Annotated in this window: 57 protein-coding genes and 1 pseudogene (1 of these 58 cut by a window edge); 29 read left to right on the top strand and 29 right to left on the bottom strand. The window is 60.8% G+C overall.

Annotation, left to right across the window (positions count from 1 at the left end; all coding sequences use genetic code 11):
• The 3 genes and pseudogenes from BLW01_RS00005 to BLW01_RS00015 all read right to left on the bottom strand — a co-directional run.
• Window positions 1-386: pseudogene (locus BLW01_RS00005) on the bottom strand (transposase); the annotation flags it as partial.
• Between the two features lie 257 nt (window positions 387-643).
• Window positions 644-1,291, bottom strand: coding sequence for a DUF2268 domain-containing putative Zn-dependent protease (locus BLW01_RS00010; protein WP_092567429.1), 648 nt, complete (start codon window positions 1,289-1,291; stop codon window positions 644-646).
• A 76-nt stretch (window positions 1,292-1,367) separates the two neighbouring features.
• Window positions 1,368-2,030 (bottom strand): TetR/AcrR family transcriptional regulator, encoded by a 663-nt coding sequence (locus tag BLW01_RS00015; protein ID WP_092567430.1) that lies wholly within the window; start codon window positions 2,028-2,030, stop codon window positions 1,368-1,370.
• An 89-nt stretch (window positions 2,031-2,119) separates the two neighbouring features.
• Here BLW01_RS00015 and fabF point away from each other — a divergent pair, with 89 nt between their 5' ends.
• Complete coding sequence (fabF, locus tag BLW01_RS00020) at window positions 2,120-3,385, top strand: beta-ketoacyl-ACP synthase II (protein WP_092567431.1); 1,266 nt, start codon at window positions 2,120-2,122, stop codon at window positions 3,383-3,385.
• A 206-nt stretch (window positions 3,386-3,591) separates the two neighbouring features.
• Here the strand turns inward: fabF and BLW01_RS00025 are convergent, their stop codons facing one another.
• The 6 genes from BLW01_RS00025 to BLW01_RS00050 form a co-directional block, all read right to left on the bottom strand.
• A complete protein-coding gene (locus tag BLW01_RS00025) occupies window positions 3,592-3,936 on the bottom strand; it encodes a VOC family protein (RefSeq protein ID WP_092567433.1) in 345 nt (114 codons plus the stop codon).
• 98 nt (window positions 3,937-4,034) lie between these two features.
• Window positions 4,035-4,718, bottom strand: coding sequence for a DNA-3-methyladenine glycosylase I (locus BLW01_RS00030; protein ID WP_092567434.1), 684 nt, complete (start codon window positions 4,716-4,718; stop codon window positions 4,035-4,037).
• 58 nt (window positions 4,719-4,776) lie between these two features.
• Window positions 4,777-5,253: a LabA-like NYN domain-containing protein gene (locus BLW01_RS00035; protein WP_092567436.1), complete on the bottom strand. Its 477-nt coding sequence runs from the start codon at window positions 5,251-5,253 to the stop codon at window positions 4,777-4,779.
• Between the two features lie 156 nt (window positions 5,254-5,409).
• Complete coding sequence (locus tag BLW01_RS00040; protein WP_092567438.1) at window positions 5,410-7,602, bottom strand: OsmC domain/YcaO domain-containing protein; 2,193 nt, start codon at window positions 7,600-7,602, stop codon at window positions 5,410-5,412.
• Window positions 7,603-7,735: 133 nt separating this feature from the next.
• Window positions 7,736-8,236 carry a hypothetical protein gene (locus BLW01_RS00045; protein WP_092567440.1) on the bottom strand — a complete coding sequence of 167 codons (501 nt, stop codon included), beginning with the start codon at window positions 8,234-8,236 and terminating at the stop codon, window positions 7,736-7,738.
• A gap of 234 nt (window positions 8,237-8,470) precedes the next feature.
• The gene (locus BLW01_RS00050; RefSeq protein WP_092567441.1) at window positions 8,471-9,448 is read right to left on the bottom strand and encodes an AraC family transcriptional regulator; all 978 of its coding nucleotides are present in this window, start codon (window positions 9,446-9,448) and stop codon (window positions 8,471-8,473) included.
• 101 nt (window positions 9,449-9,549) lie between these two features.
• Between BLW01_RS00050 and BLW01_RS00055 the strand changes: the two genes are divergently transcribed.
• Together BLW01_RS00055 and BLW01_RS00060 are read left to right on the top strand one after the other, a co-directional pair.
• The gene (locus BLW01_RS00055) at window positions 9,550-10,782 is read left to right on the top strand and encodes an MFS transporter (RefSeq protein WP_092567442.1); all 1,233 of its coding nucleotides are present in this window, start codon (window positions 9,550-9,552) and stop codon (window positions 10,780-10,782) included.
• 46 nt (window positions 10,783-10,828) lie between these two features.
• Complete coding sequence (locus tag BLW01_RS00060; RefSeq protein ID WP_229806348.1) at window positions 10,829-11,809, top strand: quinone oxidoreductase family protein; 981 nt, start codon at window positions 10,829-10,831, stop codon at window positions 11,807-11,809.
• 38 nt (window positions 11,810-11,847) lie between these two features.
• On the opposite strand, the gene BLW01_RS00065 is transcribed toward BLW01_RS00060, so the two are convergent.
• Together BLW01_RS00065 and BLW01_RS00070 are read right to left on the bottom strand one after the other, a co-directional pair.
• Window positions 11,848-12,573 carry a lipoyl protein ligase domain-containing protein gene (locus tag BLW01_RS00065; RefSeq protein WP_092567443.1) on the bottom strand — a complete coding sequence of 242 codons (726 nt, stop codon included), beginning with the start codon at window positions 12,571-12,573 and terminating at the stop codon, window positions 11,848-11,850.
• A 65-nt stretch (window positions 12,574-12,638) separates the two neighbouring features.
• Entirely contained in the window at window positions 12,639-13,658 is a 1,020-nt protein-coding gene (locus BLW01_RS00070; protein WP_092567444.1) for a GlxA family transcriptional regulator, read from the bottom strand.
• Between the two features lie 177 nt (window positions 13,659-13,835).
• Between BLW01_RS00070 and BLW01_RS00075 the strand changes: the two genes are divergently transcribed.
• Entirely contained in the window at window positions 13,836-14,270 is a 435-nt protein-coding gene (locus BLW01_RS00075; protein WP_092567445.1) for a GFA family protein, read from the top strand.
• A gap of 180 nt (window positions 14,271-14,450) precedes the next feature.
• Here BLW01_RS00075 and BLW01_RS00080 read toward each other — a convergent pair whose 3' ends face one another.
• The 4 genes from BLW01_RS00080 to BLW01_RS00095 all read right to left on the bottom strand — a co-directional run bounded on the left by BLW01_RS00080 (window position 14,451) and on the right by BLW01_RS00095 (window position 16,983).
• Window positions 14,451-14,921, bottom strand: a complete 471-nt coding sequence (locus BLW01_RS00080) for a GFA family protein (RefSeq protein ID WP_092567446.1) — start codon at window positions 14,919-14,921, stop codon at window positions 14,451-14,453.
• Window positions 14,922-14,982: 61 nt separating this feature from the next.
• On the bottom strand, window positions 14,983-15,471 hold the full coding sequence (locus BLW01_RS00085; RefSeq protein ID WP_092567447.1) for a VOC family protein: 489 nt from the start codon (window positions 15,469-15,471) through the stop codon (window positions 14,983-14,985).
• 23 nt (window positions 15,472-15,494) lie between these two features.
• Complete coding sequence (locus BLW01_RS00090) at window positions 15,495-15,848, bottom strand: DUF1428 domain-containing protein (RefSeq protein WP_092567449.1); 354 nt, start codon at window positions 15,846-15,848, stop codon at window positions 15,495-15,497.
• A gap of 100 nt (window positions 15,849-15,948) precedes the next feature.
• On the bottom strand, window positions 15,949-16,983 hold the full coding sequence (locus BLW01_RS00095; RefSeq protein ID WP_092567450.1) for a GlxA family transcriptional regulator: 1,035 nt from the start codon (window positions 16,981-16,983) through the stop codon (window positions 15,949-15,951).
• A 108-nt stretch (window positions 16,984-17,091) separates the two neighbouring features.
• On the opposite strand from BLW01_RS00095, the gene BLW01_RS00100 reads away from it, so the two are divergent.
• Complete coding sequence (locus BLW01_RS00100; protein ID WP_092567451.1) at window positions 17,092-18,171, top strand: class I SAM-dependent methyltransferase; 1,080 nt, start codon at window positions 17,092-17,094, stop codon at window positions 18,169-18,171.
• A gap of 4 nt (window positions 18,172-18,175) precedes the next feature.
• Here the strand turns inward: BLW01_RS00100 and BLW01_RS00105 are convergent, their stop codons facing one another.
• A complete protein-coding gene (locus tag BLW01_RS00105; protein ID WP_092567452.1) occupies window positions 18,176-19,462 on the bottom strand; it encodes a nucleotide disphospho-sugar-binding domain-containing protein in 1,287 nt (428 codons plus the stop codon).
• The gene (locus BLW01_RS00110) at window positions 19,459-20,391 is read right to left on the bottom strand and encodes a GntR family transcriptional regulator (protein WP_092567453.1); all 933 of its coding nucleotides are present in this window, start codon (window positions 20,389-20,391) and stop codon (window positions 19,459-19,461) included. Before BLW01_RS00110 ends, BLW01_RS00105 begins: the two co-directional genes overlap by 4 nt.
• A gap of 193 nt (window positions 20,392-20,584) precedes the next feature.
• Here BLW01_RS00110 and BLW01_RS00115 point away from each other — a divergent pair, with 193 nt between their 5' ends.
• The 11 genes from BLW01_RS00115 (at window position 20,585) to BLW01_RS00165 (ending at window position 32,456) form a co-directional block, all read left to right on the top strand.
• Window positions 20,585-21,634 carry a polyamine ABC transporter substrate-binding protein gene (locus BLW01_RS00115; RefSeq protein WP_092567454.1) on the top strand — a complete coding sequence of 350 codons (1,050 nt, stop codon included), beginning with the start codon at window positions 20,585-20,587 and terminating at the stop codon, window positions 21,632-21,634.
• Window positions 21,635-21,734: 100 nt separating this feature from the next.
• Window positions 21,735-22,598: an ABC transporter permease gene (locus BLW01_RS00120; RefSeq protein WP_217635467.1), complete on the top strand. Its 864-nt coding sequence runs from the start codon at window positions 21,735-21,737 to the stop codon at window positions 22,596-22,598.
• A complete protein-coding gene (locus tag BLW01_RS00125; protein ID WP_092567455.1) occupies window positions 22,591-23,382 on the top strand; it encodes an ABC transporter permease in 792 nt (263 codons plus the stop codon). The genes BLW01_RS00120 and BLW01_RS00125 overlap by 8 nt, the downstream gene beginning before the upstream one ends.
• Window positions 23,379-24,443, top strand: a complete 1,065-nt coding sequence (locus BLW01_RS00130) for an ABC transporter ATP-binding protein (RefSeq protein ID WP_092567456.1) — start codon at window positions 23,379-23,381, stop codon at window positions 24,441-24,443. The genes BLW01_RS00125 and BLW01_RS00130 overlap by 4 nt, the downstream gene beginning before the upstream one ends.
• An 87-nt stretch (window positions 24,444-24,530) precedes the next feature.
• Window positions 24,531-25,817: a nucleotide disphospho-sugar-binding domain-containing protein gene (locus tag BLW01_RS00135; RefSeq protein ID WP_092567457.1), complete on the top strand. Its 1,287-nt coding sequence runs from the start codon at window positions 24,531-24,533 to the stop codon at window positions 25,815-25,817.
• Between the two features lie 86 nt (window positions 25,818-25,903).
• Complete coding sequence (locus tag BLW01_RS00140; RefSeq protein ID WP_092567458.1) at window positions 25,904-26,248, top strand: cupin domain-containing protein; 345 nt, start codon at window positions 25,904-25,906, stop codon at window positions 26,246-26,248.
• Entirely contained in the window at window positions 26,203-27,300 is a 1,098-nt protein-coding gene (locus tag BLW01_RS00145; protein WP_217635468.1) for an aminoglycoside phosphotransferase family protein, read from the top strand. Before BLW01_RS00140 ends, BLW01_RS00145 begins: the two co-directional genes overlap by 46 nt.
• Window positions 27,293-28,798, top strand: coding sequence for an aldehyde dehydrogenase family protein (locus BLW01_RS00150; RefSeq protein ID WP_092567460.1), 1,506 nt, complete (start codon window positions 27,293-27,295; stop codon window positions 28,796-28,798). The genes BLW01_RS00145 and BLW01_RS00150 overlap by 8 nt, the downstream gene beginning before the upstream one ends.
• A 27-nt stretch (window positions 28,799-28,825) precedes the next feature.
• Entirely contained in the window at window positions 28,826-30,316 is a 1,491-nt protein-coding gene (locus BLW01_RS00155) for an aldehyde dehydrogenase family protein (RefSeq protein WP_092567461.1), read from the top strand.
• The gene (locus tag BLW01_RS00160; protein ID WP_092567462.1) at window positions 30,313-31,056 is read left to right on the top strand and encodes an NTP transferase domain-containing protein; all 744 of its coding nucleotides are present in this window, start codon (window positions 30,313-30,315) and stop codon (window positions 31,054-31,056) included. The genes BLW01_RS00155 and BLW01_RS00160 overlap by 4 nt, the downstream gene beginning before the upstream one ends.
• Before the next feature lie 11 nt (window positions 31,057-31,067).
• A complete protein-coding gene (locus BLW01_RS00165) occupies window positions 31,068-32,456 on the top strand; it encodes an NAD(P)/FAD-dependent oxidoreductase (protein ID WP_092567463.1) in 1,389 nt (462 codons plus the stop codon).
• Between the two features lie 19 nt (window positions 32,457-32,475).
• Here the strand turns inward: BLW01_RS00165 and BLW01_RS00170 are convergent, their stop codons facing one another.
• Window positions 32,476-32,793, bottom strand: a complete 318-nt coding sequence (locus tag BLW01_RS00170; protein WP_092567464.1) for an antibiotic biosynthesis monooxygenase — start codon at window positions 32,791-32,793, stop codon at window positions 32,476-32,478.
• The gene (locus BLW01_RS00175; RefSeq protein ID WP_092567465.1) at window positions 32,790-33,713 is read right to left on the bottom strand and encodes a helix-turn-helix domain-containing protein; all 924 of its coding nucleotides are present in this window, start codon (window positions 33,711-33,713) and stop codon (window positions 32,790-32,792) included. Before BLW01_RS00175 ends, BLW01_RS00170 begins: the two co-directional genes overlap by 4 nt.
• Before the next feature lie 100 nt (window positions 33,714-33,813).
• On the opposite strand from BLW01_RS00175, the gene BLW01_RS00180 reads away from it, so the two are divergent.
• Window positions 33,814-34,443 carry a glutathione S-transferase family protein gene (locus tag BLW01_RS00180; RefSeq protein ID WP_092568055.1) on the top strand — a complete coding sequence of 210 codons (630 nt, stop codon included), beginning with the start codon at window positions 33,814-33,816 and terminating at the stop codon, window positions 34,441-34,443.
• Window positions 34,444-34,582: 139 nt separating this feature from the next.
• Here the strand turns inward: BLW01_RS00180 and BLW01_RS00185 are convergent, their stop codons facing one another.
• Window positions 34,583-35,185: a helix-turn-helix domain-containing protein gene (locus BLW01_RS00185; protein WP_092567467.1), complete on the bottom strand. Its 603-nt coding sequence runs from the start codon at window positions 35,183-35,185 to the stop codon at window positions 34,583-34,585.
• A 300-nt stretch (window positions 35,186-35,485) separates the two neighbouring features.
• On the opposite strand from BLW01_RS00185, the gene BLW01_RS00190 reads away from it, so the two are divergent.
• From BLW01_RS00190 to BLW01_RS00200, 3 genes are all read left to right on the top strand, one after another.
• The gene (locus BLW01_RS00190) at window positions 35,486-36,106 is read left to right on the top strand and encodes a LysE family translocator (RefSeq protein WP_092567468.1); all 621 of its coding nucleotides are present in this window, start codon (window positions 35,486-35,488) and stop codon (window positions 36,104-36,106) included.
• Window positions 36,107-36,174: 68 nt separating this feature from the next.
• Window positions 36,175-37,068 (top strand): dihydrodipicolinate synthase family protein, encoded by an 894-nt coding sequence (locus BLW01_RS00195; RefSeq protein ID WP_092567469.1) that lies wholly within the window; start codon window positions 36,175-36,177, stop codon window positions 37,066-37,068.
• Between the two features lie 18 nt (window positions 37,069-37,086).
• The gene (locus BLW01_RS00200) at window positions 37,087-37,614 is read left to right on the top strand and encodes a YgjV family protein (RefSeq protein ID WP_092567470.1); all 528 of its coding nucleotides are present in this window, start codon (window positions 37,087-37,089) and stop codon (window positions 37,612-37,614) included.
• A gap of 199 nt (window positions 37,615-37,813) precedes the next feature.
• Here BLW01_RS00200 and BLW01_RS00205 read toward each other — a convergent pair whose 3' ends face one another.
• From BLW01_RS00205 to BLW01_RS00215, 3 genes are read right to left on the bottom strand one after another with little or no spacing between them, the layout of a single operon-like run.
• The gene (locus BLW01_RS00205) at window positions 37,814-38,095 is read right to left on the bottom strand and encodes a DUF503 domain-containing protein (RefSeq protein ID WP_092567471.1); all 282 of its coding nucleotides are present in this window, start codon (window positions 38,093-38,095) and stop codon (window positions 37,814-37,816) included.
• A 13-nt stretch (window positions 38,096-38,108) separates the two neighbouring features.
• Window positions 38,109-38,837: an aspartate racemase/maleate isomerase family protein gene (locus BLW01_RS00210; protein WP_092567472.1), complete on the bottom strand. Its 729-nt coding sequence runs from the start codon at window positions 38,835-38,837 to the stop codon at window positions 38,109-38,111.
• A gap of 1 nt (window position 38,838) precedes the next feature.
• On the bottom strand, window positions 38,839-39,585 hold the full coding sequence (locus tag BLW01_RS00215; protein ID WP_092567473.1) for an SDR family oxidoreductase: 747 nt from the start codon (window positions 39,583-39,585) through the stop codon (window positions 38,839-38,841).
• 123 nt (window positions 39,586-39,708) lie between these two features.
• Here BLW01_RS00215 and BLW01_RS00220 point away from each other — a divergent pair, with 123 nt between their 5' ends.
• On the top strand, window positions 39,709-40,614 hold the full coding sequence (locus tag BLW01_RS00220) for a cation diffusion facilitator family transporter (RefSeq protein ID WP_092567474.1): 906 nt from the start codon (window positions 39,709-39,711) through the stop codon (window positions 40,612-40,614).
• Between the two features lie 12 nt (window positions 40,615-40,626).
• Here BLW01_RS00220 and BLW01_RS00225 read toward each other — a convergent pair whose 3' ends face one another.
• The 4 genes from BLW01_RS00225 to BLW01_RS00240 are packed head-to-tail and all read right to left on the bottom strand — an operon-like array spanning window position 40,627 to window position 44,996.
• On the bottom strand, window positions 40,627-41,220 hold the full coding sequence (locus BLW01_RS00225; RefSeq protein ID WP_175529727.1) for a nucleotidyltransferase family protein: 594 nt from the start codon (window positions 41,218-41,220) through the stop codon (window positions 40,627-40,629).
• Complete coding sequence (locus BLW01_RS00230) at window positions 41,210-42,187, bottom strand: XdhC family protein (protein ID WP_092567475.1); 978 nt, start codon at window positions 42,185-42,187, stop codon at window positions 41,210-41,212. Before BLW01_RS00230 ends, BLW01_RS00225 begins: the two co-directional genes overlap by 11 nt.
• A gap of 2 nt (window positions 42,188-42,189) precedes the next feature.
• A complete protein-coding gene (locus BLW01_RS00235; RefSeq protein ID WP_092567476.1) occupies window positions 42,190-44,532 on the bottom strand; it encodes a xanthine dehydrogenase family protein molybdopterin-binding subunit in 2,343 nt (780 codons plus the stop codon).
• Window positions 44,529-44,996, bottom strand: a complete 468-nt coding sequence (locus tag BLW01_RS00240; protein WP_092567481.1) for a (2Fe-2S)-binding protein — start codon at window positions 44,994-44,996, stop codon at window positions 44,529-44,531. The genes BLW01_RS00235 and BLW01_RS00240 overlap by 4 nt, the downstream gene beginning before the upstream one ends.
• A gap of 203 nt (window positions 44,997-45,199) precedes the next feature.
• Here BLW01_RS00240 and BLW01_RS00245 point away from each other — a divergent pair, with 203 nt between their 5' ends.
• On the top strand, window positions 45,200-45,973 hold the full coding sequence (locus tag BLW01_RS00245; RefSeq protein ID WP_092567482.1) for an HpcH/HpaI aldolase family protein: 774 nt from the start codon (window positions 45,200-45,202) through the stop codon (window positions 45,971-45,973).
• Window positions 45,974-46,050: 77 nt separating this feature from the next.
• Here the strand turns inward: BLW01_RS00245 and BLW01_RS00250 are convergent, their stop codons facing one another.
• A complete protein-coding gene (locus tag BLW01_RS00250; protein WP_092567483.1) occupies window positions 46,051-47,604 on the bottom strand; it encodes an alkaline phosphatase D family protein in 1,554 nt (517 codons plus the stop codon).
• 207 nt (window positions 47,605-47,811) lie between these two features.
• Between BLW01_RS00250 and BLW01_RS00255 the strand changes: the two genes are divergently transcribed.
• From BLW01_RS00255 to BLW01_RS00265, 3 genes are all read left to right on the top strand, one after another.
• The gene (locus BLW01_RS00255) at window positions 47,812-48,609 is read left to right on the top strand and encodes a GGDEF domain-containing protein (protein ID WP_092567484.1); all 798 of its coding nucleotides are present in this window, start codon (window positions 47,812-47,814) and stop codon (window positions 48,607-48,609) included.
• A 132-nt stretch (window positions 48,610-48,741) separates the two neighbouring features.
• Window positions 48,742-49,392, top strand: coding sequence for a helix-turn-helix domain-containing protein (locus BLW01_RS00260; RefSeq protein WP_092567485.1), 651 nt, complete (start codon window positions 48,742-48,744; stop codon window positions 49,390-49,392).
• The gene (locus tag BLW01_RS00265; protein ID WP_092567486.1) at window positions 49,389-50,141 is read left to right on the top strand and encodes a DUF3307 domain-containing protein; all 753 of its coding nucleotides are present in this window, start codon (window positions 49,389-49,391) and stop codon (window positions 50,139-50,141) included. The genes BLW01_RS00260 and BLW01_RS00265 overlap by 4 nt, the downstream gene beginning before the upstream one ends.
• Before the next feature lie 5 nt (window positions 50,142-50,146).
• Here the strand turns inward: BLW01_RS00265 and BLW01_RS00270 are convergent, their stop codons facing one another.
• A complete protein-coding gene (locus tag BLW01_RS00270) occupies window positions 50,147-51,163 on the bottom strand; it encodes a 1-aminocyclopropane-1-carboxylate deaminase (RefSeq protein ID WP_092567487.1) in 1,017 nt (338 codons plus the stop codon).
• A gap of 169 nt (window positions 51,164-51,332) precedes the next feature.
• On the opposite strand from BLW01_RS00270, the gene BLW01_RS00275 reads away from it, so the two are divergent.
• The 4 genes from BLW01_RS00275 to BLW01_RS00290 form a co-directional block, all read left to right on the top strand.
• The gene (locus BLW01_RS00275) at window positions 51,333-51,809 is read left to right on the top strand and encodes an Lrp/AsnC family transcriptional regulator (RefSeq protein ID WP_092567488.1); all 477 of its coding nucleotides are present in this window, start codon (window positions 51,333-51,335) and stop codon (window positions 51,807-51,809) included.
• Window positions 51,810-51,909: 100 nt separating this feature from the next.
• Window positions 51,910-52,506 (top strand): GNAT family N-acetyltransferase, encoded by a 597-nt coding sequence (locus tag BLW01_RS00280; protein WP_092567489.1) that lies wholly within the window; start codon window positions 51,910-51,912, stop codon window positions 52,504-52,506.
• Between the two features lie 129 nt (window positions 52,507-52,635).
• Window positions 52,636-54,357 carry a proline--tRNA ligase gene (locus BLW01_RS00285; protein ID WP_092567490.1) on the top strand — a complete coding sequence of 574 codons (1,722 nt, stop codon included), beginning with the start codon at window positions 52,636-52,638 and terminating at the stop codon, window positions 54,355-54,357.
• A 98-nt stretch (window positions 54,358-54,455) separates the two neighbouring features.
• On the top strand, window positions 54,456-55,225 hold the 5' end (the start) of the coding sequence (locus tag BLW01_RS00290; RefSeq protein WP_092567492.1) for a putative bifunctional diguanylate cyclase/phosphodiesterase. 1,243 nt of this gene lie beyond the right edge of the window; only the first 770 of its 2,013 coding nucleotides appear in the window; the start codon lies at window positions 54,456-54,458; the stop codon falls past the right edge of the window.

The raw sequence follows: 55,225 nt of genomic DNA on the forward strand, positions 1-55,225 counted from the left end.
GTCCTGTGGTTGTCTAGTCGGCCGTGCAGGGATCGCCCGGGGCTGAGTGTCCCGATCACCCGCAGTGTCGGTTGCCGGCAATGCGGGCAGATGTAGGTCGGTGCCGAGTCGTCGGCAGCGGTATCGGCATCCGCCGTCGCGTCGATAACGGCCAGCGCTTGGCGGATCTGGGCCAGACGTCGTCGCCGGCAACGATTGGCCAGAAAGCCGTAGTGACGGACCCGCATCAGCCCCTTGGGCAGGACGTGGAGCAGGAAGCGGCGCACGAACTCTTCGCCAGCGAGCACGAGCCGTTTGGGTCGATCACGGTCGCGATAATCCTTGACGCGCAGGGTGACCTGGCGGTCGTCCACGGCAAGGATGCGGGCATTGCTGATGGCGATCCGGTTGGCACGCTACCGCCCCTACCTGGGCATGTTGCGATGAACGGTTGCCATCCATGCGGTAGTCCCTGCTACGTATTGGTTATACTAACCATCTTCAGTGGTCTTTAGCGTACCGTAACCAGCCGTTACGCCGAGAGCAATGCCCACGAAAGCATGAGAGGGCTTGGTACCTGCCAGCTCGCTCGCCTCTACCCGAGCATGGGTAGGCGCTCGACGATAAGGGCGCTTTCTTGCGGTTTGGCTACCCTACGAAGGGGTTAACTGTGTAGATAGGGATGGAAATTGGCGGCAGGCTCATGGACCAATGACGCGGCACTCTGCCCACCATTGTGCTGCAGGTATCTGTCGACCAGGGCATAACCGAGGCTGTAACCGGCCCACGGAGGAAGGTCTCCCTGGCCAAAGAACCATGCCTCATGCCGGTAAGATGGTGCGAACCACTCTTGCTCTGCCTTCATGGCGCAAGCAACGATTTCCTTCTCGCTTAACGCAGCTTCCCAAGGCTCGGGGGCTGAGCCATAAAGCTGGCGACAGAAATGGCCCGCCAGGCCTTCGGAGACCAGGGCCTCTCCCAGGGTTCTGCCGTATCCTGGCCCTCGCCAACGCATCACATGGTGAAGCTCGTGTGCCACCATGCGTTCGAATGGTTCCCCCATGTTGTCGGCGAAGTGGGCATTATCTGGGTCGAGTGTTAGCTGCATCATGGTGCCCGTCGGCGCATAACCGACGAACCCTCGACACTCGATGACGCATCCGGGCCAGACCTGCACCACCACATCCAGGCTGATCGCCGTCGACACTTGCTCGGCGCGATAACGCGCCTGCTCTATGCCCTCACTGATACGCTCGATCCAACCATCCAGTTGCCCGCAGGCATTCGCGTAATGCACTATCCATTGTGCCATGTCACCTCCGGCTTGATTGATGTGGTGCCCTTCAGCTCTGGGTTCTGGCCCATCCTAGGCGCTGTCTGAAAAGTGCCTAGGCAAGGCCATGCTCATACCCTGAGTCCCCCAGCATGCCTTCCAGCTCGCTTTCGTCGACCCCGAGCATCTGCAGGATGTTGCGCTGGGCGGCATCGAGAATGCGTTGGCGCTCCTGCTCATCGGGCAGGCTCTTGGCGATGGCCACGGCGCCCACCAACGAGGCGAGAATGGCGCGGGATTTTTCGGCGATGACTTCGCGGTCGGGGTCGAAGGGCAGTTTCTTCAGGCGGCTCAGGGCAATGAGCCGGGTTTCCAGCATCTTCTTCATGCGCAGGTAGGAGGCTTCGAACAGGGTGCGCACCTCGGCGTTGTCGTTGCCGATCTCGTTGAACAGCACCGTCTCCGGGCCCGGCTTGCGCTTGCGTTCCAGCTCCTGAAGGTTCCAGTAATTGGCGACCAGATCCGTCAGGTGCTTCACCGACAACGGCCCCTTGACCAGCCGTGCCGCATGGCTACGCTCCAGGGTCTTGCGCACCGATTCGCGATAGAGCGCTTCCTTCGAGGCGAAGTGGGCATAGAAGGCCCCGTGGGTCATCTTGGCCAATTTCATGATCTGGCCGATCGAGACCTTCTCGAAGCCCTGGCGACTGAACAGCTCGATGGCGGATTTGAGAATACGCTCTCTGGATTCCGCCTTGTGATTCGTCGAGTAGGGCATGGCGACCTCACACTCCTACACTGAATATTACCTTGATCATATATAGCTCGGTGCTAGCTTGGCTACATCCAAGGGTTTCAGGAGGCACCATGCAATCACCGCTCGTCATTACCGGCATGGGAATGATCAGTCCCCTCGGTTGCGGCGTCAAGGCTAGCTGGGAACGCTTGCTGGCCGGTCGCTCCGGCATCTCGCCGATCACTCGCTTCGACACCGCTGACCTGCCGATCAAGGTCGCGGGCTCGGTGCCCGACATCGAGAGCGACCCCGGTGCCGGCTTCGACCCGGATCGGGTGCTCGATGCCAAGGAGCGTCGCAAGCTGGAGCTGTTCAGTCTCTACGCCATGGCCGCGGCCGAAGAGGCGCTGAGCCAGGCCGATTGGTTTCCCACCAGCGATGCGGAGCGTGAGGCCACCGCCACCATCGTGGGTTCCGGCATCGGTGGTTTCCCCACCATCACTCAGGCCCAGACCACCCTGACTTCGCGCGGCCACCGTCGGCTCTCTCCGTTCACCGTGCCGGCCTTCCTGGCCAACCTGGCGGCGGGCAATGTGTCGATTCGCTATGGTTTTCGTGGGCCGTTGGGCTGCCCGGTCACCGCCTGCGCGGCCGGTGTGCAGGCCATCGGCGACGGTATGCGCCTGATCCGTAGCGGCGAAGCCGACGTGGCCCTGGTAGGCGGCGCCGAGGCCTGTATCGACCCGCTCTCGCTGGCGAGTTTTCATGCCATGAAGGCGCTCTCCCCCGAACAGGACGACCCGACCAAGGCGTCGCGCCCCTTCGACCAGGCACGCAATGGCTTCGTCATGGGGGAAGGCGCGGGGCTGATGGTGATCGAAAGCCTGGCCCACGCCGAGGCACGTGGGGCCACGCCCCTGGCCATCCTCAGCGGCTACGGCACCAGCTCGGATGCGCACCACATCACCGCCGGCCCGGAAGACGGCGCGGGAGCCGCGGCGGCCATTCGATCAGCACTGAAGATGGCGGGGCTATCCCCCGAGGCGATCGATCACATCAATGCCCACGCCACCTCGACGCCGGTCGGTGACCGTGCCGAGATCGCATCCCTGCGCAACGCCTTCGGCGATGCCCTGCCCGGTATTCCGATCTCCGCGACGAAATCGGCCACCGGCCACCTGCTCGGTGCCGCCGGCGGCGTAGAGAGCATTTTCTCCGCCCTTTCGGCGATGCACGATCGCCTGCCCCCGACCCTGAACCTGGAACACGTCGACGACGATCTGCATGACCTGGAATTCGTCGCGAGCTCGGCACGCGAGCATCGCAGCCAACACGTGCTGTGCAACGGTTTCGGCTTCGGTGGAGTGAATGCCGCCCTGATCGTCAGCAAGGTCTAACTAGCCCGCGGCATCTCGGGAACCCAGTCGAAGGTGGTGAGTATCAGCTCGGTCATATCGGTGACTCCTCTCGATGACGACATGGGTCGCCCGTTCAGCGGTCGCCGAGTGCGCGCATGGACTGAGACGAGCGATCGTTCGTCGAGTCGGGTGGTTTACAGGAACAGCCAATAAAGGTCCATCTCAAACATCCTCCGAATGATGGCTCAAAGCTGCCAGAGGCCGTGATCGTTGGAGCCAATGATGTAAATCGCGAACTTTCCCTTCCCGGGAATTTCCATCGGATGCATAGCAATCTTCGCACCCTGAGCCTCGACCCGGGAAACGGCCGAGTCTATATCGTTCACGAGCCAATAGGGCCGAACCACCGGGTCTTCAGTCTCTCTCAGTGGGCCTCTGACGCCGACGGTCGTACCGTCGGGCAATCGACAGGTTCTGGCGCCACCGAGAAGCTCATCCGGAGCACTGAACTCAACGCCATGGGCGGCCTCATACGCGTTGCACACCGCATCGACATCACGCGATACGATTTCCAGGTAATGTACCTTCATGCGCTTTCCTCACTCTCGAATGCAACTGGCAGGAGACTGACTGCGACCGGATACGACACCGTATTCGTTTCAATGGCGTATCGCCCCACCGGCATGCGTCAAAATCTTGGATTGATACTCAACGACAGCATGGCCGACAGATGGCATAACGGCCTTCCCGAATTCTGCTGCAACTCATTGAAGGCATCCTGCACGACTTGCATGTCTCGCTGACTCGTGGGGGCCTGGTCAATGATGCCGGCGGCCGTCAGGCGCGCAACCACATCGCTGGTCAATAAAAACGTATCCTTTCCGACCAGGCGTAAGAACCCGGCGCCCGAGCGTCCGCCCAAGCGAGCGCCGCGCTTGGCAAGCAAACGCCACAAGCCGATGATGTCGGAACTCGGCCAGTTGGCAATGAACTCGCCAAAGCTGGTGCCATGCTCCTGGCGAATATCCAGAATGAATTGGGCGTTTTCAGGAATGGTCTGCAGCTTGGTGCGATGCCGGATGATCCGATCGTTTTTCATGTAGCCTTCGATCTGCTCCGGGCTGAGCAACACCATTTTCTCGGGTTCAAAGCCCCAGAAGGCGTCTTCAAAGGCGGGCCACTTGGCATCGACCACCGAATGTTGCATACCGGCCTGAAACACCCGCCGGCTCATGGCGGAAAGGTAGCGATCATCCCCCTTCTGCTTCAGTTCGTCGGGAGTGAGCGCTTTGGGCAGGAAGGCCTCCAAGGCTTCGTCTGATTCGAAACGCTTGCGTGCGGTATCGTAAAGCCAGCGGTAGTCGAGTGTCATGGTTGTCTCGATGGCAGTCATGGAGTCGAACAGGGTCTGAAAAGCGCCTGGCAAAGCGTTAAACCAGCAGAAGTTCTTTATCGATAGGCATGAATTCACTGGCCGCGCTCATCAGTGAATGGGCTGTTAGATGCGGAACACCATAGACTTCGACTTTCTTCCCATACACATCACGAATCTTGTTCACCAGCAGGTCGAAGTCCCCATCGCCTGACACGAGCACGATGACATCCACCTGCCCAGCGTATTCGATGGCATCAAGCGTGATGCCAACATCCCAATCGCCTTTTGCGGAGCCGTCCGATCGTTGAATGAACGGTTTCAGTTTTACCTCAAAGCCAATCGCTCTAAGTATGTTCTGAAACTCTCGCTGTTTCTGATCGCCTCTATCGATTGCATAAGCAAACGCTTTCACGACCTCTCGGCCGGCGGTTACCTTTGCCCAGAACGTGTTGTAATCGAAGTGTCGCTTGTACGCATCCCGTACGGTGTAATAGACGTTCTGGACATCAACAAAAATCGCCACTTTTTCCATGTCATGAACTCGTTGTGATGCATAACGATGAATCAATTTGCCATCTTATCGATTCCTTGAAACCTGCCGATTGTCTGTACGGGATGTCGACCACCCAATTCCGTGGGCCAGAGCAGGCCCGGGGCGTTTCGTCCAGCGTGGTATCTGCTGCGTGACTTATACCATCACCCCTGCCCTGGCGGCCCGTGCGGCGTGCAGTTTCCTGTAGCTCTCGATCAGGCGCTGGTGTCTGTCGAGCCCTTCAAGCTGCATGTTGGTCGGCTCCAGGCCGTGGAACCGTACCTCGCCGTTCACCGTGCCGACCACCGCGTCCATGGTCTCTGCGCCGAACATGCGCTTGAAGTTATAGAGATAGTCGTCCAGCTCCAGCTCGTCGTCCAGCGCGATCTCCAGCACCGCATTCACCGCCTGGTAGAAAAGACCGCGCTCGACGGTGTTGTCGTTGAACTGCAGGAACATCCCGACCCGCTCCAGCGCCTCTTCGAGCTGACCCAGCGCCAGATTGATCAGTAGTTTCAGCTCGAGAATGGTGAGCTGGCCCCACACGGTATTCTCGTCGAACTCGACGCCGATCAGGGTGATGATGTCCTCGTGGTCATCGATCTGGCTCTCTTCCAGGCGGTCCAGCAGATCGCTCAACTGCTCGTCACTCAGCTCGTGGATGTGCAGGATGTCCTCGCGGAACAGCAGCGCCTTGTTGGTGTTGTCCCAGATCAGGTCCTCCACCGGGTAGACCTCGGAATACCCCGGCACCAGGATACGGCATACCGGCGCGCCCAGGTCTTCATGCACGGCCACATACACTTCCTTGCCCAGTTCCTCGAGAATGCCGAACAAGGTCGCCGCCTCCTCCTCGTTGGTGCCGGAGAAATCCCACTCGACGAATTCGACATCCGCCTTGCTGCTGAAGAAACGCCAGGAGACCAGCCCCGAGGAGTCGATGAAGTGTTCGACGAAGTTGTTGGGCTCGGTGATGGCGAGCGAATTGAAGGTCGGTGGCATGAAGTCGTTCATGCCTTCGAAGCTGCGGCCCTGCAACAGCTCGGTGAGACTACGCTCCAGCGCCACCTCGAAGCTGGGGTGCGCACCGAAGGAGGCGAAGACGCCGCCGGTGCGCGGATTCATCAGGGTGACGCACATGACCGGATACTGCCCGCCCAGCGAGGCATCCTTGACCAGCACCGGGAAGCCCTGCTTCTCCAGCGCCTCGACGCCTGCGAGAATCTCGGGGTACTTCGCCAGCACCTCATACGGCACGTCCGGCAGTGCGATCTCCTCCTCGATGATCTGCTTCTTCACCGCCCGTTCGAAGATTTCCGAGAGGCACTGCACCTGCGCCTCGTGCAGGGTATTGCCGGCGCTCATGCCGTTGCTGAGGTAGAGATTCTCGATCAGGTTGGACGGGAAATAGACCGTCTCGCCATCCGACCGGCGCACGAACGGCAGCGAGACGATGCCGCGCGCCACCTTGCCGGAGTTGGTGTCGATCAGGTGGGAGCCGCCGAGTTCACCGTCCGGGTCGTAGATCGCCCGGCAGTGGTCATCCAGGATACCCGCCGGCAGCTCGTCGTTCGGCCCCGGCTGGAACCACTCCTCGTTCGGGTAGTGAACGAAGGCGGCGTTAGCAATCTCCTCGCCGAAGAACTGATCGTTGTAGAAGAAGTTGCAGCTCAGCCGCTCGATGAACTCGCCCAGCGCCGAGCACAGCGCGCTTTCCTTGGTCGAGCCCTTGCCGTTGGTGAAGCACATGTTGGAGTGGGCGTCGCGAATGTGCAGCGACCACACGTGCGGCACGATATTGCGCCAGGAGGCGATCTCGATCTGCATGCCGAGCGACTCGAGAATGCCCGTCATGTTGGCGATGGTCTGTTCCAGCGGCAGGTCCTTGCCCTCGATCCAGGTGCTGGCCCCTTCCGCCGGCTCGGCCATCAACAGCGCCTGGGCATCTTCGTCCAGGTTCTCGACCGTCTCGATCTGGAACTCGGGCACGTTCTGCACCACCCGCTTGACCGAGCAGCGCTCGATCGAGCGCAGAATGCCCTGGCGGTCCTTGTCGGAAAGATCCTCCGGCAGCTCAACCTGGATCTTGAAGATCTGGTTGTAGCGATTCTCCGGATCGACGATGTTGTTCTGCGACAGACGGATGTTCTCGGTGGGAATGTCGCGCGCGTTGCAATACACCTTCACGAAATAGGCCGCGCACATGGCCGACGAGGCCAGGAAGTAGTCGAACGGGCCGGGCGCCGAGCCGTCCCCCTTGTAGCGGATGGGCTGATCGGAGATGACGGTGAAGTCGTCGAACTTGGCCTCCAGGCGGAGGTTGTCGAGATAATTGACCTTGATTTCCATGAACAGAGCACCGGACGTTTGAGCTTCGCCGGAGCGAAGGTGGAAAACCCGCCATTATCCAGTTTTTCCCGCCGCTCGTCTTGGGGGCCGGCAAAAAATCCGGCCGGCGTCGCCCCACTCCGCACGGTTCCCCCTAATCGGCAAAATAGGCCTGGTAGTTCACATTCAGCAAGGCATCGTCTTCCCCCATGGTCATGGAGAAGATCCGGATCTTTCTGCGACCATCCACCCAGCCCACTTTCGCTTGCCTCATGAGGCCTGTCGTCGTAATTTCTGAATCGGTGGCTTCTCCATACCGCTCCCGCATTTCCTCCGACAGCGAATCGATCAGGCCCTGCATGGCGTCGAAATCGCGCGTATTGTCCAGGCTCATGGTGACCTGGGTGAGCCCATCGTTGAGAAAGAAAAATCGCTGAGTGAACGCCTCTCCCGCCAGTTCGTACCCATCTCGCCGTGCGGCTTCGATCGCCCCCGTGGCCAAACGGTCGCCACTTTCGTGGAGGTAGGCCCCATCAACGGCCTGCACGACTTCATCCGGTGTCATCCCGGGGGTCGTTGGCCCCCATAGTTGCTGCGCCAATGCCAGGTTCGGCAGCAGTAGCAACAGCATGGCGCCAAGGATTGAACTGCGCATAAGTGATCCTCCATTGATCCTTTCACATGGCCCTGACAGGGGTAACTGATGATATATCACATTGGGCGAAAAACGGACGCTCTCGGCAGCGATGGTACGCGGTAACGCCAGCGAGGAGGTGATCCCTCGTGAGCGTGTTATTGTGCGTCCGGGTAGGCCAACAGTGCTGACATCAAGTAATATTTTTCGCGGCTCTCAAAACCGACACTACGGTACAATCTCTGGGCTTGATAGTTATCGCGCGCCACCTCCAGATGCAGAGCCTCTCACTGCACCCGGGGTCCGCCCGGTTTCGCGTTTGAAGGCGCGTGCGAAAGCGGCCTGGGAGCCGTAGCCAAGGCGTTCGGCGACCTGCTCCAGTGAGATATCCTTTTCGGCGATCCACTGCGAGGCCAGGCGCATGCGCAACTGAGTGACGTAGCCGAGCGGGGATAGGCCGAGCGTGGCTCGGAATCGTTCGGCGAAAACCGAGCGTGAGCTGCCCATCGTCGCGGCCATCTCGGCCACCGTCCAGGGGTGGTCGGGAGCGCGGTGAATGGCGGCGATCACCTTGCCGAGACGTGGGTCGCGCAGTGCCTCGACCCAGCCGCCGATGTCGCTGCAGCCGCACTCTACCCAGCCGCGCACGATGCTGGCGGCGACCACGTCGGCCAGGCGCGAGAGAATGCTGGCGGCACCGGCACGCTCCAGTCTCGATTCTCGCGCCATCGCCTCCAGCATGGGCAGTATTTCCGGGTAGCGCGAGAGAAGCGTGCCAACATGCATGATCGTTGGCATCATCGAAACGAGCGGATGCATACCGCCGAGATCGAACTGCATGCAGCCGCTGAACAGGTGGACCGCCTGGCGATCCTTGGTCGCTCCCGCACATTCGTCGACTCGGCTGAAGCCATCGCAGAGCGGAATGGCGTCGATTCGCTCGATATCCAGACTCTCTACCGTCGGTGATGAGAGGAGGTGGTGATCGCCGCCTCGCGGTAGCAGTACGGCATCGCCGGTATCGAGGCGCAGACAGTCATCGCCGGCCTTGAGCGTTACCGGCCCATGCACGACGAAGTGAAATTGGGCACAGCGGTTGCCGTTATTGAAGTGGATGCCAAAGGGTGGCGCTACCTGAATGCAGCGATAGTTCAGTCCAGACAGACGCATGCCGAGCAGCAGCTCGTTGATCCACTCGCTTGAGACGCGGTCGGGGGCAGGAGATTTTCTCATTTCGGACGATCGATCAAAAAATGAAGAGTATGGGTGATAGATTAGCCGGCGGCGTAACCATAGTCTAGGCGTCATTGTCACTGCTGAAGGATGCTTTCGAGATGACGACGAACGACTCCCTCACCGTTTCCTCTTCGGTACCCTCTCGCGCGGCATGGAGCGCCGTCTTTTCTTTGACACTGGTCGTCTTCAGCCTGGTCATGGCGGAGTTTCTGCCGGCCAGCCTGTTGACGCCGATGGCTGATTCGCTGGCGATCAGCGAAAGTCAGGCGGGCCAGGCAGTGACCGTGACCGCGGTTCTAGCGCTGCTCTCCGGACTGCTGGTGACATCGGCTACGCGACGCCTGGATCGTCGCCACGTGTTGCTGGGCTTCTCCGTGCTGATGATTGTATCCAGTCTGTCGGCGGCGGTTGCGCCGAGTCTGGCCTGGTTGCTGGTCGGGCGCACGTTGTTGGGCATTGCGCTGGGCGGCTTCTGGGCACTGTCCGCCGCTACGGTGATGCGTCTCGTGCCCGAACAGAGCGTGCCGAAAGCGCTGTCGTTGATCTTTGCCGGCGTGCCCTTGGCCACCGTCAGCGCTGCTGCACTGGGGAGCCTGCTCGGCGACCTGGTCGGCTGGCGCAACGTCTTCCTGCTCTCGGCCGCGCTCGCCGTACTGACACTGATCTTCCAGTTCTGCACATTGCCACGGATGGAGCCGGAACGACCCACACCGCTGCGTACGCTGGTCGTGGTGCTTAAACGTCCGGGAATCGGCATGGGTATTGGCGCGCTCATTCTGGTGTTCTGCGGTCATTTTTCATTCTTCACCCATGTGCGGCCGTATCTCGAGGCCGTATCGAGCTCGGGTATTGCCGGCATCTCATCGATGCTGCTGGCGTTCGGGATCGCGAACTTTCTCGGTACGCTGGCGGCAGGCTACCTGCTCGAGCGCAGTTTACGCTTCACGCTGGCGAGCATGCCCTTGATCATGGGCACATTGGGCTGGCTGATGGCCACGCTGGGTGGTGTTTCGATCTGGTCAGCCGGGCTGATGGTGGCGCTGTGGGGCTTCGCCTTCGGTGCGATCCCCGTTGCCTGGTCGACCTGGGTCACTCAGGCCGTGCCCGATGAAGCCGAGAGTGCCGGTGGGCTGGTAGCCTCTTCGGTGCAGTTGGCAATCGCGATGGGGGCTGTCATCGGTGGTGCCGCCATCGGTGTGGGCGGGGTGCCGGCCGTCTGCGCCGCGGCGGGTGCGTTGCTGCTGGCAGGCGCCATATTGGTATTGTTCGGCGTGCGCACTCATGCTCCCGCGCCGGTGGCTGAATGTGCTGCCGGCTCCACGAGCGTGTAAGCGCGATGCGCGCTGCGCGGCTTGCGATCTCGGAGGAAGAAGGCCAATGGAAGGAAAGAATATGAAGGCTGCATATTATGATGTTCCAGGCGGACCGGAGGTCCTGAGTTACACGGAAGTCGAGGCTCCGGTTTGTCCTGAGGATGGCGTCCTCCTCCGGGTGGAGGCAATCTCGATCGAGGGGGGCGATCTCATCAATCGGGCGACGGCGGCGCCTCAGGTAGCAGGCCACGTTCCTGGCTATGCGGCCTCGGGCGAGATCGTCGAGGTTGGCGCGAAGGTTCGCGGCCGCTTCATCGGGCAAAAGGTGACGTCATTCGACATGGGCGGGTCCCATGCCGAATTGCGCGCCGTGAAGGCGACGCGAACATGGATCGTGCCGGACGGGTTGCAGATGGCGGCTGCGGCCGCCCTGCCCATCTCGTTCGGAACCGCCCATCACAGCCTGTTCGCGCGCGGCAACCTGGTCGACGACGAGACCCTGCTCGTGCAGGGCGGAGCGGGCAGCGTCGGGGTCGCGGCGATCCAACTGGCACATCGCGCCGGTTCGAGGGTGAGGGTATTGGCAACCGTCTCGGGCGCGGATCGCGCTGCGCGACTGCGGGCTTATGGGCTGGACGCCGCGATCGACCACCGCTCAGAGGATGTGACCGCGGCCGTCATGCGTCTGACCGACGGCCGCGGCGTGGATCTGGTCGTCGATCCCGTCGGGTCCACGCTCGCGGGATCGCTTGCCGCACTCCGGCCCGAGGGCCGTCTGGTCTTCGTCGGCAATGCAGGGCGCGCGTCGCTGGACCTGGACCTCTGGCCCGCCTTGCAAGCCAACCAGACGCTTCTGGGTGTGTTCATGGGCAGCCAGCTCGAAAAACCCGAAGTCCACAGGACGGTCGACGACATGTTGCGCCTGGCCGCCACCGGTGAGCTGGAGGTTCCCATCGATCGACGGTTTTCGCTTTGCGAGGTCGCGGCGGCACATGCCTATGCCGAGGAAAATTCCATTCTGGGCCGGGTCGTCCTTGTCCCTTGACCTGCAAGACCCGGGACCGCCGCGATGCAAGCAGATCATTACGTTGATCGAGTCGACATACCACCGCCAGATAACAACCGCTCTACCAAACCGGGCAACGCCGTGTCGATGTCCAACTCGGGCAAGGCGTCTTTCAGGGCGATATGGCTTTCCGGCAGGAAGCGTTGGGCATCTTCCACGACGGCCTGAAAGGTATTGACGACATCCACCAGTGCTTTCGGTTGGCCTGCGACCTGCATGGAGCCGTGTACCAGCAGTGCCATGTCGCGGCTCCCTCGTACTCGCCGCCAGCGCTGGGCCGTGCCGACCAGTTTGCGTTCGGCGATGCGTACGTTGAAGCGGCCATCACAGTAAGCCCCCGATACGTTGCCGAGATCCGCCGAGGTCACGCCCAGTGACCGGAGCCAGTCGCACCAGGGGTCGCCCAGGCGATGATAGCCCCATTCGAGATGGGCCGCCGAACTGCGCACCTGGCAACGAACGGCGAGCGCCACGTTGACGACCATCGGCCCCAGCGGTACCGGCGTGCCGCCGGTGGCGCGGAACAGTACCGGCCAGCCCAGTTCCGCCAATCGTTCCCTGGCCTGGGCAAACCCGTCGAGGCGCTGATGCCGACGCGGCATCACCAGCGCGTAGTCTCTCGGTGACCATGCCAGGCACTCCAGCGAGCGCTCGCCTGCGCAGACCGATTCCAATAATGCCTCTTCCGCGGAGAGTCCGGCTTCAACGGTGGGGTGTTGCAAGAGACGGTCAGTTGTCGTCATGTGAGGTTCCGATGATTTGACTTACGATGCAGGCAAGAGCGGCCATGTGACATGAGCAATCGGCATCAGCATTCCGAATCGAGTCCTTCGAGAACAGTCTTTTGCGTGGGCCCGATGGCATATCGCCGACGATAGGCCTGTGGGCTCATTCCCGTCTGCTGCCTGAATAGCTCACGGAAGTAGGTTACGTCACCGTAGCCAACGGCACCACTCACCTCCTGAACGGTTCGTCGTTCACTTTCCAACAGTTGCCTGGCGACGTTGATGCGTAGTTGATGAACGTAGGCCATCGGTGTCTGGCCGGTTGCTGTCTTGAAACGCCGACCAAAATTACGCGGACTCATGCATGCTTGGGCGGCAAGACGGTTTATCGAAAGTGGCTGGTCGAAATGGCGGAAAAGCCATTCCTGAGCCTGAGCGATGCGTTCATCGCCATGGCTTGCATTGGGTGGCTCTGCCGCATAACCGATCTGCCATGTTCGAGGGGTTTCCAGCACCAATGCCTTGGCCGTTTGCAACGCGATACGATGCCCATAGCACTTCTCGACCAGGTAGAGGCTGAGATCCACCGCGGCGTAGACCCCGCCACCACAAACGACGTGGTTCGCTTCGGTCAGTATTCGTTCCGGTTGCCAGCGGACCCGAGGGTAGCGTCGGCGGCAAGTTTCAACCACGCCCCAGTGGGTTGTTGCCACCTGGTCATCGAGAAGACCGCTCTCGGCAATCAACGCCGTTCCGGCACAGGCACCGGCGATCCATGTTCCTTGTCGATGCCAGTGACGCAACCAGGGATACAGACAGGCATGGGCAGGGGCCGCAGAGGCAATATCGACTCCCACTGCAGCGAGCACGATCAGATCCGTGTTGCCGACATCATCGATGCAACCGTCGGGGTCCAGATGCAATCCGAATCCGGTTTGAACAGCGCGACCATCCAGGGACACGGTTTGCAATCGGAACAACGGATGCGCCGGTTGGCCGTACAACTCGTTCCACAGGATGCCGGCACTGTTGAAGACTTCTATCGGTGCCACCGCCGTGGAAGGGGCTCCGCCGGCCACGAGCACTACCGTTACGTCATACATGATCACATACCCAAGGCAACGCTGACCTTGAATGTGTGCCGCTTCTTCGGGTTTGGCAAGGCGTAAACCCGTGTTGTCGCAAACACCCCTACTATCCGGCCGATCTCCCACTACCTGAAATGACGTTCAGACGCCACGCTTCAAGTCATGGCAATCACGAGTCTTGGGGAGGTAATGATGACTACGCCATCCACGTATTGCGGGAGCTGTTTCTGCGGTGCCGTCCGCTTCACGGTTTCCGGTGCTCCGGAAGCCATGGGCTACTGCCACTGTGAGTCCTGCCGCCACTGGTCCGCAGGGCCGGTCAATGCCTTTAGCCTATGGAAACCGGAATGCCTTCGGATTACCCAAGGCGCGGACCATATTCGCACCTATAGCAAAACCCCGGATAGCGTGCGTCAATGGTGCGATCGATGCGGTGGTCACATTTTCACCGAGCATCCGGCATTGGGGCTTGTCGATGTGTATGTCGCCGTCATCCCCGAGTTACGTTTCGCCCCCGAGATCCATGTCCATTATCAGGAGGCGAGGATGCACATGACCGATGGTCTGGAGAAATTCCGCGATGTTCCACTGGAGATCGGCGGTTCGGGCGAACGGATGACTGAGTGATCCTGTGATGATGATCGGCCTGCTTTCCGTTGCCGCTGCGCGGCGCAATCGCGGTTGAAATCGTTCCCACCCCCCATCAACCACGGCATCTCGTGGCGTGGGTTCATATAAGCGACTTCAGTCGCGATTAGCCGTATCACCAATGCAGGTCCGGCACTGCATCGCCATTGAAGCCGTTCCCTATTCATCCAGCCCCAGGCGGTGGTGCCATTCGGCGATGCTTTCTGCGGGGTAGCCGGCGAAGCATTTGTCGTGTTCCCGCGCGTCGACATCCACCCAGTTGGCCTTGCTGTCGAGCAGCAGGTGAACGCGCTCGGGCGGTATCGGCAGATCGGTGTCGATGGCCGAGGCGAACGGGTGGATGAGTTCCGGCCAGCGGGGATCGTAGACCCATAGCGCACTGGCGCAGTGTCGACAGAAGTGGCGTTCGCCGGGGCTCGTTTCGCCGTCGATCACGGCCCGGTAGACGTGCTTGTGCTCGCCACCTTCGACCTGGAGCGAGTCGGCGCGACCGCTCAGGTTGATGGCGTAGCCACCGCCCCCCGCCGTCTTGCGGCAGATGGAGCAGTAGCAGCGTTGATAGGGATACGGATGCGGCGATTCGACAGTGAAGCGAATGGCGCCGCAGTGGCAAGAGCCTTCGAGTCGCATGGTTTCACCTGTTGATGATCGTTGCGACTTCCAGTCTAGTGCCCTGCGGCGACATTCTTCATCACTGAGGCGTCTCGGCATCCGCGGCGCGTTCCAGTTCGGCGATATCGAGCCGGCGCATCGTCAGCATCGCTTCCATGGCTCGGCGAGCGTGTTCCGGGTCGGCATCGGTCAGCAATTCCTGGAGCCGGGTGGGCACGACCTGCCAGGAGAGCCCCCAGCGGTCCTTGAGCCAGCCGCACGGCCCTTCCGTGCCGCCTTCCGACAGTGCGTCCCAGTACCGGTCGACTTCGGCCTGATCCGCGCACGCGATCTGGAACGATACCGCTTCGGTGAACGGGAACTCGGGGCCGCCGTTCAGGCCGACGAAGCGTGTGCCGGACAACGTGAACTCGACGGTCAGCACCGAGCCGGCCGGACCGCTCGGGGTCTCGGCCGGCGAACGCATCACATGCTCGATGCGCGAATCAGGGAAAAGCGAGACGTAGAACCGGGCGGCGTCTTCCGCCTGCCCGTCGAACCACAGGCAGGGCGTGACTTGCTGAAACATGGGCATTCTCCCGTACCGGCGATTCATTCATCCAGAACGACGTCGAACCCGCCATAGATCAGCCGTTTGCCGTCGAAGGGCATGGGGTTCTTGTCGGGTTCCAGGCGAGGGTCTTCCATGATTCTTGGCATGGCGTCGTTTCTGACCTCGCGGGACGGCCAGACCAGCCAGGAGAAGACCACCGTTTCATCCGCCCGGCACTTCACCGCCATGGGAAAGGAGGTAACCTCGCCGTCCGGTACGTCATCGCCCCAGCACTCCACCATTTTCAGTGCGCCATAGTCCTTGAATACCGGCCAGGCATCGCGGGCATGCTTGATGTATTGCTCACGGTTGGCCGTGGGTACGGCGGCAACGAATCCATCCACGTATGTCATCATCGTGCTCCTGTGTGTCGAGTGGCCCGCGTCGTCCGTCATTGGCAGCGGGTAATCGTAGTCGTTTCGGAAGCGGCCGAATCGACAACGGAGTCACCGCTTATTGCAATTGCAACCGCATGCTGCGGAAACGTCGCCGATACTGGCTCGGAGTCAGGCCCACCCGGCGGCCGAACAGCCGACGAAAGAAGCTCGGATCGGCATAGCCGACCAGTTCGGCAATGGCATCGATGGGATCGTCGCCGCTTTCCAGATACTGCTTGGCCTCTTCGAGTCGCAGGGTGTGCACGTAATCCATCGGCGTCATGCCGGTGGCGGCCTTGAAGCGTCGCTTGAAGGAGCGTTCGGTCAGGCCGCTGAGCGCCATCATGCCGGCCACCGGCGAGTGGGTGTCGTAGTGCTGGGCCACCCACACCTGACAGCGCGTGATGCAGGCATCGGTGACCTGGCGGGCGGTAGTCAGTGCCGCATAGGGGCGCTGGCCGTCCTGGTGCCAGTCGATCAGGTTGATGCGCGCCAGGCGCATGGCCTCATCGATCCCGACCAGCCGGGCAACGAGGAACAGTGCCAGATCGACCCAGGAGGTGCCGCCGCCGGCCATGATCAGTCGCTGCCCTTCGCCGGTGACCACCAAAGTGCGTTGCGCGTGCACCCGCACACTGGGAAAGCGTCTTGCCATGGCCTCGCAGTAGGCCCAGTGGGTCGTGGCGTCCTGGCCATCGAGCAGGCCCGCCTCGGCCAGCAGCATTGCGCCGGTGCATGCCGCAGCCAGCAGCACTCCCTGGGACTGGCAGGCATGCAGCCAGGCGATTTCCGCCGCATAGCCTTCGAGGCTCGCGTCAGGCGCGATGAACAGATCGGGAATGCAGGCGACAGCTGGCGAGCGGCAATCATCCAGGGCGGCATCCGGCTCGATCCAGGCCCCGTTCGGGGCACGAAAGCCGCGGCCATCGCGGGCAACGATCAACGGCTTCAGCAACGGCTCGCCCATCCGGCCGTTGGTCAGGAACTCCCAGTCGCGACCGGCCGAGCCCAGCAGGTCGTACATGCCATAGAGCGTGGAGGCCGTGGCATCCGGTCCGGCCAGGAGCGCAATGGTGGTAGCCGTGCTGGCGGGTTCGGCAAGTTGATTCATGGCAGAAAACTCCCGATTGCGTCGCAATGCGCCTGCGTGATGCCGGTGCCGCGGGCGTACTCTTGTCCTGGCCCTATCCTTACAACGCAACAACAAGAGGCGTATGTCATGTGTGATATCGCTGTTCAAACATCGTCTCAGGACGATACCTTCGAGAACCGATTGATCCAGGCACTCAACCAGAGCGGGATGATGCTGTTGATCTCGATCGGCCACCGTACCGGCCTGCTATCCGCCCTGGCGGGAACTCCTCCCCTCACCAGCCAGGCGTTGGCGGAACGTAGCGGCCTGAATGAACGCTATGTGCGCGAATGGCTGGGCGGCATGGTCGCCGGCAATGTGGTCGAAACCGATCCGGAAACGGCCACCTACTGGTTGCCGGACGAACGCGCCGAGCTGTTGACCGATACGGGGCCGGTCAACCTGGCCGTCTATGCACAATTCATCGCCTTACTGGGAAGTGTAGAGGATGATGTGGTGCGCTGTTTCCGTGAAGGCGGCGGTGTGCCCTACTCCCGCTATCCACGCTTCCATGAGGTGATGGCCAGCGACAGCGGCCAGACCGTACTGCCGGCCCTGTTCGACCAGATCCTGCCGCTGGCCCCAGGCCTGACCGAGCGACTCGACAAGGGTATCCGGGTACTCGACTGTGCCTGCGGCCGGGGAAGAGCGCTGATGGCGATGGCCGAACGGTTTCCGGCCAGCCGTTTCGTCGGTTACGACCTCTCCGCGGAGGCCATCGACTGGGCACGCCGGCAGACTGCCGATGCCAGGCTGACCAACCTGACCTTCGAGGTCCGCGATCTCAGCGACTTCGATGTCACCGCCGAGCCCGACGCCTTCGACCTGGTCACCACCTTCGACGGCATTCACGATCAGGCCCGGCCAAGCAACCTGCTCAAGGGCATTCATCGCACGCTGACCGCGGAGGGAACCTACCTGGTGCAGGATATCCACGGCTCCAGCCACCATCACCTGGACCGTGAACATCCGCTGGGCGCGGTACTCTACGCCGTATCGGTAAGCCACTGCATGACGGTCTCGCTGGCCCAGGGCGGTGACGGCCTGGGCACCATGTGGGGCCGCGAGCGAGCCCTCGCTTACCTACAAGACGCCGGTTTCCGCGATATTCAGGTGCACCAGCTGGAGCATGACATCATGAACGACTATTACGTCTGTCGGCCGTAAGCGTTCAGTGCGATACGTCGATGGCCGCCATGACCGCTTCGGCAGCGCGCCTTGCCCCCGGTTCCGCCTGCATCTCGCGCGAGATTCGTTGGAGCCTGGCGGCCATCGGCGTATCGTTCAACAGCGCCAGGATGGCCTCGCGGAGGGTGTCAGGCGACCAGGTCGTCCGGTCGAGGCGGCGCCCCGTGCCTGTCGCCTGGGCTCGTTGCGCATTATCGTGTCCATCCCAGCAGTAGGGTATGACCAGCGAGGGTACGCCGTGGAACAGGGCCTCGCAGAAGCTGTTGTTCCCCCCGTGATGGATGAAGAGCGCGCTTTGTTCCACCACGGAAGGTTGCGGAAACCAACTGCCGAGATACACATTGTCCGGCACATGCTGATACGCCTCGAGGAACCCGCCGACGTTGACCATGAAGCGTGCCGGCAACGTTGCAAAGGTGTCGATCATCTTGCCGATCAGGTCGGTGTCGATCGCTCCCAGACTACCGAAACTCATGTAGATCAGCGGCCCGTCGTCGGCCGGCAGTTGTGGCGGATCGAACCGTGACTCCTCCCTGACACAACCTTCCAGAAAGACGAAACGCTCTCGCGGCAGAGGGCGCGCTCGTGAATAACGCACGGCACTTGGGGCCAGCAGCAAGTTCAGTCGGTCCGAATTCTCCAGGAAGGTGCCGGCAGGCAGCGGACGCAACCCTCGGGATTTACGAAACGCGTTATAGCGCTGATGCGCCGATGCCGTCGCGTTCAAATAGGTTTGTTCGAAACGCGTCACCGCCGCGTCATCTTCCGGCGCCAACCCGGATAGATAAGGAGGTACATTGGGGTCCGGGATCTCGGTCTCGGCACATGACACGATGCGTATCCAGGGATAGCCGGAACGGACGATGGCCGGAAACATGATGACATTGTCGAGCAGTATGGCATCCGGACGAATCTGGTCCAGCAGGCTTTCGACCCCGGCTTCGGCATCAATCGCCGTATCCACGATCGCTTCCCAGGTGGGCGCGACATAGGTCGGTAACTGCGCTTCCGCGCTGAGATTGAAATGCGGCAGATGCGTATTGATGAACGCCTGCCAGTAGTCTTCGTTCTTCTGCGCCTGAGGCTGGGATGGCGCGGGCAGGTGGTATTCCTTGAACCCATATTCGGCAAACACCCCGGTAAATCCCGGGTGACACAGAAATACCGGTATGGCGCCCATGTCGCGCAACTTCTGGGCGATACCGACACAATTCAACGCAGCACCAAAACTGGCCTCGGGAAACAGCGCGATCACTCGTGGTTGACTCATTGACGCGCTCCTCGCATCAGTGGCGGTATGCCGCGGTTGGCCGCTTCCGGGCGCCGGATTCGAGAGCGGCGAAGATGAAGCACCATTTGGTCTGCTGCAAGCTCGAATTGGTGTCGCTCGAGGCTGTCGAGAATTTCAAGGTGTTCATCCAGCGATTGCCGCAACCGGAAGTCGGGAATCGAAATATCCTTCTGGGTCGCACGACGCAACCGATGGTGAGCCAGGAGCGCACCGCGTGCGAAACGATTGCCCGAACACTCGGCAATGAAGCTGTGAAATTCGGTATCGAGCCGCAGGAAGCCGGTGCTGGTAATGTGCCCCTCCTGCGTGTCGAGGAGCTCCTGCATCCGCATCTTGAGTAGCCCCGCTTTCTTGATGTCCATGATGAATCCCGGTGCGAGAATGGCCTGGGGCTCGATCGTGAGCCGGAAAGCCAGACTTTCATCGACGGCTTTCGGCGTGTCGAACATCGGCTGGAATGCCCAGGAGCGACCCGGTAGCTGTGTCACCACGCCATCACGAGACAGTATTTTTAACGCATTTAGTACTGAATTGCGTGTCACATTATATCGGCGTACCAAGGCGCTGATGGATTGAATATCACCGATACGACGATCGGCTCGGTCAGACAGGATTCTCTGAGCCAGCGAATCCTCCATATCCTCGAGCCGATGCGCCTCCTCCGTGAGCCCGTCGGCCTGGCCTATCTCGAGAAAATACCCTTCTTCCTCTTTCCAGGTGAGAATTTCCTTTTCTTCCAATATCTTGAAGGCGGCGCGAATGGGTGTCCGAGACACGCCGCAAGCCTCGGAGAAGGCTTGCTCGGGCAGATGATCTCCCGGACTCATGCCCCGCTCCAGCACAACACCGATCACCTGCTGCGCCAGGGCGATATGATTCTGCCGACTGTTCCGGCGACTGTCCGCCATGCAAGCACTCCCCTGAAAAGGCTGAAGATTGAACGACAGCCGCTAGTAAAAAAGAACAGCGAATACACATTGACGTATCTTTGTTTTGATTAATACTAGCATACAGAGTGGACAACGCGTATTGACCACCGACTCACCTCCGGTACAGAGAATCCGCCGGAGCGCGACACAAGAACAACACTGAGGACTCGACATGCAGCATTTTCGATCCAGCATCGGGCTACTACTGGGTACCTGCCTGGCTTTCGGTAGCGGCATGGCCGCCGCCGATGACCTCGTCATCTCCAACTGGGATGGCTATATGGCACCTGAGGCCCTCGACAGTTTCACGGAAGCCACCGGCAACGACGCCGAACTCGTCCTCCACGGCACCAATGAAGAGATCATGGGCAAGCTCATCGCCTCCAATGGCAGAGGCTATGATGTCGTCTTCGTGTCGTCACCTTTCGCGGAAGTCCTGCAAAACATGGGGTTGGCGGAACAGCTGGATCACGAACGGCTTCCGAATCTCGCCAACCTGTACCCTGAAGCCACCGAGCTGGCACATGATCCCGGAAACCAATACTCGGTTCCCTACACCTGGGGAACGACCGGATTGTGCTATCGCTCCGATCTGGTCGACGGGCAGCCCGACTCCTGGCAAGACCTGCTGAACCCCAGTGACGAACTGCAGGGTAAAACCACGATGCTGGCTACCGATCGCTGGCTGCTGGGGGCGGGTTTTCTCGCCAAGGGGTACTCCGTCAACGAAACCGATCCCGATAAACTCGCCGACGTTCGCAATCTCCTGATAGAGGCGAAGGAAAGTCTGCTGGCCTACGACGACACGACGTTTTACGCCAAGCTGGTGTCCGGTGAAGCCGAGCTGGTCCATGCCTGGGATGGCTGGTGCAACTATGGCATTGCCGAGAACGCTGACATCGAATACGTGATCCCCCGGGAAGGCTCCGACCTGTGGGTGGATACGATGGTGATTCTCAAGGGATCGGAGAACAAGGAAGCCGCCTACGAGTTCGTCAATTACGTGCTCGACGCCGACAATCACCGCTGGGCCAGCGAGAACATCCTCTACAAGGTTCCCAACCAGGCGGCGATGGAGGCACTCGATCCTGCACTGATCGAGCAATTCCCCAACCTGGGCATGACACCGGACGAGATGATGGCGTTCGAGCAGCTACGCAACGTCGGTGATGCTCAGCGTGCCTACTCGCGCGTGGTCTCCGAGATCAAAGCGGCCAACTGATTCTCTGCAAGCCCGGGGCGCCATGCTCCGGGCGTCATGACGGCCGTCAGCAATACGCCATGAGCTCCTGCACGCCCGGGAGGATAGCAATCGAGTGCCCATGACTGATCGCAAGCCCGTTTACCTGATGACACCCGCGCTGGCCTGGCTGACAGCGTTCATGGTGGTCCCCTGCCTGCTGATCCTGGCGCTGGCCTTCTTTCGGCGAGGCATCTATGGGGGCATCGTGTATGAATTCACCCTGAGCAATATCGCGCTGGTCTTCGACCCCCTCTATGCCCGAATCTTCCTCAAGTCGGCCGGCATCGCCGGACTCGCTGCAACCATCGCCGTCGTCATCGGCTATGCCGCCGCCTACGCCATCGCCTCCATGCCCAGAAAGCGCCAGCCGATTCTGCTCTTCTTTGCGGTATTGCCCTTCTGGTCGAACTATCTCGTGCGTACCTATGCCTGGATCGTGCTGCTCAATCGTGAGGGACTGATTGTCTCACTGGCCAGAGCCGTCGGGTTCGACGGCGACCTGCCACAGATGCTGTATACGGAAACCGCCGTGGTCATCGGCCTGGTCTACAATTATCTGCCCTTCGTCATCCTTGCCTGCTACGCACCGCTCTCCCGGCTCAATCCGGAAATCCATGAAGCATCGCGCGATCTTGGCGCCTCCGAATGGACGACCTTCCGTCGGGTCACGCTCCCCATGACCGTACCCGGCATCGCCACCGGTTTCGTCTTCGTGTTCGTGCTCTCGATCGGCAACTTCGTCACGCCGGCCCTTTTGGGTGGCGGTCAATTCCAGATGATCGGCAACCTGATCTATGACCAGTTCCTGACCGCCAACGACTGGCCCTTCGGTGCTGCGCTGTCGATGTTCCTGATCGCCATCATGATGGGGTTGTTGACGCTGCAAACCTTTGCCAGTGAAAAGGCCTCGGGTCAGCAACGAGCGGAGGTGTCCGATGACTAACCGCAGCAGTTTACGGTTCATGTTGCTGATCCTCTCGGCGACGTTCGCCTTTCTCTACATTCCCATATCGGTGCTGTTTGCCCTGTCTTTCAATGCAAGCGGCCTGCCCACTGCCTGGACCGGGTTTTCGACGCACTGGTATGGCGAGTTGATTGCCAACAGCGACATTATCGGTGCGGCATTGAATACGTTGATCGTCGCTATCGTTTCGACCCTGGCCGCCACGCTACTGGGTACCCTCCTGGCGATTGGCGTGGAAATACGCCGACGCAAGGGGCGTGTTCTCGAGACAGTGATCTTTGCCCCGATGATCATTCCCGACATCGTGCTTGCCATTGCCTTGCTCAGTTTCTTTTCCATGCTCGATTTCCGCATGGGTCTGCATACGATCATCATCAGCCACACCGTCTTCAATCTCGCCTTTGTCTGTGCAGTGGTGCGAGCCAGGCTGAAGAGTTTCGACTGGTCGATCGTCGAAGCCTCTACCGATCTTGGTGCGACGCCCCCCATCACCTTGCGCCGCGTCATCCTCCCCGTGCTGACACCCGCGGTGGTCGCCGGCGCGCTGCTTGCTTTCACCCTGTCCATCGACGAGTTCATCATCGCCTATTTCACGGCGGGCTCCGGGCGCGACTCCATCACGCTGCCCATGCAGATCTTCTCGATGATCCGTTTTGGCGTGACGCCAGAAATCAACGCGCTGGCAGTGCTGGTGATGACACTTTCCGTCGTCGCCCTGGCCATATCGCAGCGCCTTAACCGTGGAAGGCTTCCGGGACAATGACTAGCACTCTCCTGTCGCTTGCGAACATAGAGAAACGCTTTGGCGAGCTGCGCGCCGTCAATGGGGTCTCCCTCGATATCCGCGAGAACGAGTTTTTCGCCCTGCTCGGCGCGTCCGGCAGCGGCAAGACGACCCTGCTGCGCATGCTCGCCGGTTTCGACATGCCGTCGTCGGGCCACATTCTGCTCGACGGGCACGATATCTCTCAGGTGCCGCCCAATCACCGCCCGGTCAACCTGATGTTCCAATCCTATGCGCTGTTCCCGCATATGACCGTGGCGCAGAACATCGCCTATGGCCTGGAGATGGAGAAGCTGCCCCGCACCGAGATCAACGAGCGCGTCGACGAGATGCTCAGCACCATCCAACTGACCCACCTCGCCGAGCGTAAACCCGAGCAACTGTCCGGCGGACAGCGGCAGCGCGTTGCGTTGGGCCGGGCGCTCGTCAAACGGCCTCGCCTGCTGTTACTGGATGAGCCGCTCGGGGCGCTGGACAAGAAGTTGCGTGGGGAAATGCAACTGGAGCTCAAGCATATCCAGAACACGTTCGGCATTACCTTTATCGTCGTCACGCATGACCAGGAAGAGGCGCTGGTGATGGCCGACCGCATCGCGATCCTGAAAGACGGGGAACTACTGCAATGCGGTTCTCCACATGAGATCTACGAGTATCCCGTCAATCGCTTTGCCGCCGATTTCATCGGGGTCATGAACTTCCTGCCCGCGCGGGTCGACTCAGGCGCCCTTCGCGCCGTCAATGGCAGCCGGATAGCCGCCCCGCTGCCGGCCGACCTCAAGCCCGGTGATAACGCCCTGGCGGCCGTGCGTCCCGAGCGCCTGCGCCTGGGGGTGGCGGATGCCGACAATTGCCTGAATGGGCGAATCAGCGCCATGGCCTATCACGGTCTCGACCTGCATCTGCATCTCGAGACCCCCGTTTCGCCGCACCCAGTAATGGTGCGACTGACCGCCGACGCGGCTGAGGGGCATCCGTTTTCCGTTGGCGAGGAGGTCTCCGTCGGCTGGTCGGCCCGCGACACCCGTGTCTTCACTGCCTAGGGAGCGGCAACGCCACCATATGCCGAGCACAACAACAACGAGCAATGCTGCATGACCTGTGCAAGCCCCAACGAAAGAGGAAACGACATGACAACGAAAACCTTCGCTTTCTTCCCCGAAGCCGCTTACGGCCCGGCACTCAATTCGGTCGGCATCGCCCAGGCCGTCGAACGGATGGGACACAAAGCCGTTTTTCTCTCCGACCCCGGCTTCATCGAAGTGTACGAGAGCTACGGCTTCGAATCGCACCCCGTCAACCTCTCGGAGCCAATGCCACCTGAGCAGATGGCCAAATTCTGGGATGACTTCATCAACGGACATATCCCGAATTTCCGTAAATCGCCCATCGACCAGCTCGACAACTATGTCAAGGAGTGCTGGGAAGCCATCGTCGACAGTGCCAAATGGGCGGAAGAGGATCTCCCCGCGATCCTCGCCCGGATCAAACCGGATGTGATTTCCGTCGACAACGTCATTCTCTTCCCGGCCATCAAACAGTACGGCGTTCCCTGGGTCCGCATCATTTCCTGTTCGGAAAACGAGATCGAGGACGAGGCGATCCCGCCGCACCTGTCCGGCATGAGCGAGCATGACACGGCTGGGCACCAGGCCTTTCGCGCCAGGTTCAACGAAGTCATCAAGCCGATTCACGATGACTTCAACACGTTTCTGGAATCGACCGGTGAAGCGCCCTACCCGCTCGGCCAGTTCTTCGAGGCGTCTCCCCATCTCAATCTGCTGCTCTACCCCGCACCGGTCACCTACAAGCGTTCCCAACCGCTCGATTCGAGGCGTTTCCAGTATCTCGAGGGCTGCGTGCGCCAGGATGAGCCTTACACGATTCCCACATTCAGGAAGAACGACGACGGCCCCCTGCTCTACGTCTCCTTCGGCTCGCTCGGCTCAGGGGACACCGATCTGCTCAAGCGCTTGATCACCTTGATCGGCAAGACTCGTTATCGCGCGCTGGTGAATGTCGGCGACTATAAGGATGAGTATTCCGACATCCCCGACAACGTGATCATCGATAGCTGGTTTCCCCAGCCGTCCGTCATACCGCAAGTCGATGCGGTGATTCATCACGGCGGCAACAACTCGTTCACGGAGTGCCTCTATTTCGGCAAGCCGGCGATCATCATGTCGTATGTCTGGGATGGCCACGATAACGCCATGCGTGTCCAGGAGACCGGACACGGTTTCCGTTCGGAGCGCTATGACTGGACCGACGAGGCAATGATCGAAAAGATCGAGGCCTGCCTCAACGACACCACCATGACGGCACGGCTCAAGGCAACCTCGGAGCACATGCAATCACAGAACGGCCAGGCAAAAGCGGCACGCCTGCTGATCGACCTGGCGGAGTCACATCAGTGACTGACCCGAGCGTCACGGCGCCCCATCGCCATGGGGCACTCACGACGCTCGAACCGACTATATGCTCAACTGAAACGGAGACTTCCATGCCGACACCCGTCATGCACGAACCACTCGCGATCACCGATACGGTGGATTGGGGCACGATTCCAACGATGATCGAGGGAGAGTCCCGCACGTCCGGAGTGCTGCTGCACAAAGGCCCGGACGGCCAATCCGAATGCGGGCTGTGGGTCTGCACTCCCGGCCAATGGGAGTGCCATGTCACGCGCGACGAATTCTGTCATTTCATCCAGGGACGTTGCACTTATGTCCACGAGAGCGGTGAAGTGATCGAGGTCACGCCGGATACCGTCGCGTTTTTTCCTCAGGACTGGAAAGGGACATGCACGATTCACGAGACGGTCAAAAAGGTCTACATGATCCGATGAATGCGACGAGTCATGGCATCCCCACGCTGACGCCGACCGCTGCCGGGTTTCTGGCGCGGCACGGTCATGCGGGCGCACGCCTCGAGCCCCTGACCGGGGATGCCTCATCGCGGCGCTATTTTCGCTTGCCGGAGGCAGAGCTCTTGCTGATGGAGGATCGCGATGACCCCATCGGTTTCGCGGCTTATCTGAGACTGTCGCATCATCTCAACACGCTGGGGCTAGCCGCTCCGGTCGTCCACGGCGCCGATCCCGACCATGGCCTCGCGCTGGTGGAGGACTTCGGCCATCGCACGTACGCGACCTGCCTGAACACGGGCGAAGATGAAAGCACGCTGTACGCCCTCGCCGTCGATGCACTCTTGCACCTGCACCATCATACCGGCGCGGCACGGGTATCTCAGCCCGTCTATGACATGACGACACTGCTCGACGAGCTCGGCATCTTTTCTGATTGGTATGCCCCTGCGATCGCCCCGGACATGGATCACCCGGCATTCGCCCGGCAGTTCCACACGCTATGGGAGCAAGCGCTGGCGCCGGTAGCAGGCCAGGTCGACACGCTCGTGTTGCGCGATTTTCACGTCGACAACCTGATGCTGTTGTCGCAGCGCAAGGGGGTGGCCCGCTGTGGGCTACTGGATTTCCAGGATGCCGTTCTGGGCCCCTGCGAATACGATCTGGTCTCCTTGCTCCAGGATGCCCGGCGGGATCTGGCTCCCGGGCTGGAGGAACGCATGCTGGCGCGCTACATCAACGGCGCTCCCGAACGGTTGGGCGATGCGGCGGCGATACGTCACCGCTATGCGCTGCTGGGGGCACAGCGTCACGCCCGCATTGCCGGTGTCTTCCTGCGCCTGAATCGCCTCCATGGCAAGTCGCGCTATCTCACTTACCTGCCTCGCGTTCTCGGGCAGTTGGAAAGCAGCCTGGCGGGGGCCGGCCTCACCGATATCACGGATTTTCTGAACACCCACTTGCCCGGCTGGCAGGCCAAAGGCACCGCCCTGGGCGACGGATCTCACGACACTCAAGGAGCGCCCCATGACTGACACGGCAACCCCTCGGTACTACCTCGTGCCGAACTACCAACTCAGCGAGAGTCCGACTCGGCCGGTGATCGATCCTGCCACCCTCGAAGAGGTCGGGGTGCGAGTCGAAATGAACGCCGCAGAAATCGACAGAGTCCTCACGCGCGTCAACACCGCTCAGGCAGCCTGGAAACGTCTGGATGCCAAGACCCGTGCCCAGCACCTGCACCGACTCGCCAACCGGATCGAAGCCACCGATGTCAGCCGGTGCGCCGTTCTGATGAGCCGCGAAATGGGCAAGCCCTACCCTGAGGCCATCGGCGAGGTCGCCAACTGCGCCCCGATCTTTCGCTACTATGCGGAAATGGCGCGTGACGAGGCGGGCAAGGTCGCAGGCACGACGCAGACCGGCTCGCTCCAGTATGCCCGCTACGAGCCCTATGGCGTCTCCGCCCATATCATGCCCTTCAATTTCCCCATCCTGTTGATGTGCTGGACGGTCGCTGCCTCGCTGGCTGCCGGCAACGGTTGCGTCATCAAGCCCGCCGCCGCCACCACGCTCTCGACGCTGGAATTCATGCAGGTATTCGATGAATTGCCCGAGGGGCTCGTGGCCTGCGTGCCCGGCGATGCCGAGACGGGCCAGGCCCTGGTCGAGAGCGAACGGACGCACGCCATCGCCTTTACCGGTTCGGTCGCCGCCGCACAGAACGTCGCTGCCGGCGCCGCCCGACGCATGAAGCCGGCGGTGATCGAGGCGGGCGGCTCCGACCCGATGATCATCACCGCCCACGCCCCCTTGGAGGTCGCCGCCGCCGGAGCGGTCACCGGTGCCTTTCATATGTCGGGACAGGTCTGCACGTCCACCGAGCGTCTCTACGTCGTCGACAGTATCCATGACGATTTCATCGATGCCTTCGTCGCCGAGACACAGCGTCTACGCATCGGCAACGGGCTGGAGAAGTCCGAGATCGGCCCGCTGGCCAACCAGGCCGCACGGGAGAAAGTCCAGCGCCTCGTGAACGACGCCATCGCCAAAGGTGCCAAGGTCGCTTGTGGCGGCCGCGTCCCTCCCGGGCTCGACACGGGGTGGTTCTATGAACCGACCATTCTTACCGACTGCACGCCGGCAATGGATATCCTCAATGAAGAGCTCTTCGGCCCGGTCGTGGCCGTCGTGCGCGTGGCCGATTTCGATGCCGCCATGCAGGCCGCCAATGACAGCCGCTTCGGCCTGGGTGCCTCCATCTTCACCACCGACCTGGCGGAGGCACACGAGGCATCGGAACGGCTCGAGGCCGGCATGGTCTGGATCAACAATCCGATGATCGACAATGACGCCCTGCCCTTCGGTGGCTGGAAAGCGTCCGGCCTGGGCCGGGAACTCGGCCGTCAGGGCCTGGATGCCTTCCGTCGCACCAAGATGGTCGTGCTCGATCACCAGCCGGTCCGACACGACTGGTGGTACCCCTACCCCGATGACTGGTTCTACCACGAAGGCGGACGCAAGCACGTCTGAACCGATCCTGACAGGAGACCATGCGCGATGACGACACCACTCTACATCGATGGGGCCTTTGTGGCGCCCGTGTCCGGCGGGAGTTTCCCGGCGGTGGATCCGGCGACCGAGACAGCCTTCGCCACCGTCGCCGCCGGTGACGCCGTGGATGCAGATCTCGCGGTACGTGCCGCTCGCCGTGCCTTTGATGACGGCCGTTGGTCCGAGTTGCCGGTCGCCGAGCGAACGGCAGCACTACGACGCATCGCGACAGGCATTCGCGCGCGCCTGGAAGACATCGCGGCGCTCGAAACCCGCGACAACGGCAAGCCGCTGCCCGAAGCGGTATGGGATATCGAGGATGCGGCCTTCTGCTTCGATTATTACGCCGACCTGGCAGACGCAGCCGAGGAGCGAGGTGACACGGCGGTCGATGTGGGGGACGCGCGTTTCGACAGCCGTATCCGCCGCGAACCCGTGGGGGTCGTGACCGCGATCACACCCTGGAACTTCCCGTTGCTGATGGCGGTCTGGAAAGTGGCGCCGGCACTGGCGGCAGGCTGCACGGTGGTCCTAAAACCCTCTGAGCTGTGCTCCATGTCCTGCGTGGAGCTGGCGAAGATCATCGATGCCGCCGGCCTTCCCGCCGGTGTGTTCAATCTGATCACCGGCACCGGACCTGAAGCGGGGGCGCCCCTGACCGAACACGTGCTGGTGGACAAGGTCGCTTTTACCGGATCGGTTCCCACTGGCCGCAAGGTGATGCAGGCCGCCTCGGCGGGAATCCGCACCGTGTCGCTGGAACTGGGAGGCAAGTCCCCCTTTGTCGTCTTTGCCGATTGCGACATCAACAAGGCTGTCGAGTGGATCCTTTTCGGCATCTTCTGGAACAAGGGGGAGGTCTGCTCGGCCACGTCGCGAGTGCTGATCGAACGTCGGCTCTACCCGCGCCTGCTGGAGCGACTGAAGGAAGCGGCCGAGAACATCGTCATCGGCCCCGGGACGAAAACCGGAGTCAAACTCGGTCCGATCGTGTCCCAAAGCCAATACGACAAGGTCATGGGCTTTCTCGAGCGTGCTCGCGACAGCGGTGCACGGCGACTGACCGGTGGCGGCCGGCCTGCCGGCATGCAGACAGGCTATTACATCGACCCCACCATCTATACGGACGTGCCATTGGATGCCGAGATCTGGCGTGAAGAAGTCTTCGGTCCAGTGGTCTGCATCAATCCATTCGATACGGAAACCGAGGCCATCGCTATGGCCAACGACGGCCCCTATGGCCTGGCAGGCGCCGTCATGTCCGATGATCTCGAGCGCTGCGACCGGGTCGCGGCCAGGTTGCGTGCCGGCATCATCTGGGTCAACTGTTCACAACCCACTTTCGTTCAGGCGCCCTGGGGCGGCTACAAGAGCTCCGGCATCGGCCGTGAGCTGGGCGAAGCCGGCTTCGAAGCCTATCGCGAACTCAAACAGATCACGCGATTCGACCACCATGAGACCTGGGGGTGGTATCTCGACTCAGAGGAGGCGCAATGAGCCATCTATCGCCAACGGTCGCAGCCGTGGTTCTGGCAGCGGGCCAAGGCTCGCGGATGGGGTCGGACGTGCACAAGGTACTTCACCCTCTGGCCGGCAAGCCTCTACTGGCCCACGTTCTCGATAACCTGGAGGCACTCGGCGCGGAACGCCACATCGTCGTGGTGGGCGCCGGACGCGAGCAGATCACCAGCGCTTTCCCCGACCTTGCGATCGCCATACAGGAAGAACAGCTCGGCACGGCCCATGCGGTGCAGATGGCCGCCCCGGCATTGCAGGATTTCGCCGGGGTCGTGCTGGTGCTGTATGGCGACGTCCCGTTGGTTTCCGCCACCACAATGGCACGGCTGTGCATGGCGGTGGCCAGCGACACGCCGCTCGCCGTGCTGGGCTTTCGTCCCGAGGACACACGTGCCTACGGTCGTCTCGTCACGAACACCGATGGCGAGCTGGAACGGATCGTGGAGCATGCCGACGCGACGCCGGCCGAACGTGCCATTGGCCTATGCAACTCCGGTATTGTCGCTGCCCGCGCCGAGCGGCTTTTCCCGCTACTGGCCCAGGTGGGTTGCGACAATGCCAAGGGCGAGTACTACCTGACGGATATCGTCGGCCTTGCGCGGCAGGCGGGCCACCGCGTTGCCACCGTCGAGGCCGACGCCCTGGAAGTCATGGGGGTGAACTCAACGCAGGAGTTAGCCGAGTTGGAAGCGCTGATCCTGCAGCCTGTCCGAACATGAAGAGGCCCGACATGTCCACGAGCACCCGCTTCGATACTGCCACTCGAACGCCTTTCTGGGCGGAAACGGTACCACCACAGTCGGCCTGCCCAGCACTCGGCGCCGAGACCTCCTGTGACCTCGCGGTGATCGGCGGCGGGTTCACTGGGCTATGGTGTGCGCTCAAGGCGCGTGAACGCCACCCCGATGCACGCATCGTCGTACTGGAAGCCTCCCTGTGCGGCAACGCCGCCAGCGGTCGCAACGGGGGATTCTGTGCACCGAGCATTTCGCACGGGGTGTCCAACGCGCTGGCTCGCTGGCCCCGGGAAGCGACAACACTGGTTCGCCTGGGGCTGGACAATCTCGACGGTCTGCAGGAAGACCTTGAGCGTTATGGCATCGATGCGGAATTCGAACGCCAGGGGAAACTCAATGTCGCTGCCACACCGTGGCAGGCCGAAGGGCTCGAATCGATGCAACTCGCTTATGCGAGGTTCGGGATCGCGACGACCCTGCTGGAAGGCGATGCGCTGCGTGAACGCTTCGACAGCCCGAAATATGCCACGGGACTTTTCGAACCGAATTACGCGCTGGTCAATCCCGGCAAGCTGGTGGCGGGATTGCGTCAGGCATGCCTGACGCAAGGCATCGACATTCACGAGCATACGCCCGTTACCGCGCTGAACCGCACTCCCCAAGGGGTGCGTCTTACCACCCCACAAGCGGAACTTGGCGCATCACGCGTAGCCATGGCCACCAATGCCGCCGCCCCACTTTTGAAGCGCCTGAAGATGGCGGTGATCCCGATTTTCGATTACACGCTGGTCACCGAGCCCCTGAGCGACGCCCAACTCTCCGCCATCGGCTGGCGAGACCGACACGGCATCGCCGATACCGGCAATCAATTCCACTATTTCCGCAAAACCGCCGACAACCGCATCCTGTGGGGAGGTTTCGACGCCATCTACCACTACGGCAGCCGCCAGGACGAGGCGCTATTGCACCGCCCGGAAAGCTACGCCCGCCTGGAGGCCAACTTTAGCGACGCCTTCCCCAGCTTGGCGGATGTCGACTTCAGCCATGCGTGGGGCGGGATCATCGACACTTCGGCGCGCACGACCTTCTTCGCAGGCACCGCGCTCAAGGGACGGCTGGCCTACGCGATGGGATTCACCGGCCAGGGGGTGTCGGCCAGCCGATTCGCTGCACTCGCCATGCTCGACATGCTCGATGGCCGGCCAACCGAACGCACGCGCCTCGGCATGCTGCGCCGTTTTCCGGTGCCCTTTCCCCCCGAGCCGATACGTAGCGGCGCCGTGCGCCTCGCGCAACGTCATCTGGCGCTGGAGGATCGCACCGGGCATCGTTCGCTTTTCCTGAAAACGCTGGATCGGCTCGGCATCGGTTTCGATTCATGACGCGTGAACACGGTTCCGGCTATCCACGATCCTCGACGACCTCATAATGTCTGGACTGCGTATCGTGATGAGCCAAGACGCGTTGAGCCTCCTCCGGTACGTAGGCTATCCAGTAGTCCTCCCCGGCAAACCGTTTAACGGCCTCCAGGGAATCGAATTCCATCAATGTGACGAATTCTGTCTCTCGCGCCTCACTGTCCATCCTCAGCAAACGAATGCGGCGAAAGCCTTCAACATTTTTCGCTTCGATGCGCGGGAACACGGTATTTTTCAGGAGTTGTTCATAGGTATCGGCATCCTGCTGGTGAGTCCAGCCGCGCCACAGTCTCAGGATCATGACTCTCTCCGTTCCAATGCGCTCTGTCTGACGGAGTCATCGTAATCAGGACGCAAGTAGACCGTATTGTAAAAATGCGCAGGCCGATTGAAGTGGCAACCGAGTGCACTCGCCCTGCGTAATGCCTGGAGAGCGGTGGGTGTCACGCCCACGAGTCGCCGAGACGCATGGATGAAATGGGATTGATCGTAGTACGTGTCCTGATAGCTGGCGCTATCCGCTAACGCAGACTGAAAACGGACGATCGACGAGAAGCCTTTCGGCGTCAGCCCGACACCCGCGCGGAACCGTTGCTGGAATTGGCGGAGTCCCAGTCCCAGGTGCTCGGACAAATGGCCAATACGAAGCGTGCCCTTGGCGTCCACAATGTGGTGGACCGCACGTCTGGCCACCGGGTCCAGACGTGCGTTATAGGTCCGAAGCAAGGTCAGGAGGAAGCCCTCGACGAGTGCGATTCGCGCACTATCGAAGCCGGCATGTAGCAGCGCATCACTCAGACGGTCGACAAGCTCTCCATCCACCAGGGTCGCCAGATCAACGTTCAGATCCTCCAGCTCGTGCAGCGGTTGCGGGAGAAAGGCAGCGGCCGCCCAGGGCTTGAAGCGAACGATGAGCAACCCCGTCGTGCCGGTTGCCCGATATTCCTTGAATCGGGTTTTCTGGCCATTGAACGTACTGCGCGGCATCGCTCCCATGCCCAGCTCCCACATTGGATCCCCAAACTGGAACGTCATCTCGGCGACACCCGTAGGCACGACACGCGTGGGGCTGTTGTCTGCATGAGACGCGACAACCCCGGCCTGTTGAATCCAAATCCCGGCAATGTAATCAGCCAACGGAGGCTGAGGGACGACGGTGAGGTAGCTGGTATTCATCACGGTGTCTGACGTCGACATGGAAAGGAGCGGCATGCCACGCATGAACGGCCGGTCCTTACTCTACAGCATGAACGAATCATATGCGGTATCTTGGCATCTGGCCCGAATATGCATGGATCCTGACCACTCACTGGAGATACCGATGATCGATTTCTGGACCTGGAGCACGCCCAACGGCCGCAAGGTGTCGATTCTGCTGGAAGAGCTGGAACTGCCCTACCGCACCCAGGCCGTGAATATCACTCAGGGTGAGCAGCACGCCCCCTCGTTCCTGGCCGTGAGCCCCAACAACAAGATTCCGGCGATCCGCGATAACGAGACCGGAATGACGCTGATGGAGTCCGGCGCGATCATGATCTACCTCGCCGAGAAGACCGGCCGTTTCCTGCCTGAAGACAGCGTGGGGCGTCATCGCGTGTTCGAATGGCTGATGTGGCAGATGGGTGGCTTCGGACCGATGCTGGGCCAGGCACACCATTTCCTGCGCTTTAACGCCGGCAAGGCGCCCTACGCCGAGGAACGCTTTCACCAGGAAGCCCAGCGCCTCTACCGGGTACTCGATACCCGCCTCGCCGACCGGGACTTCGTTGTCGAGGATTACAGCATCGCCGACATGGCCATCTGGCCCTGGGCATCACGCTTCGAGTGGCAGCGCATCGACCTCAACGACTATCCGAACGTGAAGCGCTGGTACCAGACGATCGCCGAACGCCCAGCCGTACAGCGCGGTTATCACAGCCCGAAAAGGGTCAATGACATCCCGCTGCCCTAGGCGCTGCCTGAAGTGACATCACAGCAGCAAGGATCAGTATCAACTACGCAGACACGCCAGCCTTGACTGTCTATTCATCAAGCTATAAACGGGGAGATCTGTCTCAAGGTGTTGAAATGCGCGCCAAGTGAATCATCAACTATTGGTGAAGCTCGACAACGGTCATCGTAAATACAAGCTTGGATTCGCCATCATTGGCGTACAGATGAGGTACGTCCGTCCTTGCTACGGCTGAAGAGCCTGCAGGAACGACCAACTCGGTTTCACCGACGGCTATCCTCAACTCTCCTTGCTCTACATGAAACAGCTCATGCGTGCCATTCGGATGGCTCAGTGCCTTGAATATCTCTCCTGGCTGCATCTCCCAGCGCCACATCTCGATCATGTCGGGGCCGCTCGTACCCGCAAGCAGTCGGGCGGTGCCTCCCTTGGGGCCGTTCCATAACGTCGGGATGTCCTTTTGCTCGATCAAGTGCACTGCCGGAGGGCTGGCGACATTCACGATATCCGCTACTGATATACCGAGCGCTGCCGCCACCTTGCACAGGATGGCGATACTGGGATTGGCGAGCCCCTTCTCCATCTCGACCAGCATCCCCTTGCTGATACCCGCACGCCGGGACAGCTCGTCGAGGGAAAACTTCTGTTCCTTTCTATGCGCTTTGAGCTTGATGGCGACGGCCTGGCTGACGGACTGTGCATCGGCACCAGGGTCGGTCGATATATTGACTTTTTTGGTCATTGGTCACTAGCATGGAATGAAGTGGTCACCAGAAGATTCTCCGGTGCATCCGTCTCGCCGTCAATCGATCCGGGGATAGCCTGTATCGCGCCTACCGGTCGCTGGGCAGGGAAGATTCGACTGAGTTCCGATGCGTCCCGTACGTGATTCATTCTGGAGAGTCTGCCCGTCATGCCGCTGGAAGTGCTGCTTGAGTCCGGTGGCCGACTCGTTCAAGGACTGCACCGTATGATGCCGGAGGCAGTCATCGACACCCGGCTGTTCAGTGTAGCCCCCGGCAATACACCCTAGGAGGATGTCATGCTTCCCACGATCAGCTTTCTGCTGGCAGCCACGCTGCTGGCCGTCATTCCCGGCCCCGGTGTCGCTTATGTGGTAGCACGCACCATCGCCGGAGGCAGAGCGGAAGGCCTCACGTCGACATTAGGCTTGACTTTGGGCGGTCTGGTACATGTCCTGGCCGCGGCCCTCGGCCTGTCATTGCTGATTGCCCAGTCAGCGATGGCGTTCGCTGTCGTGAGGTACCTGGGGGCGGCTTATCTGGTTTTCCTCGGTATCAAGTTGATCTTTTCCAGGCCGGCGGCCTCAGAGTCACCTGCCGTCAAGCGCTCCGGTCCCGCAAAGGCCCTTAGAGATGGGATCATTGTCGAGACGCTGAATGTGAAGACGGCCATGTTCTTTCTGGCTTTTATTCCCCAGTTCGTATCGGCACAGCAGGCCATGGCGCCTCAATTTATCTTGCTCGGGAGCATCTGCGTCCTGTTGAACAGTACGGTGGATCTGATTGCCGTCTTCGCCGCGAGCCGAATCGTCGGGTCGGGGGTCGCCAAGGCTGCCAGAGAGCGCCTGCTGTCCCGGTTGTCAGGAGCCACCCTGATGACCTTGGGACTACTGATGGCGGTTGCAAACCGCAAGGCCTGACCGGGATGCATACAAACCTTTCATTCAGGGTCATCGTCTCATGATCCATTCACTGAGGAGAGCCGAACATGTTTTCCGGTCTGAGTGCCTTTCCCTTGACCCCCATGCAGCATGGCGTAGTCGACGAGGTGGCCTTTATACGACTGATCGAGCGCTTGGCCGATGCTGGCGTCGACTCCATCGGTGCACTGGGGTCGACAGGGAATTACGCCTATCTCACTCGAGAGGAGCGGGCACGCATCGCGCAGCTTGCGGAGAAACATGCCGGCGATATCCCAGTGATCATTGGCATCAGTGCTTTGAGTACTCGAGACGTATTGGCCCTGGCCGAAGATGCACAGAAGGCGGGAGCGAGCGCTGTGCTGCTGGCCCCCATGTCGTATCAGCCACTATCCGAGGAAGAAGTCTTCGGCCTGTATGAAACCGTGGCACACAACCTGTCAGTGCCGCTATGCGTCTACGACAACCCTCGCACCACCCATTTCGAATTTAGTGACGAATTGCACGGACATATTGCTCAACTGCCCAACGTCGGCTCCATCAAGATTCCTGGCGTTCCGGCAGCGCCTGATGCCGCCAGTGTGCGTATCGAGCGCCTGCGAACGCTTATCCCGTCTCATATCACGATCGGGATCAGCGGTGATCCCTTGGCAGCCATAGGCATGAATGCCGGATGTGAGGCCTGGTATTCAGTGATTGGCGGCCTGTTTCCACAAACAGCACTGGCCATCACCCGTGCTTCTCAGGCCGGCGATACCCAGCAAGCCCTGCGCCTTTCCGAAAGATTGAACCCGCTATGGGCACTGTTCAGTCAACATGGCGGCAGCCTACGTGTGATCGCCACAGCGGCTGAGCTTCAGGGTTTGGCTGCGTCGCCCTGCTTGCCGCTGCCACTCCAAGGATTGGATAAGAAAGGTCGACAGAACCTTGCCAGGGTATTGGATGAGTTATCGCTGACCTGATGAGGAGTATGCAGTTCTATGTTCGAAAGCTATAGCACTCTGGCCGGTCAGTTTTTTGGCCTGGTGTCGCTGGTACTCTGTGTCTGGGCCTTTTCCTGCAAGCAGGACGACCGGCTTTTGATGCTGCTGCTCTCCGCGAACGTGGCCTTCGCTCTACAGTTCATGATTTTTGAGAGCTGGACTGCCGCCGCGTTGACGCTGCTGGTGATTGTTCGCATTGCACTCGCACGACGCTATCCGGGCAGCAAAGCGGCAATGGCCATTATGTTGACTGCAAGTGGTGTGGCTTCTGTGCTTACCTGGCAGGGTTGGGCAGACCTGCCCGCCATCGTGGCGATGATACTGGGTACGGTGGGCATGTTCATGCTGCGAGGTATCCCCATGCGTGTCTTTCTGGGGCTGGCAGCACTGGCATGGACACTCAGTCATCTCCTGGTTGGATCCGTGGGCGGAACGCTCGCCGAAGCCCTCGTGCTCTTCACCAATGCCATTACCATTTATCGTCTCTACCGGGCTAAACAGCGCTATCCGGAAGTCATCGATTAGCGCCTGTCGCGTGAATTGGGCGAGCTTTGCTTGATCCATCCCTGGTTCCTATCGACTGTCCTTGGCTGCAGAGACTACCGATCGACATGCGTGACCACCAGGGAAGGGTCAAGTGTAGTGAATGTCTTACACGACGTGTCGATAATGTCTTATGAAGACTGCGGAATGCCGGCATTGCCGATCAGGTCGGTCGCCAGGTTCACAATGTCTCGCGTGTCGCATCGATAAGGCGCCCATCCACGGTACGCTGAATCTTGTCTTCGATCTCGCTGACGATCGCCTCGACGTTGCGACGCTCGTTGCCCGTCACCACGAAGGTCCACTCGCTAAGATCCAGCCGGTCATGATCGCCACTTTCGCACACGGCCACGGCCGGGTTGCGTCCGAAACGTTCGTGCAACCCGCCCATGCGCTGCCGTTTCTCCTTGAGCGAGCGACAGCCTGGCATGGAAATCGTCAGAGTCAGAACGGTGAGATGCATGGCATGGCACTCCCTATCGCAGGGCGCGACAGAAGCGTTCCGGGATCGTCGGCCAGTTCATGCGTTTCAGTCCGGCCCAGAGCGTGACCTGGTTGGCGGTAAGAACCTGTCGGCCGGCGCACTCGTTCAAGGTATCCAATCGCAGCAGGGTGTTGACCGCCGTGTCCGGTACCAGCAGTGGCCGTGTCGTCTCGGGATACTGGCGGGCGAAATCACTGACCGCACCGACGATATCGGCCTGGTGAGAATCGGCGGCATAGGTGCAGTCGAGCGCTTCCACATGCTCAACCGTCACACCGCCTTCTTCGAGGAAACGCATCAACTGTCGGGTTACCTCATCCGGATAAGGGCTGAGCAGATCCACTTCTCGGCACCCCAGTGCGGCCAACGCTTCGTGGAAGGCCAAGGCGGTGCTGATCACGGGCACACCGAGTACGCTTTCGAGTTGTACGGACTGAGCCCGCGCCCAGTCGAGTCCGCCAATGAAACTGGCGCTGGTACAGGCCCAGACGACGGCATCCACGCCATGCCGATTGACCAGCCTTTCGCCCACCGGCGTCAATCGTTCAGTGGCGCCGAGTGCCAGCAGGGCCCCTGGCGCATGAAGACCATCACTGGGAATCTGACCGACCTCGATGGTGGGTAACTCATCGGCCTCGGCGCTAGCGTTCAAGGTGTACCATTCGTAGTCCGTCGGGCCATCCTCGGGCAACAGGATACCCAGGCAGGATTGTGGCGACATGTTACCGACCTCCCGAAATATCGATGAACGTTCCCGTCGAGTATGAGGCGTCGTCCGAGAGCAACCACAGGATCGCCTTGGCAACTTCTTCCGGCTGGCCGCCACGCTTCATCGGTACGGAGTCCTTCAGGCGTTCGATTCGCCCTGGTTCGCCGCCGCTGGCGTGAATATCGGTGTCGATGATGCCCGGGCGCACGGCATTGACCCGAATGCCCTCGCCGGCGACCTCCTTGGCGAAACCGACCGTGAAGGCATCGATGGCGCCCTTGGCGGCGGCATAATCGACGTATTCGTTCGGTGCGCCGAGACGCGCGGCCATCGAGGAGACATTGACGATGGCCCCACCCGCACCGCCTCGTTGTGTCGACATTCGGCGCACCGCTTCGCGGGCACAGAGGAAGCTGCCGGTCACATTGACCCCCAGGACGCGGGCTAGTCGTTCGGCATCGAACGACTCGACCCGGCCCTGTCGTTCGAGAATGCCGGCATTGTTGACCAGCGCAGTGATCGGCCCCAGCTGCCGTTCGGCGGTATCGAACAGGTGCATGACATCCGCTTCGACACTGACATCACCGGCTACCGCCATCGCTATGCCTCCGGCCGACACGATATCCTCGACGACAGCATCGGCTGCACGGCTGTGAACCCGATAGTTGACGCACACCGCGTACCCCCGCGAGGCCGCCAGCCTTGCCGTCGCGGCGCCGATGCCCCGACTGCCGCCAGTAATGATCATGACCTGATTCATGAGATCGCTCTCCAATATCACTTTAATGTGCCGATCTTGGCACCACTGGCCTGTCCCTTGCCACTGGTTTACCTGCCTGGACTGCCATAATATTAGCGGTTTCGGCAAATCTGCGGTTTTCTCATGCAAGCACGGCTCGAACAGCACGCCTTGACCCTGTCGATCTTCATGACGCTGGCCGTTGCCAGCCTGGGTGTCGTCTTCGGTCTGATATCAGGGTCGCAGTCGATCCTGTTCGACGGCGTATTTTCCTCGATCGATGCCGCCATGTCGGGCTTGGCCCTGCTGGTGTCGCGCCTGGTCGTACGCGAGACCAGCCAACGTTTCCAGCATGGCTACTGGCATTTCGAGCCGATGGTCGCGGCGCTCAACGGGTCGATACTGACCTTGCTGTGTTTCTACGCCTTTCTCAATGCCGTGCAGGGATTGATGGAGGGCGGCCGGGAACTGGCCTTCGATGTGGCGATCGTCTATGCCGTGGTCGTGGCCGTGACCTGCTTCGCCATGGCCGCCTACCAGAAACGTCTCAACCAACGTGCCGGTTCCGAGTTCGTGCGCATCGACATGCAGGGGTGGCTGATGGCGGCGCTGATTACTTCGGCCCTGTTGCTTGCCTTCGTGATCGCTTCGCTGCTGGATGGTACGGCCTTCGCGCACTGGACGCCCTATGTGGATTCGCTGCTGCTGGCGCTGCTGACGCTATGTTTCCTGCCCGTTCCTCTCGGTATCGTTCGACGCGCCATGCGGGAAGTGTTCCTGATCGCTCCCGATCACATCGACCGGGAAGTCCACGAGGCCATGGGCTCCGTCATGCAGCGCGACGGGCTGCTCGATTATCATAGCCATGTCGCCAAGACCGGGCGCGGTCATTTCATCGAAATCCATATCGTCACCGCGCCCGATTTCGCGGCCGGCGAAGGCATGGCGCTGCTCGACACGATTCGCGCCGAGATCGCGGGCGGATTGAGTATCCCGCCGGAGCGGCGCTGGTTCACGGTCGCCTTCACGGCCGACCCCCACTGGGCCTGAGCCACTCGCCCGTCACGACCTCACGATGTCGGCCGGGGTATCGATATCGGCGTGAATCCCGGGATCGTCGACATCGACCTCCCGATATCGAGACGAATGGCGATGGATGATGCTGCGTCCGCCCCGGTCGCCATCCAGTGTCGAGAGTTCGGACCAGACGTCGCGACCGAAGCACACCGGATGTCCGAGACGCTCGCCATGACGCGGCCGGACGATGCGCGATGCACTGGTCTCACGCTGCAAGGCTTGTACGGTTTCAGGCCGCACGAAGGGCATATCCGCCAGCACCACCGCTGCCACTCGGCAATCCAGCAGTTCGGGATCGTGCATCAGCACTGCAAAGGCATCGGCGAGACTGGCGCCCAACCCGTTGTCGGCACGCCTGGCACGCATAATGGGCGTATCACACGCCAACCCCAGCGCAGCCGGGTCATCGTCTTCCCGCAATACGACACGCACTCGCGAAACGGCCTCCGCGGTACGCGCCAGCGTCGCGGCCAGCACTGTACGGCCGTCGGGCAAGTTGGCCAGACGTTTGTCCCCGCGACCGAAGCGTTGCGAACGACCGGCCGCCATGATGACCGCCACCATGGGATCAGAGCGCATCGCGCGATCTGCCGCGCTGCACGCGCACGACATCGGCCATGACCGCCAGGGCGATCTCGGCGGGGGTCTTGCTGCCCAGCGCCAGGCCGATCGGCATGCGAATGCGTGCGATATCGTCGTCGCTCAAGTCACCGGAACGCTGCAGGCGTTCGGCGCGGGCATCCGAGGTTCGCTGCGAGCCCATCACGCCGATATAGAAGGCCGGCGTGCGCACCGCCTCGATCATCGCCAGATCATCGATACGCGGATCATGCGTCAGGGCAACGACCGCTGTGGCGGCATGACAGGCGCCGGACGCAATGAAGGTCGAGGGCAGCACCGACTGCACTTCGATACCCGGCAGGTCGAAACTGGCACGTACCTCGTCGCGCGGGTCGCAGGCGATGACTTCGAAGCCAAGCGTGCGGGCGAATTCCGCGCAAGCCTCCGCTACCGGCGACAGCCCGGCGAGTATCAACCGGGCGGCCGGCCCCACGCGAACCTGCACGGAATCACGCTCGGTATCGTGACTCACCCGCGGCCCGGTACCCGCGTCCTGAACGAAATGTTTCCGGCCACTCGTCAGATCGATGCAGCGTACCAGCGCTCGCCGCCCAAGCATGGTGGCATGCAGCACTTCCAGATGGACGAGATTGGACGACGCCGGTGTCAACCGCTCGATCAATACATCGAGCATGCCGCCACAAGGCAGCGCAATTCCCGACCCATCGGCTCCGCCGTCGCCATAGCGCAGCGTGCTCACCGGCTCGTCGAAGTCACCCTCACGGAGCCGTTCCAGGAAGTCCTCCTCGACACAGCCACCGGACAGCGAACCGACATGTCGGCCATCACGTCGTGCGACCAACAGCGAGCCCGGTTCCCGCGGCGACGATCCGAATGTCGAAAGGACCGTGCACAGCCACACCGTTTCGTCATCACGTGCCCAGGCCAGCGCCTGTTCGATGACCTGCAAGTCCAGGTGCTGCATGGTCAACCCGCCAGTTGATCAGCGATCGGAAGACGCCGGAGTCGCTTGCCGGTCGCGGCAAAGACGGCATTGCACAACGCCGGTGCCACCGGCGGCAGGCCCGGCTCGCCGACCCCGCCCAATGCCACGTCGGGATTATCGTTGATCAGGTGCACGCGCAGTGTCCGCGGGGCATGGGGCATGCGGGGAATTTCGAACTGGTGGAAATTGTCCTGTTGGATGCGACCTTCACTGGCGGTGATCTCGCTATGCAGGGCAATGCCGATCCCCATGACACAAGCACCTTCCATCTGAGCACGGATGCGTTCGGGATTGACCTGTGGGCCGCAATCGAAGGCGATATCGGCATTGTGCACGATGACGTTACCGTCATCCTCCACCTCGACCTCCAGCACGACAGCGGTATAGGACGCGAAGCTGTGGTGGAACGCCAGTCCCTGGCCACGTCCGGAGGGCAGTTCCTTGCCCCAGCCGGCTTCATCGGTCGCCTTTTCGATCACCGCTCGCATTCGGCCGATATCGATGGGGTAACGTTCGGGATCCTCGCCATAGTTCCAGGATTCGTCGATCTCGCGCGGATCGATCCGGCGCGCCGGTCCCAGCAGCTCCAGCAGGTAATCACGATGATCGCGACCGGCCGCTTCCGCCATTTCCGCCGCAAAGCTCTGTATAGCGAAGGCGTGCGGCACATTGTACACGGCGCGAAACCAACCGATGCGCACGTGCGCCGAGGCTTCGGGATTCTCGAGGCGAATGGCGGGGATATCGAACGGCATGGTGTTGAATCCCATGCCCAACTCGAAATCGCTCTTGTGTTCAGGGTCGGGAGCAAACAGGGAGCCGATGCTCGGCGACAGGGTGCGATGCCGCCAGCCCTGCGCCCTTCCCTCGCTATCCAGTGCCGCTTCCAGACGATCGACCGACACGGCATGAAAGTAAGAGTGATGCAGGTCATCGTCACGCGTCCACTGCACCCGCACCGGACGGCCATCGAACTCGCGGGTCAGGCTGGCCGCCTCGAGCACGAAATCCGGCTTGGACTTGCGGCCGAAACCACCCCCCAGCAAGGTGACATTGACGGTGACATCCGCGAAGTCGAGTCCCAGACGTTCCGCCACGCCTTCACGGGTGGCCTGAGGATTCTGGACCGGTGCCCACACGTCCGCCTTGCCGTCCACCAGCCTAGCGATGGCGACCGGCGGTTCCATCGGGGCCTGAGCCATGTGCGGCGAATAGTAGGTCGCCTCGACCCGGGTCTCGGCATCGGCCAGAGCCGTCTCGATATCCCCTTCGTCGCGAATCACCTTGCCGGCCGATTCGGCGGCTTTTTCCAGGGACTCGCGGTAACTCTCGGAGTCGTAGTCAGCGTTGTCACCGGCCGGTTCATTGTCCCACTCGATCGACAAGGCATCGCGTCCCTGGATCGCGGCCCAGGTGTTCTCGGCCACCACGGCGACACCGCCCAACGGCTCGAACGCAGCCGGCTGGCCGGTCCCTTCGATGCGAACCACCTTGACGACGCCCGGCACCTCCATGGCCTCACTGTCATCGACACTGGCCACCGTCGCGCCGTAGACGGGCGGCCTGGCCACCACCGCATAGAGCATGTCATCGAAGTGGACGTCCGCCCCATAGACGGCTGTGCCCGTCACGATGTTCTCGCCATCGATAGCCAGTGGCCGCTCGATCTCATCGCCGCTCATCCGTTGGGACGGACCGGTTTGCTGACCGATGTAACGCCACTCGTCGCGCGGTTTGAGGGTCAGGCTGTCGCGCTCGGGTACCGGCAGTTCACTGGCGGCTGCCGCGAGCTCACCGAAGCCCGACTCACGGCCGCTCGGTTCATGCACCACGACATGCACGCCGACACGGCACTCCGAGGCCGGCACATCCCACTGTTCGGCGGCCGCCTGCTCGAGCATGGTTCGGGCCGCCGCCGCGGCACGCCGCATGGGGGCGAACCAGTGACGCATGCTGCGCGAGCCATCGGTATTCTGATTACCGAATTTCTCTTCATCGCCGGGCGCCTGGTCGACCCGAACCCGGTCCCACTCGGCACCCAACTCATCGGCGGCCACCATCACCAGACTGGTGCGAATGCCCTGCCCCATTTCCGCCCGATGGTTGACCACCGTGACCGTGCCGTCTTCGTCGATACGGATGAAAACGTTCGGATCATCGACCCAGCCATGCGGCATGGCGTCTGCTCCATAGGCCTGTTCCTCGTCGGCCACCGCCCAGCCCCAACGGGCGGCAATGACCAGGGCCCCACTGGCAGCCATTCCCTTGAGGACATGGCGACGGCTGACGTTGGCCAGCATCAGGTCATCTCGCAAGCGGTTCATGCCTGATCCTCCTCTTGGCCAGCGGCACGATGAATCGCCTGGCGAATGCGGTTATAGGTACCGCAACGGCAGAGATTCCCGCCCATGGCTTCCATGATCTGGTCGTCATCCGGGTCGGCATTCTCCTTGAGCAGCGCCGTGGCGCTCATGATCTGACCGCCCTGGCAGTAGCCGCATTGCGCGACCCCAAGGTCCAGCCAGGCTTGCTGGACTCGGCGCCCAACCTCGTCATCGCTCATGGCTTCAATGGTCGTGACGTCCTTACCATCGGCTTGCGAGACGGGGGTCACGCACGAACGAATCGCCTCGCCGTCCAGATGCACCGTACAGGCGCCGCACAGTGACATGCCACAACCGAACTTGGTGCCGGTGAGCTGTACAACGTCGCGTATTGCCCACAACAATGGCATCTGCTCCGGCACATCGAGGTCGTGCTCTTTTCCATTGATTGTCAGGGTTACCATCCGGTCTCTCCTCGCTGTCGTTATTCTGCCCCCTGCCGGCCATCATCGCCCCCTGGCCAGAGGCATCCTTCCAATGTAGCAGCCCCGTTTCGATGCAGAGGTGAGAAATCCACCATGGCATGATGGTCAAACCGCTCCTGTTCGGAGACCATCCCCTCTAACCCTCGACACACACGAACTCCCGACATATATGAGGTAGCCCGATGGACCTTCCCCGTAACCGATTCAAACAACGACTCACCGGCGATGCGGCGCAATTCGGCTGCTGGGCCGGGTTCGGCAATGCCTATGCCACCGAGGTGCTGGCAACGACCGATTTCGACTGGTTGCTGATCGATGGCGAGCACGCGCCCAATACCGTGCCTTCCGTGCTGGCGCAGCTACAGGCTGTGGCACCTTACACACCTGCGCCGGTCGTGCGACTGGTGGACCATGATCCGGCGCTGATCAAGCAGGTCCTGGATATCGGTGCCCAGTCGCTGATGATACCGATGGTCAACACTGCCGCCGACGCCGAATCGCTGGTCCGCGCCATGCAGTATCCGCCACGTGGCAGCCGTGGGATTGGCGGCGGCCTGACTCGCGCCACACGCTGGGGAAACGTCGACGACTACCTGTCGCGGGCGCACGAGGAACTTTGTCTGATCGTCCAGGTGGAATCCCGCCAGGCGCTCGACAACCTATCGGCGATCGCGGCTGTCGATGGTGTCGATGCGCTATTCATCGGCCCTTATGACCTCTCCGCCGGACTCGGTCATCCCGGCAATCCCGGCCATCCTGAAGTTCAGGCTGCCATCGACGATGCCATACGGACCATTCAGATGATCGGCAAACGCGTCGGCGTGCTGGCCACCGATCCCGATGACGCTCGTCGCTATCATGGCATGGGCTGTGATTTCATTGCCGCGGGCATCGATATCCTGCTGCTCAAACAGGCTGCTGCGGAGGTCCTGGCTAGCTGTCGCGCGCCAGAATGACACGGAGGTGCCCACCACATTGCAGCACGTATCCCGGCGACCGTTTGCGGACGCCGGGGCAAGATCCCGGAAGAACGTCAAGCGGCAGCTCGGGGAGAAAGCGTCTTGCTGTATAGGGCATTACCCGCAGTATCCATCAGCGTGACGGTCAACTCGTCGCTGTCACCATCGAGATCCACCTGGCCAAAGAACTGGTAGCCCCTTGAGGGTGGCAGGTTGGACTGCCCTTCCGGCGGTGCCTTCTGGTAGTGCACTTCCGGTCCGAAAGTTCCATCCAGTTCTCCCGGCCCGAACGTACCGGCATGCAGTGGGCCGCTGACGAATTCCCAGAACGGCTCGAACTCCTTGAAGCTCGCGCGCTCGGGCGAGTAATGATGCGCCGCGGTATAGTGAACGTCCGCCGTCAGCCAGACCACATTGTGAATGCCCTCATCGCGAATCGCCTTGAGCAGACGCGCGATCTCCAATTCGCGGCCGGCCGGTTCGCCGCCTTCAGCATTGGCGATCGCTTCGAAATTATCGCCGTCGGACACGACCAGGCCGATCGGCATGTCGGCCGCGATGATCTTCCAGGTCGCTTGAGAGTCACGCAGTGAGTCGAGTAGCCAGTCGAACTGATTCTGACCGAGGAAATCGGTATCGTCGGAGGCCGAGGTCTGACGGTTGGTGGTGTTACGCCCCCGGTAGCTGCGCATGTCGAGCATGAAGACTTCTAGCCCCGGCCCATACGGGAAACGACGGTAGATACGGTTGGGCGAGGACGGCATCTGACGCAGCGGCATGAACTCCAGAAACGCTCGTTTCGCACGTGCCGCCAACAGAGACACTTGCGTTTCATTGTAACGATCGTCTTCGAGGACTTCTCCCGGATACCAGTTGTTGGTCGTCTCGTGGTCATCCCACTGTGCCAGCATGGGAATCTCGGCATTGAAACGGCGCAAATTGTCATCCAGCAGGTTATAGGCGAATTGCCCGCGAAATTCGTCGAGTGACTCTGCAACTTTCACTTTTTCCGGCGTCAGCCGATTGCGCCACGTGCTGCCGTCATCGAGATTCACCGTCTCTTCCAATGGCCCGTCGGCATAGACGGTATCACCGGAGTGGATAAAGAAATCCGGTTGCTGGCCTCGCATGGTCTCGTAGATCGTCATGCCACCCCGAGATTCGTCGATACCCCAGCCCTGACCCGCGGTATCGCCGGACCAGACGAAGCAGACATCCCGACGCGAAGCGGGGGGTAAACGACAGCGGCCTATCACGGGCTCGCTCTGGGCACCACGCTCGTCCAGGGCGGCGAAACGCACTCGATAGTGGAGTTCATCCATGCCCTGCAACCCTGTCACATCGAGCTTGGTCGCCATCCCCGTCGCGGGCAATGCGTCCGGTCCGCGCAATTGCACGGCATTACGGAACTCGGGGTTATCGGCCCACTCGATCCACATCCGCGCAGGACGATCCGCCCGGCTCCACAGCATGACCCGGTCCGCCATCGGATCACCGCTCATGACGCCACCGACCACGGCAGGCCGGCGTGACTCAGCCAACACGATCGACGGCGCGACCGTGACACTCCCGGCAACGACACTTCCCTGTACCCCCAACCTCAACAGTTGACGTCGTGACAGCTGCATTCTGTTTCTCCTTTATGAATCATTCGTCCCGACAGTATGCCGTCGATCAGATGACAATCCCTTGGTATCCCGATGACGACTTCGAGGCATGCCGATGACAGGCCCTGTCTACATACTTAACTAAAGTTTGCAGTATGGCCGTCGATAACCCAATAAGACCCGACAATCCCTGTATTGACCGAGGCGATAGGAGCCTGACTCAAGCCAATGCCATCAATCCATATCGCCGCTGTCGCAGCCGTTCTCGCTTCACTCACCACGGCGGGAGTCGCATTACTGGCAGTTCACTCATATTACCGGCGCCCTTTGAAACAGCTGTTGCATTGGATGGATGAGGACATCTGTTCGTTTCACGATGACAGTGTCATCCAGCCACCGAGCTTTCGGATAAGTGCTCCGCTGATCGCTCGGATGGGTCACCGTATCCAGCAACTGTATGATGCCAATCTTCAGCTTCATCATCAGTCGATCAAGGATCCCTTGACCGGTCTCGGCAACCGAAGAATGCTGGAACAGCGCCTGGAGATCGTATTGCCCTTGAGCCGTCGCTGGATGCGGCCGGTCTCGTTATTGATGATCGATGTCGATCATTTCAAGGAGTACAACGACCTATATGGTCACCAGGCCGGCGACGATTGCCTGTTGGAAATTGCCGATGTACTGCGTGATATCTTCCGGCGGGAGACCGATATCGTGGTCAGGCTGGGAGGCGAGGAATTTCTCGTTGTACTGCTCGATGCCGAGATGGAGGAAGCCATGCAACTGGCCGAAGCCATGCGCGACATGCTGGAGGCCGTAGGTGTCCCCCACGAGGGCTCCCATGTATCGAATGTGGTGACAGTCAGTATTGGCGTGACGACTACGTCACCCGGGCACCCCATCGAACTCGATCGCATGATTGCCAGTGCCGATGCCGCTCTCTATCAGTGCAAGGCGCAAGGTAGAAACTGCGTGACCAATGACATCCCCCCTGCGGATTGGCAGGAAGGCTCTCATTCAGCGTAACGTAAGGTCAGTGCACATTTATAACCCTAATAAGTTATAAATTGGTAATATAACCCATTCAATGAATATCCTTGAGTAATAACCAATTTGGGCTATGATAAAGGCATCCACAGATCGCGGTGCCAGCATGCCATGCCCAGACCGATTGCCGTACTGACCGGTGATGTCATTCAATCGCGCAAGATACCCGACTCGAGGCGCTTGTTCGATGTGCTCGATACGATTCTCGCCCAACTTGCCGAGCGTTATGACGGCAAGGGCGAGCGCTATCGCGGCGACGGTTTCCAACTGGCGATCACCCAGCCGGAACGGGGATTGACCGCAGCCATCATGCTGCGTGCCGCCCTTATCCAGCATTCGGACGATGCACAGCGCTGGGACGCCAGGGTCGCGATAGCGATCGGTCGAAGCCAATGGAGTGACCAACAGCCGGTCTCGGAGGCCAATGACGATCCCTTCATTCGCTCCGGCCAGACTCTCGATGAGATGAATGCTCACCTTGGGCTGAGTCTCCCAGCGGGCCAGGACAATGATTGTCTCGTACTGCTGACCCGTTTCGCCGATGAGATGATCGACGACTGGTCTCCCCATTCGGCAGAAACGGTCCTGCTGACCCTGCAACATAACGAGTCGCAACAGGCCATGGCCAAGCGCATCGGTATCAGCCAGCCTGGTGTCCACAAGCGGTTACGGCGAGCACGCTGGCCTCTCTTGTCCGATTACCTGGCCTTCATGGAGCAGCGGCTCACTCTCGCCCCTGTCACGAAGGACGGTGAACCATGACCCCCATGGACCTCTCTTTACTGTTGGGCCTGGCACTGGCGCACCTCATCGGCGATTTTCTCTTGCAGCCCGGACACTGGGTCGATGCCAGACAGGAGCGTGGCATTCAGGCGCCGGAACTCTATCTGCATGCACTGGTGCATGCCGCCCTGTCCACCGCCGTTCTCACGCTAGCCACCCTGTCGGCCGCCAACGGGCCATCGCCTGGCATCGTCGCAGGACTAGTGATCGTTATCGGTGTCAGCCATACCTTGATCGATCTCGGCAAAGCCCGGCTGGCTCCCGACCGACTCCGCTGGTTTCTGCTGGACCAGGCACTGCATGGATTGGTGCTGGTAGGTGTCTGGTGCGCCTGGCTGAACAGCTGGCAACCACTGGTTTTCACCTGGCGCTGGCTGGCATCGCCGGACATTCTGATGATCATCCTCGCCTACCTGCTGATCACTCGCCCCATGTCCATCGCCATCAACCTGGCGATGCAGCGCTGGAGTGCGCAGCTCAGCGAGCCGGGCACACTGGTGGCGGCCGGTGCCCGAATCGGCATACTGGAACGCTTCCTGATCCTGACACTGGTGCTCGCCGATCAGATGACCGCCATCGGTTTTCTACTGGCGGCCAAATCCGTGCTGCGCTTCGGTGAGCTGCGCAACACGCAGGATCGAAAACTGACCGAATACGTCCTGCTCGGTACGCTGCTCAGTTTCTCCGCCACCATCGGCCTGGGCCTGATGGTGACACTGGCCCTGTAGGTCGTTCATCCGTTCTTGAACAATGCCGCATAGGCACTGAGCGCCGGAGCGCCACCCAGATGCGCATACAGCACGCGCGCGCCGTCAGGAAATTCTCCATGACGGATCTTGTCGATCAAACCATGCATCGACTTCCCTTCGTAGACGGGATCGGTCAGTACGCCTTCCAGCCTGCCACACAGACGTATCGCTTCCAGGGTCCCCTCGTTCGGCACACCGTATTCGGGGCCACCATAACGGGTATCCAACACCACGTCATCGTCGGCGATGGAGCGATCCAGCTCGACGAGCGACGCCGTGTCACGAGCGATCCGCGTGATCTGCTCACGGGTCTGGTCCGGTTTGGCGGAGGCATCGATACCGATCACCCGGTCGGCCCGGCCATCGGCCGCAAACCCGACGACCATGCCGGCCTGGGTACTACCGGTCACGGAACACACCACGACATAATCGAACTCGAAGCCCAGTTCGCGCTCCTGCTGGCGCACTTCTTCGGCAAAGCCGACGAACCCTAGTCCGCCCCGAGGGTGTTCAGAGCAACCGGCCGGGATCGGGAATGGCTTGCCGCCCTGACGCTCCACTTCCTCCAGCGCATTCTGCCAACTGGGCCGGATACCAATATCGAAACCGGCGTCATCAAGGCGCAGCTCAGCCCCCATGATACGTGAGAGCTCGATATTACCGACCCGATCATAGATGCTGTCGTCGTAACTCACCCAGTTCTCCTGAACAAGCACGCAGCGCATACCCAGGTGGGCTGCAACGGCGGCAACCTGGCGTGTCTGGTTGGATTGGATGCCACCGATCGACACCAGCGTATCGCACCCTTCTTCGATGGCCTGAGGTATCAGATACTCGAGCTTGCGCGTCTTGTTGCCGCCGAAGGCGAGTCCACTGTTGCAATCCTCACGCTTGGCATAGATCTCGACGTTTCCGCCCAGGTGATCCGTCAGCCGATTCAAGTGTGTGATCGGCGAGGGGCCGAACGTCAGGGGATAGCGGGGAAACTGCGCCAGGTTCATATCACTACTCTCCTTGGATGGGACTTCCTCTATCTTATCCAAAGGTCGAATTAACAGGATTGCGTTTTTCCTATGAATCATTATCTAATGACGCAATAAGTGGGAAAATCACGATCTTTTTTTACGCAGAACAGCCGCTTCGAGAAATGAAACATCTTACAGTTTTGACATGACATCCCTGACCACCCAGGATCTCGACCGTATCGACAAGGCCATTCTCCGCGAACTGCAGCGGGATGCCTCGATCTCGAATGTGGCTTTGGCGGAAACGGTCAATTTGAGCCCACCGGCCTGCTCGAGACGCGTTGAACGGTTAAAGCAACACGGCTTGGTCAATGGCATCGTAGCCCATCTCAACCCCGACAGGCTGAATGCCGGGATGGTCGTACTGATCGGCGTGGTACTCGATCGCTCGACCCCGACCTCGTTCTCGGATTTCGAAACGGCGGCACAGCGAGTCTCCGGCTGCATGGAGTGCCATGTGGTCACCGGCGAATTCGACTATTTCATGCTGGTCAGAACGCGTGACAATCAGAGCTTCAACAAGCTGCACGCGGAGCAACTGCTCTACCTGCCCGGCGTGCGCCAGATTCGCTCGTTCATCGGTCTGCGTCAGGTGGTATCGACGCACCAGATTCCGCTGTAAGTCGCCACCACTGATGCGGGTGTCGCGCCTGTGCTTGGCGCGTTCCGGCAACATTGCTAGGGTGCCGATAACCGTCACCGGCGCTGTGGGAGTCATGATCATGTCCATTCGTATCTCGACTTGCCAGGGGCAAGCCATCACGCCATACCTTGATGACCTGGCGCGGCTGCGCATCGATGTCTTTCGCGATTTCCCCTATCTCTACGATGGCGATTTCGATTACGAGGCGGACTATCTGAATCGCTATGCGGCCTGCCCCGACAGCCTGTTCGTCCTGGCGCTGGATGAGGACCACGTAGTGGGGGCCGCCACCGGTATGCCGTTACGCGAGGATATCGAGGAATTCCGCTCACCTTTCGAACAGGCGGGCTACGATATTTCTCGCATTTTCTACTACGGTGAGTCGGTACTGCGCTCCCGATATCGTGGCCAGGGCATCGGCAAGGCCTTCATGCGCGAGCGCGAGACACATGCACGAGCACACGGTTTCGATACCGTCGCCTTCTGTGCCGTGGAGCGACCTGCCGATCATCCGCTACGACCGGCCGGCTATCAGCCTCTGGACGGATTCTGGGAGTCCCAGGGATATCGGAAGGTTCCCGAACTGCATACGACCTTTCACTGGAAGGACATCGGTAACGATCACGAAACCGACAAACCCATGGTGTTCTGGCTGAAATCCTTGAACCACCAATAAGGCGCTGGCGGTCCGAGCGTTTCCCGCAGCAAGGGGTTGCCGTACAATCGTGGGCAAATATCATGCGCCGGTGTCGACATGTACGCTGGCGCCACCGTTGACCCATTTCACGAAGGAAACACCGGATCCATGCGCGCCAGTCAACTTCTGATACCCACGCTGAAGGAAACTCCCGCAGACGCTGATATCGTCAGTCACCAGCTCATGTTGCGTTCGGGCATGATTCGTCGCCTGAGCGCGGGGCTGTACACCTGGCTGCCGCTCGGTCTGCGTACACTGCGCAAGGTCGAGACCATCGTGCGTGAAGAGATGAATCGTGCCGGAGCCCAGGAAGTCCTGATGCCGGCGATTCAGCCTGCCGAGCTGTGGCAGGAATCCGGCCGATGGGATCAGTACGGCAACCTCTTGCTGCGTATCCGCGACCGACATGATCGCGACTTCTGCTATGGTCCGACCCACGAAGAGGTCATCACGGACCTGGTGCGCAACGAGATTCGCTCCTACCGGCAGTTGCCGACCAACTTCTATCAGATTCAGACCAAGTTTCGCGACGAGACCCGGCCGCGTTTCGGTGTCATGCGTGCCCGTGAGTTCATCATGAAGGACGCCTACTCCTTCGATGTCGACCAGGCGGGGCTCCAGCGCTCCTACGAGGCGATGTACGATGCCTATATCCGTATCTTCACGCGCCTGGGGTTGGACTTTCGGGCCGTCGAAGCCGATAACGGAGATATTGGTGGCACCGGTTCCCACGAGTTCCAGGTACTCGCCGATTCCGGTGAGGACGCGGTGATCTTTTCCACCGAGTCCGATTACGCCGCCAATATCGAAAAGGCTGAAGCATTGCCGGCCCCCTTGGGTGAGACACCTGAACGTCCGGCACCGCAGGAGGAACTGCGACTGGTGGACACGCCCCATGCCAAAACGATCGCCACGCTGGTCGAACAGCACGGCCTGCCCATCGAAAAGACCATCAAGACCCTGATCGCCCATGGCAGTGACGGCAATCTTATCGCCTTGCTGGTGCGTGGCGATCATGAACTCAATGAGGTCAAGGCCGAGAACCTTCCCGAGGTCGCGGCGCCACTGAGCATGGCCAGCGAGGAAGAGATTCGCGCCGCCGTGGGCGCCGGTCCGGGGTCATTGGGTCCGGTCGGGCTGAACCTGCCGATCGTCATCGACCGCAGCGTGGCGTTGATGAGCGACTTCGGCGCTGGGGCCAATACGGATGGCAAGCACTATTTCGGCATCAACTGGGAGCGTGATGTCGATCTGCCCAAGGTTGCCGACCTGCGTAACGTCGTCGAAGGCGATCCTTCCCCCGACGGCAAGGGCACATTGGCCATCGCCCGCGGCATCGAAGTCGGCCATGTATTCCAGTTGGGCACCAAGTACTCCACGGCCATGAACGCGACCGTGCTCGACGACAACGGCAAGGCCGTGCCCTTGTTGATGGGATGCTACGGCATCGGAGTCACCCGCGTGGTTGCCGCGGCCATCGAACAGAACCATGACGACAAAGGGATTATCTGGCCCGATGCCATCGCCCCTTTCGAGGTGATGCTGGTTCCGATGAATGCCCACAAGTCCGAGCGAGTCCGCGAGACCGCGGAACGTCTCTACGAGGAACTTCAGGCCCAAGGGATCGAGGTATTGCTCGATGATCGCGATACCCGTCCCGGTGTGAAGTTTGCCGATCAGGAATTGATCGGGATTCCCCACCGACTGGTCATCGGGGAACGCAGTCTCGACAACGGTGAACTCGAGTACAAAGGGCGACGCGATGACGATGCGACCATGGTGCCTGCCGACGACATCGTCGATTTCCTGCACAAGGCCCTTCATCGTTGAGGCACGTTAACAATAGCCAATGACTCTTTATCGGCTCCCGTACTAGAATGACTGATATTGCATAATGCGGTATATCATTCAGGGACAACCAGCCGACAATGAATCAAACGGTCATGGAGAAGTGGCGTTCGGTCAGCCATCGCTATCGGCGCCACGGCCTTTGGTGGTACGGCACCTCATCCATCTCCGTACTCCTGATTGTCACTTCCCTATGGATACGCTGGCCATGGCTACTGCTGCTGCCACTCTTCTTGATCACCGGCTTGAGCGCCTGGTCATGGCGGCGCTTCTCGCGTCAATCGAACGCCGGACTGGCCATCATCAATGAAATGCTGGAAACCCAGCAGCGACTCGCCGATCAGCAGCAGGCCTGGCGAGAATTGCGTGATCTGCATCAGCAGAATGTCAGTGAGTCACACTTCTTCGATGTCCTGCTGGAATCGACCTCACGACTGATCGAGACCGACCAGCTCAGTATCTGGCTGCTGGACGAAGGCAGCGCAACGATGCGTTGCCGGGCCAGCTTGTACCCAGGGAGGGTCGGAACGACCCTCGATACACGCGAGGTTCCCAACTATCTGCACGCATTGCAGAATGCCCCCAGCTTGACCGCAGACGATGCACGCAATGATCCGCGGCTCACCGAACTGCAGGATTATCTGGAGAGATTCGACATCATCTCCATGCTGGATGTGGGGATTTTCGTCGGTGGCGAACTGCGCGGCATTCTCTGCTGCGAAGCACGACATCCCCGCCAATGGCGAACGGAAGACGTAAGTTGCCTGATGGCGGTGTCCGGGCTGCTTTCGCAGTTCGCCGAATCCTTGCGTCGCCAGGCGGCGGAACGGGACCTTTACCGACAGATTCA

It is taken from the genome of Aidingimonas halophila (genome assembly GCF_900106955.1).
Lineage (GTDB): Bacteria > Pseudomonadota > Gammaproteobacteria > Pseudomonadales > Halomonadaceae > Aidingimonas > Aidingimonas halophila.

Excerpts from the sequence above, each read along its gene's own strand:
- BLW01_RS00080 (WP_092567446.1), bottom strand. The coding sequence starts at position 14,921 with ATGCGACTCGAAGGCTCTTGCCACTGCGGCGCCATTCGCTTCACTGTC.
- BLW01_RS00150 (WP_092567460.1), top strand. The coding sequence starts at position 27,293 with ATGACTGACACGGCAACCCCTCGGTACTACCTCGTGCCGAACTACCAA.
- BLW01_RS00180 (WP_092568055.1), top strand. The coding sequence starts at position 33,814 with ATGATCGATTTCTGGACCTGGAGCACGCCCAACGGCCGCAAGGTGTCG.
- BLW01_RS00240 (WP_092567481.1), bottom strand. The coding sequence starts at position 44,996 with ATGGTAACCCTGACAATCAATGGAAAAGAGCACGACCTCGATGTGCCG.
- BLW01_RS00140 (WP_092567458.1), top strand. The coding sequence starts at position 25,904 with ATGCCGACACCCGTCATGCACGAACCACTCGCGATCACCGATACGGTG.
- BLW01_RS00210 (WP_092567472.1), bottom strand. The coding sequence starts at position 38,837 with ATGTCGCCACAATCCTGCCTGGGTATCCTGTTGCCCGAGGATGGCCCG.
- BLW01_RS00215 (WP_092567473.1), bottom strand. The coding sequence starts at position 39,585 with ATGAATCAGGTCATGATCATTACTGGCGGCAGTCGGGGCATCGGCGCC.
- BLW01_RS00275 (WP_092567488.1), top strand. The coding sequence starts at position 51,333 with ATGACATCCCTGACCACCCAGGATCTCGACCGTATCGACAAGGCCATT.
- BLW01_RS00235 (WP_092567476.1), bottom strand. The coding sequence starts at position 44,532 with ATGAACCGCTTGCGAGATGACCTGATGCTGGCCAACGTCAGCCGTCGC.
- BLW01_RS00100 (WP_092567451.1), top strand. The coding sequence starts at position 17,092 with ATGTGTGATATCGCTGTTCAAACATCGTCTCAGGACGATACCTTCGAG.
- BLW01_RS00270 (WP_092567487.1), bottom strand. The coding sequence starts at position 51,163 with ATGAACCTGGCGCAGTTTCCCCGCTATCCCCTGACGTTCGGCCCCTCG.
- BLW01_RS00070 (WP_092567444.1), bottom strand. The coding sequence starts at position 13,658 with ATGTATGACGTAACGGTAGTGCTCGTGGCCGGCGGAGCCCCTTCCACG.
- BLW01_RS00200 (WP_092567470.1), top strand. The coding sequence starts at position 37,087 with ATGTTCGAAAGCTATAGCACTCTGGCCGGTCAGTTTTTTGGCCTGGTG.
- BLW01_RS00055 (WP_092567442.1), top strand. The coding sequence starts at position 9,550 with ATGACGACGAACGACTCCCTCACCGTTTCCTCTTCGGTACCCTCTCGC.
- BLW01_RS00205 (WP_092567471.1), bottom strand. The coding sequence starts at position 38,095 with ATGCATCTCACCGTTCTGACTCTGACGATTTCCATGCCAGGCTGTCGC.
- BLW01_RS00220 (WP_092567474.1), top strand. The coding sequence starts at position 39,709 with ATGCAAGCACGGCTCGAACAGCACGCCTTGACCCTGTCGATCTTCATG.
- BLW01_RS00040 (WP_092567438.1), bottom strand. The coding sequence starts at position 7,602 with ATGGAAATCAAGGTCAATTATCTCGACAACCTCCGCCTGGAGGCCAAG.
- BLW01_RS00285 (WP_092567490.1), top strand. The coding sequence starts at position 52,636 with ATGCGCGCCAGTCAACTTCTGATACCCACGCTGAAGGAAACTCCCGCA.
- BLW01_RS00060 (WP_229806348.1), top strand. The coding sequence starts at position 10,829 with ATGGAAGGAAAGAATATGAAGGCTGCATATTATGATGTTCCAGGCGGA.
- BLW01_RS00045 (WP_092567440.1), bottom strand. The coding sequence starts at position 8,236 with ATGCGCAGTTCAATCCTTGGCGCCATGCTGTTGCTACTGCTGCCGAAC.
- BLW01_RS00190 (WP_092567468.1), top strand. The coding sequence starts at position 35,486 with ATGCTTCCCACGATCAGCTTTCTGCTGGCAGCCACGCTGCTGGCCGTC.
- BLW01_RS00030 (WP_092567434.1), bottom strand. The coding sequence starts at position 4,718 with ATGACACTCGACTACCGCTGGCTTTACGATACCGCACGCAAGCGTTTC.
- fabF (WP_092567431.1), top strand. The coding sequence starts at position 2,120 with ATGCAATCACCGCTCGTCATTACCGGCATGGGAATGATCAGTCCCCTC.
- BLW01_RS00110 (WP_092567453.1), bottom strand. The coding sequence starts at position 20,391 with ATGGCGGACAGTCGCCGGAACAGTCGGCAGAATCATATCGCCCTGGCG.
- BLW01_RS00050 (WP_092567441.1), bottom strand. The coding sequence starts at position 9,448 with ATGAGAAAATCTCCTGCCCCCGACCGCGTCTCAAGCGAGTGGATCAAC.
- BLW01_RS00010 (WP_092567429.1), bottom strand. The coding sequence starts at position 1,291 with ATGGCACAATGGATAGTGCATTACGCGAATGCCTGCGGGCAACTGGAT.
- BLW01_RS00075 (WP_092567445.1), top strand. The coding sequence starts at position 13,836 with ATGACTACGCCATCCACGTATTGCGGGAGCTGTTTCTGCGGTGCCGTC.
- BLW01_RS00085 (WP_092567447.1), bottom strand. The coding sequence starts at position 15,471 with ATGTTTCAGCAAGTCACGCCCTGCCTGTGGTTCGACGGGCAGGCGGAA.
- BLW01_RS00120 (WP_217635467.1), top strand. The coding sequence starts at position 21,735 with ATGACTGATCGCAAGCCCGTTTACCTGATGACACCCGCGCTGGCCTGG.
- BLW01_RS00245 (WP_092567482.1), top strand. The coding sequence starts at position 45,200 with ATGGACCTTCCCCGTAACCGATTCAAACAACGACTCACCGGCGATGCG.
- BLW01_RS00250 (WP_092567483.1), bottom strand. The coding sequence starts at position 47,604 with ATGCAGCTGTCACGACGTCAACTGTTGAGGTTGGGGGTACAGGGAAGT.
- BLW01_RS00135 (WP_092567457.1), top strand. The coding sequence starts at position 24,531 with ATGACAACGAAAACCTTCGCTTTCTTCCCCGAAGCCGCTTACGGCCCG.
- BLW01_RS00185 (WP_092567467.1), bottom strand. The coding sequence starts at position 35,185 with ATGACCAAAAAAGTCAATATATCGACCGACCCTGGTGCCGATGCACAG.
- BLW01_RS00160 (WP_092567462.1), top strand. The coding sequence starts at position 30,313 with ATGAGCCATCTATCGCCAACGGTCGCAGCCGTGGTTCTGGCAGCGGGC.
- BLW01_RS00155 (WP_092567461.1), top strand. The coding sequence starts at position 28,826 with ATGACGACACCACTCTACATCGATGGGGCCTTTGTGGCGCCCGTGTCC.
- BLW01_RS00130 (WP_092567456.1), top strand. The coding sequence starts at position 23,379 with ATGACTAGCACTCTCCTGTCGCTTGCGAACATAGAGAAACGCTTTGGC.
- BLW01_RS00090 (WP_092567449.1), bottom strand. The coding sequence starts at position 15,848 with ATGACATACGTGGATGGATTCGTTGCCGCCGTACCCACGGCCAACCGT.
- BLW01_RS00095 (WP_092567450.1), bottom strand. The coding sequence starts at position 16,983 with ATGAATCAACTTGCCGAACCCGCCAGCACGGCTACCACCATTGCGCTC.
- BLW01_RS00195 (WP_092567469.1), top strand. The coding sequence starts at position 36,175 with ATGTTTTCCGGTCTGAGTGCCTTTCCCTTGACCCCCATGCAGCATGGC.
- BLW01_RS00170 (WP_092567464.1), bottom strand. The coding sequence starts at position 32,793 with ATGATCCTGAGACTGTGGCGCGGCTGGACTCACCAGCAGGATGCCGAT.
- BLW01_RS00280 (WP_092567489.1), top strand. The coding sequence starts at position 51,910 with ATGTCCATTCGTATCTCGACTTGCCAGGGGCAAGCCATCACGCCATAC.
- BLW01_RS00065 (WP_092567443.1), bottom strand. The coding sequence starts at position 12,573 with ATGACGACAACTGACCGTCTCTTGCAACACCCCACCGTTGAAGCCGGA.
- BLW01_RS00230 (WP_092567475.1), bottom strand. The coding sequence starts at position 42,187 with ATGCAGCACCTGGACTTGCAGGTCATCGAACAGGCGCTGGCCTGGGCA.
- BLW01_RS00115 (WP_092567454.1), top strand. The coding sequence starts at position 20,585 with ATGCAGCATTTTCGATCCAGCATCGGGCTACTACTGGGTACCTGCCTG.
- BLW01_RS00035 (WP_092567436.1), bottom strand. The coding sequence starts at position 5,253 with ATGGAAAAAGTGGCGATTTTTGTTGATGTCCAGAACGTCTATTACACC.
- BLW01_RS00025 (WP_092567433.1), bottom strand. The coding sequence starts at position 3,936 with ATGAAGGTACATTACCTGGAAATCGTATCGCGTGATGTCGATGCGGTG.
- BLW01_RS00265 (WP_092567486.1), top strand. The coding sequence starts at position 49,389 with ATGACCCCCATGGACCTCTCTTTACTGTTGGGCCTGGCACTGGCGCAC.
- BLW01_RS00260 (WP_092567485.1), top strand. The coding sequence starts at position 48,742 with ATGCCCAGACCGATTGCCGTACTGACCGGTGATGTCATTCAATCGCGC.
- BLW01_RS00225 (WP_175529727.1), bottom strand. The coding sequence starts at position 41,220 with ATGCGCTCTGATCCCATGGTGGCGGTCATCATGGCGGCCGGTCGTTCG.
- BLW01_RS00105 (WP_092567452.1), bottom strand. The coding sequence starts at position 19,462 with ATGAGTCAACCACGAGTGATCGCGCTGTTTCCCGAGGCCAGTTTTGGT.
- BLW01_RS00015 (WP_092567430.1), bottom strand. The coding sequence starts at position 2,030 with ATGCCCTACTCGACGAATCACAAGGCGGAATCCAGAGAGCGTATTCTC.
- BLW01_RS00255 (WP_092567484.1), top strand. The coding sequence starts at position 47,812 with ATGCCATCAATCCATATCGCCGCTGTCGCAGCCGTTCTCGCTTCACTC.
- BLW01_RS00175 (WP_092567465.1), bottom strand. The coding sequence starts at position 33,713 with ATGCGTGGCATGCCGCTCCTTTCCATGTCGACGTCAGACACCGTGATG.
- BLW01_RS00125 (WP_092567455.1), top strand. The coding sequence starts at position 22,591 with ATGACTAACCGCAGCAGTTTACGGTTCATGTTGCTGATCCTCTCGGCG.
- BLW01_RS00145 (WP_217635468.1), top strand. The coding sequence starts at position 26,203 with ATGCACGATTCACGAGACGGTCAAAAAGGTCTACATGATCCGATGAAT.
- BLW01_RS00165 (WP_092567463.1), top strand. The coding sequence starts at position 31,068 with ATGTCCACGAGCACCCGCTTCGATACTGCCACTCGAACGCCTTTCTGG.